This is a genomic window from Histidinibacterium lentulum, from assembly GCF_003789055.1.
In the GTDB taxonomy this organism is placed as follows: Bacteria; Pseudomonadota; Alphaproteobacteria; order Rhodobacterales; family Rhodobacteraceae; genus Oceanicola; species Oceanicola lentulus.
In genome coordinates, this window is record NZ_ML119089.1 from 109900 (window position 1) to 164900 (window position 55001).

The following is a 55001-nucleotide window of genomic DNA, read 5'->3' on the forward strand; positions in this document are numbered from 1 at the left end:
AGGTCCATGCCCGCGTCGTCGACACCCAGTTTCTCGCGGATCTCCTTGGGAAGGATCGTGCGGCCGGACTTGTCCACGTCGAGAGGTGTCGATTTCCCGAGGATCATGCGCTGCATCCGGTCGCGCATCGGGTTCGATTCCTTCAGCGAGAGGATGCGCTCCTCCAGCCGGGCGAACTGCGCGACGGTGTAACCCTGGACGTAGCCCTTCAGGTGACTGCCGAACACGAGATGGACGGTCCCGCCCTTCTCCGTGTCCCAGTCGGGATCACCGGCTTCGATCACGCGACGCATCTTCAGGGGGACCGAAACCCTCCCCTTGCCGTCCACCTTCTGGTGGTATGTCCCGGCAAATCCGACCGCCACGCTCGCGGACCCCGCTTCTTCTTCCCCAGGCGCTGTGGATAAGCTAAAACTGAAAACGGTGGATCGAGTGGCTGCCAACACTCGATCCACCGCCTTCGTCCCTCGCGGGATGTCCGACTGCGCGCGCCACCTGGGGGGATGTCTGCTCGCCCGCGCGCCGGATCTCTTCGTTCAGAAAGCGTGGCCTGTATGAAACCTGACTTCTTTTCGCCGGTGGGGTCTTGGTGCCCCGTTTCGTTGTCTGCTCGCTTCCTGAAACCCTTGTGCCAAACGGGGCCGGGCAGCTCAAGGAATTTGTGTGAACGGAACTGAACTGCTGTGAACCGTGATGAATCACATGCCTGAGTCCGAGTCGCGGAATCGGGTCTGACCCCCGGACCGATCCGCATATCTGCCGACCCTTTGAGTGCACGCCCCTACATCTTGTGGGTTCAGCGCGGTTCACAGGACCGCAGCCCGCTTGCGCGCTGTGGCGCTGCGATCACATCCAAGCGATTACTGCGTGAGGAACAGGGAGCTTTCGCGACGATTCACGCGGACGCGCGGCCGGGTTCACGAGGATTCACCGGATTACCGGTCCCCGGTCAGATCCTTGAACAGGACAAAGGTGTCGATCTTCCCGTGGTGCGGATGACGAAAGGCCCCGGGTACGGTCCCGACCCTTTCGAACCCGAGGTCTTCCCAGAGGTGGACCGCTGCAAGGTTGCTCGAGACGACCGCGTTGAACTGCATCGCGGAATATCCCAGCTCCCGCGCGCGCTCCTGGCTGTGCAGGCACATGGCCCGGGCGAAGCCCCGCCCCCGCGCCTCCGCGGCTGTGACGTAGCCGCAGTTGCAAACATGGTCGCCCGGTCCCGGCTGGTTCGTGCGCAGGTAGTAGGTGCCGAGCAGCTTCCCCTCATCCTCCGCCACCCAGCAGTCGCGCGGCGCCTCCGTCCAGTAGTGGCGCGCCTCGGCCTCGGATATGTCGGGCGACACCATATATGTGTCGCCCGCTCGAAAGACCGGACCGAGGATTTCCCACAGCCCGGGCCAGTCTCCCGGCCGGGCCGGCCGCAGTCTCATCCCAGCCCGCCCTCGATGAACCGCCGAGCCAGCCGCCGGTAGCCCTCCGCCATCGGACCCTCGCCCGATGCCACGGGCCGCCCCTCGTCCCCGCCGATCCTGGTCGCAAGGTCGATGGGCAGAGCGGCAAGGAAAGGCACATCGAGCCGCGTCGCCTCGGCGGACACCCCGCCATGGCCGAAGATATGTGCTTCGTGGCCGCAGTTCGGACAGATATAGGTGGACATGTTCTCCACCAGCCCGAGAACCGGTGTCTTCAGAGTGTCGAACATGCCCAATGCCTTCCTCGCGTCGAGCAGGGCTACATCCTGCGGTGTGCAGACGACAACAGCCCCGGTCAGGTGAAAGCGCTGGCAGAGCGTCAGCTGCACATCCCCCGTCCCCGGCGGCAGATCGACGATCAGAGCGTCGAGCCGGCCCCAATTCGTCTGGTTCAGCATCTGCTGCAGCGCGCCCATCAGCATCGGCCCGCGCCAGATCACCGGCTTGTCCTCTTCCAGCATGAGCCCGATGGACATGACCGTCACGCCATGGGCATGCAGCGGCTCGATCCGTTCGCCATCGGGGGATCTCGGTCGGTCCGTGAGACCCATCATCCGCGGCACTGACGGGCCGTAGATGTCGGCGTCGAGCAGCCCGACCCGCCTGCCCTCCCGCGACAGCGCCACGGCAAGATTGACCGCGACCGTCGATTTGCCCACGCCCCCCTTGCCGGAACCCACAGCGATGATCCGATCGACTCCGACGACATCCGCCGGTCCGGCCTGGGGCTTCGGATGCCCCCCGATCTTCAGCGAGGGCGCGGGCTTCGACGGGGCAGCGGGTCCATGGGCGGTCAGAACGACCGACACCGTGCCGACGCCCGGCAACGACGCGACGGCCGCCTCGGCAGCACGGCGAACCCGCTCAAGGTCCCGCGCCATTTCGGCGGTCGGCGCTTCGATCACGAATCGCACCTTGCCGTCCTCGACCGTCAGCGCCCGGATCATGTCCCGGCCAACGAGGTCCCCGCCGCCTGGCACCTCGATCCGGGAAAGTTCCAGAAGTATCTCTTTTTTCATCGAACCGTTTCCCGTTTCTTGGCGTGCTGCCGCCTTATGCGGCAGAAGTCATCCGGATCAGGCAGTCGAGCAAGCGGCTGCCCCTCGACCGGTGCATGGGCGCAACGTAAGGGTTTAATTTTTCGTGACAATTCATATGCGTTTTCTGCATGGCAGCATTGACGTGCTAGGCATTGTGCAGATGCAGCATGGAGTTATGTTCGGTCTCGACAGCGCTAACCGCGGGCACAAACCCGCGGCGCCACGGTTAGAGGATGATGAGCATGACGACGTTGACGACTTTCTCCGGGTTTCGCACGACGGCGCGCCCGGCCCGCCACACGGGGTTCTTCGGGGGTCTCCGGGCCCGCTACGCCCAGTACAAGACGTACCGGGAAACCTACGAGGAACTCAACCGGCTGAGCGACCGGGATCTTGCCGATCTCGACATCACTCGCCACCAGATCGCCGACGTGGCCAGCATGGCCGCCTACGGCAAGTAAAGAACAGCTTCGGGATCTCCTCCTCCTCCCTTGGGGATCCTGATCGCGGGGCGCTCTCTCCTCCTCCCTGAGCGCACCGCATCTCGAAGACGCGGCGGCACCCTCTCCTCCTCCCTGGGTGTCGCCGCTCTTCGAAAAGTCAGATTTCGCCGAGCGCTCCTCCTCCTCCCTGAGCGTTCGACGATCAAGCGGCGGCGCCCTCTCCTCCTCCCTGGGCGTCGCCGCACACCGACTTCGACGGGCGCTCCTCCTCCTCCCTGAGCGTCCGGCGACAAGGCGGCGGCGTCCTCTCCTCCTCCCTGGACGTCGCCGCATTTTTCTCAACAGACACAATGCCGCCTCAGGCACGCTCCCAAGGCAGGTCCATGCGCGCCGGTCTTCAGTGCTTCAGTCGGGAAAGCCAGCCAACCAGCGCCGAGAGCGTCTCGTCCGGACGCTCAAGCGTCGGAAATCGCCCAGCCTCCTCCAGAAGAACGAATTCCGCATCCCGGATCATCTCTGCAAGAAAGCTCTGCCGCTTGGGCGGAGAGATCGCGTCATGCCCGCCGCCCAGAACCAGGGCAGGACACTTGATCTGGCGCAGCGTCGCCTGCTGATCGGGCCTTCGCTGAAGCGCCCGGCTTTGCCGGCGATAGGCGTCGGGGCCGAGGCTCCTCGCCATGTCGATCAGCTCCGCCGTTACTCTGGTCCTGTCGGGTCCAGGGCCGAGGCCCGATTTCAGGACATGCGCCCGCATCGTCTCCTCGAACCGGCCGGTGGTCGCGGCCACGATGCCGGCTTCCCGCGCCGAGGCCTCCGCCGGGGCTTCCGACTGGAAAGTCGTGCCGATCAGAGCCAGCCCGCGGATCCGGTCCCCGGCCTTGCGCAACACTTCGAGCGCGACCGCACCGCCGAGGCCTTGCCCCGCCAGCACGAAGCGCGGCGGCGCATGATCGAGAAGGTCGGAGGCGAAGCTCTCGACCCTTTCGCATCGGCCCATCGGGACCGCAACGAGCGGCCTGTCCCGGCCCAGAACGGCGAGTTGCGGCCCGAAAAGCCGCAGATCGCACATGAAGTCGGGCAGCAGCAGAAGCGGATAAGTCATGGGGCGACTTAACGCACCTGCTCCCAGAAGAGGCCCGGGTGCCTGCACACGATTTCGTCGTGACGCGCCGATGCGCGTAATTCCGCCAGTCCCGCATTGAAGCGGTAGGGGGATGCCGAGCCGCGGTGGTGGCGCTTCGAGATGACCACATGAAGCCCCTCGATCGACAGTGGCATCCCCAGCTTTGTCTGGCGCTAGGGCAATAATCCCGGGATCTCCGCACAATCGCACCCGGATCCGTCTGGAAGCCGGCGAATCGGTCAGAGTCGGCGTGCGGCCCAGTCCAGCGCCGCGGCCACCGCCGCCTCCGTCCGGCCGGGGGACAGGATATCGCCCGCGAGGATATGACCCATCGGATCGTCGCCGGGACCGGGCCGCAGTTCGGTCCAGTCCACGTCCCCGCCCCAGCGCGCCATCTCGCTGCGTGCTGCACGCCCCGAAACCACCTTGTCCCTGGGATTCCAGAGCACCAGCGCCGGCGCGCCGACGGTGTCGAGAGGGGCGGCACGGACCGACCGGACCGCCTCGGCCATCGGCAAGACCGCCTGCATCGGATAGCGGCTCGTCCAGTATCTGGCGTGTCGGGCGTTGGCGGGCCGGAAACCCCGCTCGCCAGGCAGCAACCGCGGCAGCCAGGTTTCCGTTGCGGGCAGGTCGAGAAGCTGGTCCGCCAGCGGCGCCGCCAGCCCGAAATTGGGCGACATGAAGATTACGCCTGCTCCGGGCATCCCCTCCGCCATCGCCTGCGCAATCAGCGTGGCCCCGGTAGAACAGCCGATCCACAGCGTCCGCTCGCCCAGTTCCGCGGCGATGTCTGCCGCCTCCGCCATATCCGCGCGCCAGTCCGCCAGTGTCGCCTGGCCCAATGCGGCTCCGTCCTGCCCGTGACCCGCCAGGCGCGTGAAGAAGACCGGCGCCCCCAGCGCCGCGGCGATCCGGTCGGGCACCGGCCTTATCTCCTCTGCGCTCGCCGAAAAGCCGTGGACATAGACGACCGACAAGGCGGCGCGTCCCCCGTCCCTGCAGGGCAGGATGCGCTTCTCGCAGCCCGGACGCAGGTTGGGCACCCGTGCCTCCGCCGCCGCGATCCGCTCCGCGATCCCCAGCGTCACGCCACGCCGAGCCGCGCAGTCACCTCGTCCACCGCCGCCTCGATCGCGGCAAGACAGGAAGGTGTGGAGAAGCGGTGATCGGCGTCCTTCACAAGCGTCAACCTGATGTCGCCGCCTTCCGCATGGGCGAGCAGCCGGAGCGCCGTCTCCACGGACACGTCGGGATCGGCCGTGCCCTGCAGCATTCGCACCGGGATGTCGACCCGGAGCGGGCTGCGCAGCACGAGGTGCCGTCGCCCGTCCTCGATCAGCCGGCGCGTGATCGGCAGAGGGTCTCCATAGTCCGATGGCAGGCGCACGAGGCCCTCCCGCACCAGTTCGGAACGGCGTTCGTCATCCCAACTCCCCCAGAATCCGTCCTCCGTGAAATCGGGCGCCGCGGCGATGGTGACGAGCCCCGCCACCAGCTCGGGCCTCTCCCGGACAAGCAGGCAGGAGATCCAGCCCCCCATGGAGGAGCCGACGAGGATTGCAGGCCGCCCCAGCGTCTCCAGCACGGCGCGGGCGTCCTCCGTCCAGTCTCCGATCGCGCCTTCTTCGAAAGCCCCCTCGGACTGTCCGTGCCCCGAGTAATCGAACCGCACGAAGGCCCTGCCGGTGCGCTGCGCCCAGGCTTCAAGATGCAGCGCCTTGGTTCCTTCCATGTCCGACCGGAACCCCGACAGGAACAGGACGGGTGGCCCCAACCCTTCGGTCCGGACAAGGGCAAGCGTCCGGCCCGCCGCGGTCGTGATCGTCTCTACCATGGCGCCTTCCGCCTCGCGGGTCCCTCTGTCGCGGCAGACTCACCACGACTGCGGGGCCGCGTGCAAGGGGCTGGACGCTATCGCAGCGGAGCGGCGCAGGGCAGAGCGGGAAAGGCCCGGTCTTTCAGCGGCGCCTCGCCCAGAGGTACCGGCAGGCCGCGATGGCCCCGCGCTGCGAGCAGGTCGTCCATCACGCCCCAGCTGAGGATCTCGCGCGCCGCAAGGGCGGCCGCATCACCATGTGGCGCGGGACGGGCCCCGGCGAGGCTCCGCGGGACCTCGCAGGCGGGCTCCCCCTTCACCACGGGCGGCGCCACTGGCCGCTCGGGCTCCGCCTCTGCCACGACAGGCGGGGGGGCGGGCGCAGGTGCGGGCGTCACGGGCACCTTGTCGGCCTCCACCACCTCGGGCGCGGGCGGCGCATCTGCCTCCGCCGCAGGCCGCGCGACAATGGGGTCGTCGAACCGGGAAGGCGCATCGCTGACGATATAGGGCTGGGCCACGGCGAGCGACCCGATGAGGGCTCCGGCGAAGAGCAGCAGTTGGAGCGGAAGACGATGCATGGCGGACCTCCAGGGACAGGGGTTGCGGTTGAACTCCTCCGGACAGGACCGATTCGCCCGCCGCCGGGCAATGTCGCCCCGCTGCTATTCGATGACGAGCCCATCAAGCCCTTGAAATATCAGGACATCAGTCAGTTAAATGTTACCCTATTGTAACGTGATTATTTAGTCACCTATAACGCACCCATGGACGCTCTCTTCAAAGCCCTCAACGACCCTGCCCGCCGCGCCCTGCTCGACTCCTTGCGACAGAGCGACGGGCAGACCCTCACCGACCTCGAGGCCCAGTTCGACATGAGCCGCTTCGGTGTCATGAAGCACCTGAAGGTTCTGGAGGACGCCCAGCTCGTGACCCCGGTCAGACGGGGCCGCTTCAAGCACCACTACCTCAACCCCCTGCCCCTGCAGGAGGTGCTCGGCCGTTGGATCGATCCCTTCCTGAAGCCGCAGGCCCAAGCTCTCGCCCGCCTCAAGGCCGACCTCGAAAGGACCAGTTCCATGACCGAACGAAAACCCGACTACATGATGTCCACCTATATCAAGTGCAGCCAGGAGGCGCTCTGGAATGCCCTCCGCAGCGCCCCCGACGTGGCGAACTACGATTTTCTCGGGCAGTCCGCCGAACGGGAGGGCGACACCATCATCTACCGCGCGCCCGACGGCACGGTCACCTTGCATGCCCGGGAATTGGAGGCGGTGCCTATGACACGCCTCGTCACAACCTTCGAGCCCAAGTGGGAGCCCGATGCCAAGGTATCGCGGGTCGTCTACCTGATCGAGCCGCAAGGCGACTTCTGCCGTCTGACGGTCGAACACCACGGCCTGGCCCACGATCCGGCCGGCGGCACGGCCGATGGCTGGGAGCGCACGATCGCGGGACTCAAGACCTGGCTCGAGACCGGCGTGCCGACGACCTTCGGCGGAGACCATCTCTGGGAGGAGCACGAAGCCTGATCCACCCCCGGGTTGACAGAACTGGCCGTGGCGCCCATCAGGGCGCCGCGGCCTCAGTCTTGGCCGCAGCCATAACCCGCAACCGGGCGTTCCGTGGGCGCCGAACCGACGAGGAGTGCAGGCCGATGAGCCTCGACCAGTCCCAGATTTCGCTGACCTTTCCCGATGGCAACGCGCGCAGCTATGCCGCGGGCATCACCGCCGCAGAGGTCGCCGGCGACATCTCCACCAGCCTCGCCAAGAAGGCCATCAGCGCCACCGTGAACGGCGCGCATTATGATCTGCAGTGGCCCATCGAGCGGGACGCCGAGATCGCCATTCACACCATGGCCGACGACGTGCAGGCGCTGGAGCTGATCCGTCACGACCTCGCGCACATCATGGCCCGTGCGGTGCAGGAGCTCTGGCCCGAGGTGAAGGTCACCATCGGCCCGGTGATCCAGAACGGCTGGTACTACGACTTCGACCGCTCCGAGCCCTTCACGCCCGAGGACCTCGGCACCATCGAGGCGAAGATGAAGGAGATCATCAACGCCCGCGATCCCGTCCGCACCGAGGTGTGGGAGCGGACCCGCGCCATCGAGCACTATGCCTCGAACGGCGAGCCCTACAAGGTGGAGCTGATCGAGGCGATCCCCGGCGACGAGCCCCTGCGCATGTACTGGCACGGCCACTGGCAGGACCTCTGCCGCGGCCCGCATCTCCAGCATACCGGCCAGGTGCCCGCCGACGCGTTCAAGCTCATGTCCATCGCCGGGGCCTACTGGCGCGGCGACAGCTCCCGCCAGCAGCTTCAGCGCATCTACGGCGTGGCCTTCAAGAACCGCGAGGGGCTGAAGGCGCACCTGACCTTCCTCGAGGAGGCAGCGAAACGTGACCATCGCAAGCTCGGCCGGGAGATGGAGCTCTTCCACTTCCAGGAAGAGGCGCCGGGGATGGTGTTCTGGCATCCCGACGGCTGGACGATCTACCGCGTGCTCGAGGATTACATGCGCCGCAAGCTGACCGCCGCAGGATACCGCGAGATCAGGACGCCGCAGGTCGTGGACCGCAAGCTCTGGGAGGCTTCGGGCCACTGGGACAAGTACCGTGAGAACATGTACATCACGGAAATCGACGAGGAGCACGCCAACGAAAAGCGCGTGAACGCCCTCAAGCCGATGAACTGCCCCTGCCACGTCCAGATCTTCAACCAGGGCATCAAGTCCTACCGCGACCTGCCGCTCCGCCTCGCCGAATTCGGCTCCTGCCACAGGTATGAGGCCCACGGCGCGCTGCACGGGCTGATGCGCGTGCGCGGCTTCACCCAGGACGATGCCCATATCTTCTGCACCGAGGACCAGATCGAGCAGGAATGCGGGAAGTTCATCGGCCTTCTGTCCGACATCTACCGCGACACGGGCTTTGCCTCCTTCGACATCAAGCTATCGACCCGGCCCGAAGTGCGCGTGGGGAGCGACGAAGTCTGGGACAAGGCAGAGGCCGCGCTCGAACAGGCGATCCTGTCGGTGCGCAACGATTACGAGGTCGACCCCGGCGAAGGCGCCTTCTACGGACCCAAGCTCGATTTCAAGCTGACCGACGCCATCGGGCGGGAATGGCAGTGCGGCACCTTCCAGGCCGACTTCAACCTGCCCGAGCGGCTCGATGCCACCTACATCGGCGAGGACGGGGCAAAGCATCGACCGGTCATGCTGCACCGCGCCATCCTCGGCTCCTTCGAGCGCTTCATCGGCATCCTGATCGAGAACTACGCGGGCAAGCTGCCGCTCTGGCTCGCGCCCCGGCAGGTGGTCGTGGCCTCCATCGTCTCCGAGGCCGATCCCTACGTGCACGAGGTTGTGGCCCAACTGCGCGCGGCGGGCCTGCGCGCCGAGGCGGACGTGCGCAACGAGAAGATCAACTACAAGGTCCGCGAGCATTCCGTGGGCAAGGTTCCGGTGATCCTCGCCTGCGGCGCCCGCGAGGTGGCGGAACGCACCGTCTCGGTGCGCAGGCTCGGCGATAAGGAGACCGCTGTAACAAATCTCGCAGAGATCGTTCCGGCGCTCGCGCATGAGGCGCTGCCACCAGACCTAGCGTAACATCCACCCGCGCCAAGTTACAGAAGACCCGTCCCTGACGCAGGGGCGGGTCTCTTGTTTTCAGCCTCTTGCGGCGTCTCAACGCCCGTACGGGTGCGACAGCCCGTCACGCCCCCGAGAGCTACGTCCGCGTGATTGGCCGGAGAGCCCCGTGCCGGCCTAGCGTCGGAGCGTCCCCTCACGGGAGACGCCGCATCACCCAGACACCAAGGGAGCTCAACATGTCCAACGCCACCAAGACCCTCGCCCTCGCCGCCTCGGTCGCCACCGCGCTCGCGGGGCTCACCACCGCCGCCCATGCCCAGGCCCAGGAGAAGTGCTTCGGCGTGTCCCTCGCCGGCGAGAACGACTGCGCCGCCGGTCCTGGCACCACCTGCGCCGGCACCTCCACCGTCGATTACCAGGGCAACGCCTGGACGCTCGTGCCCGCCGGCACCTGCGCCGAGATCGAACTGCCCGACGGTCGTATGGGCATGACGCTCGAGGCCGTGGAGGCCGCAGGCTTCGAAGGCCTGAACCGCGATCTGCCCGAGGGCACCGATACCTCGGTCCTGATGCCCGTCGACGGCGCCTGATTCCCCGCCCGGGGGCGCGGTCCGCCGCGCCCCCGGCCCCAGCCCCGGAGCCTCCGATGTTCGACGCCACCCGCCCCGGCCTGCCCGCCCGCCCCGGCGTGGGCTACAAGTCCCGCCACTTCCAGGCCTTGATGACCGATCCCGGCCCCGTGGGCTGGATCGAGATCCATGCCGAGAACTGCATGGGAGACGGCGGACGGCCCCTTGCGCAGCTTCAGGCCCTGTCCGCCCGGTTCCCGGTCTCCGTCCATGGCGTCGGCCTCTCGATCGGCGGCGAGGCCCCGCTCGACCGCGACCACCTCGCCCGCCTGCGCCGCCTCTGCGACCGGATCACCCCCGCCTCCTTCTCCGAGCACCTGGCCTGGTCGACCCATGACTCCCGGTTCCTCAACGACCTCCTCCCGCTGCCCTATACCGTCGCCACGCTGGCCCGCGTCGCGGATCACATCGCCGAGGTGCAGGACGTGCTGGGCCGCCGGATGCTGCTGGAAAATCCCTCGAGCTACCTCGCCTTCCGCGAGAGCACCCTGACCGAAACCGATTTTCTTGCGGAGATCGTCGCCCGCACGGGCTGCGGGCTCCTGCTCGACGTCAACAACGTCTTCGTGTCGGCCACCAACCTCGCCACCTCGCCGCAGGACTACATCGCCGCCTTCCCGGTGGAGCATGTGGCCGAAATCCACCTCGGCGGTCATGACGAGGACCGGGACGACGACGGCGCGCCGCTCCTGATCGACAGCCATGGCCGCGAAGTGGCCGACCCGGTCTGGGCGCTTCTCGACATCACCCTCGCCCGCACCGGCCCGAAGCCGCTCCTGATCGAATGGGACACGGACGTCCCCGACTGGCCCGTCCTCCGCGCCGAGGCGGGCCGCGCGGCCCGGGCCCTCGACCGTCTCCACGCCGGAGGCTGAGATGCGGTCCCCATCCTCATCTGGCCAGAAATACTCCCTTTCGGCGCAACCGCAGCCAAGTCTCCGCCAGCCGGAGTTCGTGGCCGCCCTGCTCGCGCCCGAAACGGCGGTCCCCCCGGGGCTCACCGGCCCGGACGGATCGCCCGCGGGAAAGCGGTTCGACATCTACCGCAACAACGTCGCCGTCAGCCTGACCGAGGCGCTGGAGACCGGCTTTCCTGTCCTTCGAAAGCTTGTCGGAGAGGCGTTCTTCGCCGCCCTGGCGGGCGTCTTCCTGCGCCGCCACCTGCCCTCCTCGCCGATCCTTGCCCGTTACGGACAGGAGATGCCCGCCTTCCTCGCCGAATTCCCGCCCGTGGCGCATCTGCCCTACCTCCCCGATGTGGCCCGGCTGGAACTGGCCCTTCGCGCGGCCTACCACGCGGGGGATGCAAGCCCGCTCGACCCCGCCGCCCTCGGCGCCCTCGCCCCCGAGGCGCTGGACAGGGCCCTCCTGATCTTCTCTCCTGCGGTTCAGCTCGTCCGCTCCATCCATCCCGTCCACGCCATCTGGGCCGCGAACAGCGATCCCGCCGCACCGCGCCCGCGGCCCGGGGCGCAGGCCGCTCTCGTGACGCGGCCCGGCTTCGACCCCCTCGCCGATCCCCTCGGCCCGAATGACGGCGAGCTCGTCGCCGGTCTCATGGAGGGCAAGCCCCTCGGACTGGCGGCGGAAGCCGGTGGCGATCTCGCCCGGGTGCTGTCGCTGCTCCTGTCCCGCAATGCCATCACGGAGCTATGCACATGATCCCCGTCCCTGCCCCTCTCGACCGCGTCGGCGACCAGCTCGACCGCCTCTCCGGCCCGGTGCTCACCACCTCTGCGCGCTTGGTCTTCGCCGCGGTGCTCTTCATGTATTTCTGGCGCGCGGGTCTGACCAAGCTCGGCGACGGGATCTTCGGCCTCTTCCGGCCCGACCTCGGCGCCTATGCCCAGATCTGGCCGCGGCAGATGGAGGCCGTGGGCTACGACGTCTCGCAGCTGGGGCTCTGGCATACGCTGGTCGTTCTGGCGGGAACCTGGGCGGAGTTTCTCCTGCCGACGCTGATCGTGCTGGGACTCTTCACCCGGCTCGCAGCGCTCGGGATGATCGGCTTCGTCGTGATCCAGAGCCTGACCGACATCTATGGCCTCGGCGCCCGGCCCGAGGATATCGGCCGCTGGTTCGACGCGACGTCGGGCGCGCTGATCCTCGATCAGCGCGCTTTCTGGATCCTTTGCCTTGCGATCCTGGTGATGAAGGGCGGCGGACCGCTCGCTGTCGACAGGCTGGCGTTCAGAAATGAGCCTTCGGCTCGTCCGGTTTCCCGGCCGCTATAGCGAGAAGGCCACCCAGCGCCGCGAAGCCGATGGGGAACATCGTCGCCACGTTGAAGCCGAACCCGAAATAGAAAAGCGCCGCCGCGCCCAGCATCAGAACCCCGCCCCATAGCGCCCGCGTCTTCGCCATCGCGCCTCCCGCGATGGCCAGAAGCGGCGCGAAGAAGGAGGCGGCGCGCACGAAGGCCGGGTTCTCGAACACGCCGAACACCTCGCCGATGTCGGCATTGCGGGCCGTCAGCTCGGCGTAGCCATAGCCGAAAAGGCCGATGAGAATGCCGAAGAGCCCGGCGATGATCCCCAGCATGAGGGCGGCGTTTCGCATGTCCTGTCTCCTTTGGGGTGGCAGATAAGGGTCCCGGGGGGCTCAGCCAAGAAGCGTCGCGCGCACGTCCGCGTCCCATCCCGCATGCCAGCGGCCCTGGTGATGAATCACCGGTCGCTTCATCAGCGTGGGATGGTCCGCAAGCACCCGTGCCGCCGGTCCCTCCCGCTCGGCCTCCGGTAGCGCCCGCCAGGTTGTGGAGCGGCGGTTCACCAGCCGGTCCGGTCCCAGCGCCGCCAGCATCGCGGCCAGCGCCTTCTCCGGCACGCCGTCGCGGCGGATGTCCGTCACCTCGGGCTCGTGGCCGGCGGCGCGAAGGGCTGCGAGGGCCTTGCGGCAGGTGTCGCATGTGGTCAGGGCATAGACCTGCATGGGCGCTTCCTTTTTGGGCAAGCCGCCACCGCGGCTGCGGGGTCGCGGAGGCGTCACTTGCATTTCGTACGGGTGTGTTACCTCCTGTCCGGGTGGGTGACGTCAAGACCGCCTCTTTCCGCAGGAAGAGGGAAGATCGAAGGGAGGGCATCATGCCCAAGGGAACCGTGAAATGGTTCAACACCACCAAGGGCTACGGCTTCATCGCCCCCGAGGACGGCGGCAAGGACGTCTTCGTCCATGTCTCGGCGGTGGAGCGGGCCGGGATGACCGGGCTGGCCGACGACCAGGTGGTGGAATTCGAGCTGATCGAGGGGCGCGACGGCCGGCAGATGGCCGGAAACCTGCGCCCCGTCTGATCGGCCCGCCGGGGCGTCCACACGTGGACGCCCGGACAAGGCGCTGGCGAATAACGCAAATTCACGAAGCCGCGAATTTGCGTTAACCTCTTTCTGAGCCCTCTGCGCCGAGGGTCCCTCTGTCCTCCCAGGACTCTCCCATGGCCAGAAGACACGAGGTGCCGGTGGCATAGCGCGCCACCAGCGCCCAGTCGCCGCTCTCGGCGCGCCAGACTTCCATGGCTTCCTGGGGGCCGCGGAGGGCGACCGCATGGGGTTCCGTCCCGTAGCGTGGGCCGAGGCGGGAGGTCAGGACGGAGGTCTCCTCGCAGAGGATCTCCGCGATCGGGCTGGCCGGGGCCGCGCAGGGCAGCAGGAGGACAGCAAGGACCGGAAGCACGCGCATCATGGAGGAAATGTAACAGGGGAATGACGGCTTCCGTCAATACTTTGTATATACGTCTCTGGTGTCCCACCCGATTTCCCGGTGACAGCAGGACCGTGCACCGGACGTGCACCAGGCGTACACAGGTCGTGATAGACGAGGCGCAGGCACTCGATCTGTCGGGGCGGGACGAACCCGGCCGCAGCCGGATCGGGAGAACGCGATCGCGAGGGCGAGTGGCGGAGGGGGTGGGTCTGACATCCAACCCTCTCCACCCTAACGCTATGTTTTTGTTCACTTTCCGGCTACTTCCCCCTCCATCAATGATGTTCCGTTCTGCGCCGGGCCAGAGTCGTTTCGACAGGAGGGAACGACGATAGCGGATCTGTCGTCAGGGGCCGTCCCGATACCCGCCCGCCAGCAGGAAGCGCCGGATGCCGGGATCGCTGCTGAGTGCGGCCGCGCGGGACGCGGCCTCGCGGGCGGCGGCCTCCTGGCCGCATAACCAGAGGATGCGGGCGCGCGACGCCCACCACGGCTGATAGGTCTCCGCACCCGTGATTGCGTCGAGCTGTGACAGCGCGACGTTGGCTTCGCCATTTTCCGCGAGCGCGACAGCCCGCGCTACCAGCACGCCGGTGGTGGGCGCAAACCCGGCCAGCACATCGTAAAGCTGCGCCAGCGGGCCGTGCAGGCGTTCGCCGGTCGTGCGGCTCTGCGCGTGAAGCGACTGAATTGCTGCCTCGGTCTGGAACCTCCCCGGCTGGCTCACGCGTGCGGCAGCGCGCAGGGCGGCTTCTGCCTCGGCCATCATGTCGCGCGACCACAAGGAGACGTCCTGGTCGCGCAGAGGGATGAAGTTGCCATCAGGCCCTCGCCGCGCCGCCCGCCGCGCCTCGCAGTGGAGCATCATGGCAAGCAAGCCAAGCGCCTCGGGCTGCTCGGGGGCAAGCTGCACCGTCAGCCGTGCCAGCCAGATCGCCTCATAGGCGAGGCCGGCCAGCCGCGGGTCGGCGCCGGCCACGTCGTCCCAGGCGGTACCATAGGCCGCGTAGATCGCGGACAACACCGCCGACAGCCGCACAGGAATATCTTCTGCCTCGGGAATCGCAAACGCGATGCCAGCGTCGCGGATGCGGCGCTTGGCGCGCACCAGCCGTTGACCCATCGAGGCGGGCGCGACCAGAAAGCTTGCGGCGATCCGTGTGGCATCAAGGCCCAGGACCGTCTGAAGCATCAGCGGTGCCTGCGCGTCCGCCGCGATCGCCGGATGCGTGCAAGTGAACATCAGCTTCAGCCGGTCGTCGCCGAAGCCATCCGAAGCGGTGTCATTGCGTTCATCCTCAAGCATTTGCACCATCGCCAAGCTGCGTTCGGCGGTCTGGCGACGCGCCGCGGCATGGCCCGCGCTGCGCCGCGCAACTGTCAGAAGCCAGCCGACCGGGTTGGATGGCACGCCGTCCTCTGGCCATTGCGCCAGCGCCGCTGCAAAGGCATCGGCCAGCGCATCCTCGGCGGCGGCAACGTCGCGCGTGCGAGCGGCGAGGATGGCGAGCAGCTTGCCATAGGACTCGCGCGCCGCAAGCCTCGCTTGCGCGGTAGTATCGCGGCGCGCCTCGTCCATCAGGCGGCAAGCGGCGGCAGTACCGGGCGCACCTCAACCGACCCGCCCGATGCGCAGGGCGCCCGTGAGGCCCACTCGAGCGCGGCATCAAGATCGGGCACGTCGAGAATGACAAACCCCGCCAGTTGCTCCTTGGTGTCGGCGAACGGGCCATCGACGACATGCCGCGTGCCGTTCTCGACCCGCAGCGTCGTCGCGGTCTCGGGCGGGCGCAGCACGTTGCCGCCGACCATCGTCCCGGATTGTGCGAGCGCGCCGATATAGGCCTGCCAGCCAACCCAATAGGCCCCGGCCCGCGCAGGATCGGTGGGTTTGGCCCTCTCCTCGGGGGTTTCGCGGAACTGCAGCATGTATTGCATAAGCATTGCCTTTTCCTGGCGGATGGCCGTCCGAAGACGGCTGTTGATGGGTGAATGAGCGCGCGACGAGATCTCATCGCAACGTATCACAAGGCCCGCGCGCCGCGAGCGATAGCATCGCGGCGCGCGCCGTCACTTAGACGCCTGGCGGCGGCAGGACCGGGCGTATTTCGACCGACCCGGCCGTCACGCAGGGTGCCTTCGCGGCCCAGTCGAGGGCTGCGTCAAGATCGGCCACGTCAAGAATCACATAGCCGCCCAGCATTTCCGTGTTGTCAGCGAAAGGTCCATCCACGACCTGCGGCGTGCCGTTCGTGACGCGCAGTGTCGTCGCGGTGTTGGGCGGCAGCAGCCCGTTGCCACTGACCATGGCCCCGGATTGCGCGAGCGTACCGATGAAGGCGTTCCAGCTAGCGAAATAGGCCTCGACCTTCGCGGGATCCTTGTGTTTGCCCCGTTCCTCGGGGTTCTCGTAGAATTGCAGCATGTAGTGCATTGGTATCGCCCTTCTTATCACGATGACCGCCGCTCGGCGGCCTGTTGATGGGTGAGCGTGTTCGTACCCGCTCGTGATAGTGTGCGGCGGGACCGGCGCATTTCGACAGGCCTCGGATGGAAGTGTGAAAAAACTAGTGGCCGCGGCAGGTCGTTCGAATTCGGAACCGGCCTCGGGTTGCCGATCCGCATGAGGGGACGGTCTAGCCGGAACGCAGGTTGCCATTGGCGAACGGCAGCGCCGACCACGAGGTGCGACTGCCTCTCATAGCAAGCAGAGACGGTTGGATTTCAGAGGCGTTCGGGTGGCGGAGGAGGTGGGATTCGAACCCACGGGACGCTTTCACGACCAACGGTTTTCAAGACCGCCGCAATCGACCGCTCTGCCACTCCTCCGGTGGAATGGGCGTAGCCGCGGCGGAGTGATTCGGAAAGGACACGGCACGCGGCCTTTCGTGCAGGAGAGCCTTCCCACGCCGAACGCCAGGGGCTATCCTCGAACACAAGGCCGGCGCGACGATCAAGGGACCGGCCATCTCGAGCAGTCAGGCCGGGCGACCCGGCCGGGCGACGGACGCGTCGCTTACGATAGGGGCACGACATGACAGGCAAACCGACCGGCTTCCGGACCATCCGCAGCGCAGCCATCGCGCTTGCGGCCGCAACTGTGCTTTCGGGCTGTGCGGACGGACAGTTCCAGCTTCCCGAATTCGCGACCCGCGCGCTGGAACGACCCGCGGGCGACGCTCCCGCGACCAGCAGCGCCGCGGTCGAGCTGATCGAACGCGACGTCGAGGCGCCGGAGGTCTTCCAGGTCACCGAGGACGGTCTCTGGGACGGCCGGCCCTCGCTCGGCGGCGTCTGGGTGGCCCATCCCGATGTCACGGAGCCGGAGCGCGTGATCATCCGCAACCGCGACAACGGGCAGTTCGTCATCGGCGCCCTGTTCCGCCGCGAGCGCGAGAACCCCGGCCCCCGCCTGCAGATCTCCTCGGACGCGGCCGAAGCTCTGGGCGTGCTCGCCGGCGCGCCGACCAATCTCAACGTCACTGCGCTGCGCCGCGAGAGCACACCCGGCGGCGCGCCTGAGCTTGCCGGAAGCGAACCCGGGTTCTCGGCGGAAAGCGGGGGACTCGCGCAGCCGGCGTCGGTCGAGACCATGAGCCTCGAGCCCGCAGGCGCCGAACCTTCGGCAGAGTCCATTCAGCCCGACCCGATCGCCGCCGCCGCGGCCGCGATCGAAAGCGCCGCGGCACAGGCCTCGGCGCAGGTCGGCACTCGCCCACCGCCGGCGGCCGCACCCGTCTCGGCGCCCGCGGCCTCCAGTCTCGACAGGCCCTATGTGCAGATCGGCATCTTCTCCGTAGAGGAGAACGCCACGCGCACCGCGGACCGCATGCGCGAGACCGGCATCGTTCCCACCGTTCTTTCCGAGCAGAGCCAGGGCCGTGCCTTCTGGCGCGTGATCGTGGGTCCCGCGCGGGACGATGCGGAACGCGCGGAGCTCATCTCCCGGGTCCAGGGCCAGGGCTTTGCCGACGCCTACGCCGTCCGCAACTGAACCGGCAGAGCCCCGCCGCCCCGTGCGGCGGGCTCCCCTCCGCGATTGCGGCAGGGCTGCAGGCGGGGTAGGACGCGTGCTGTCCCCCAAGTCGGAGAGCAGCCCATGATCCGATCGCTTGTCGCAGCCATCTGTCTGATGTGCGGCGCGACCCTCGCCGCGGCGCAGAGCTACGAAACCCGCGCCGGCGCCGCCTACGTCCTCGATCAGAGCACCGGGACCGTGCTCCTCGAGAAGAACGGGAACGAGCCGCTTCCACCAGCGTCGATGTCGAAGATCATGACGCTCTACATGGCTTTCGAGGCGATCGCGGACGGGCGACTGCAACTCGACGAGCGGTTGCCGGTGTCCGAATACGCGCAGTCGCTCGGCGGCTCCACGATGTTCCTCGACACGACGGACCGGCCCACGGTGGAGGAACTGATCCGGGGCATCATCGTGCTGTCCGGCAACGACGCCTGTGTCGTCATCGCCGAAGCGCTCTCGCCCGACGGGACCGAGGCGGGCTTTGCCCGGATGATGACCGAACGCGGCCGCGAGATGGGGCTGACCCATTCCGTCTTCATCAATTCCACCGGTTGGCCCGCGCCGGGGCATGTCATGTCCATGCACGACCTCGCCGTGGTGGCAGACCGGCTGATCACCGACTTTCCCACCTTCTACCCGCTCTTCGCCGAGGAGGAATTCGCCTTCGATGGGCGGGCTCCGCAGAACACGCGCAACCGCAACCCGGTGCTCGGACTCGGGATCGGGGCGGACGGCCTCAAGACGGGGCATACCCAGGAGGCGGGCTACGGGCTTGTCGGGTCGGCCAAGCAGGGGGACCGCCGGATCATCTTCGTGATCACCGGACTCGAGACGCAGGCCGATCGGGCCGAAGAATCCGAGCGCATCATCAACTGGGCCTTCCGTCAGTTCGTCGAGCGCCGCATCGCGCCCGCAGGGTCCCGGATCGCGGAGGCCGACATCTGGATGGGCGCGGCGCCCCGCGTCGGGTTGACGGTCCCCGACGATCTGACATTGCTCGTCTCCGCGATCGGAACCGCCAGTCTGGACGCGGAGGTGATCTACACCGGGCCGGTCGAGGCTCCGATCGCGGCCGGGCAGGAAATCGCCGAGCTCGTCATCCGCCGCGAGGGCCTGCCCGAGGTCCGCAGGCCCCTCGTGGCCGAGGCGGAGGTGCCGCGCGGCGGCTTCTCCCAGAGGATGCGGACCGCGGCGGTCGTGCTGCTTGGCAAGATCGCGCCGCAGGCCGACCTTTCCGCCCTGCCCGGCCTCGACAGCTGAGCGGCGGGGCGCGCGACATGACGGGGCGCGGGCGCTTCATTACCTTCGAAGGGATCGACGGCTCGGGCAAATCGACCCAGGCCCGGCGCCTCGCCGCCGCCCTCCCCGGTGCGCTGCTGACCCGGGAACCCGGGGGCAGCCCGGGCGCCGAGGACATCCGTCACCTTGTCCTGACCGGCGATCCCGGCAGATGGTCGGCGGAGACGGAGATCCTCCTGTTCACCGCGGCGCGGCGGGATCATCTCGAAAAGACCATCGAACCCGCCTTGTCCGCCGGGCGGACGGTCGTCTGCGACCGCTTCGCTGACAGCACCCGCGTCTATCAGGGCGCGACGCGCGGCGACCTGCGGACCATGGTCGACGGGCTCCATGAACTGATGATCGGCCGCGAGCCGGACCTCACCTTCGTCATCGACATGGACCCCGAGATGGCGCTGGCCCGGGTCGCGGCGCAAGGCGGCGCGGAGCGTCGATTCGAGGAGTTCGGCCTGCCGCTCCAACAGAAGGTCCGCGCCGGCTTCCTCGCCCTCGTGCGGCAGTTCCCGGCGCGTTGCATCCTCATCGACGGTGATCGCGACGAGGACGCCGTCGCGGCCGATATCGCCGCCCGCCTCGACCTGGTCCCCGCGCCATGAGCAAGAGCCTGGCCCGGGTCGTTCGCACCCTCGAGCAGGCGGGGATCGATGCGCAGGTCCTCGCCATGGACATGGAGACCCGGACAGCGGAACAGGCGGCCGCGGCGGCGGGATGCGGACTCGACCAGATCGTCAAGTCCATCGTCTTCCGGTGCGAGACCTCGGGCGGCGTGACGCTCTTTCTGACGGCGGGCGGAAACCGGGTCGATGCGGACAAGGCCGCGGCCGTCGCGGGAGAGCCCCTGGGCCGGGCCGACGCCACCCTCGTCCGCGAGCGGACGGGCTTCGCCATCGGCGGCGTCTCTCCGGTCGGGCATCCCGCCCCGATCCCGACCTTTTGGGACAGGCGCCTGTCCGACTTTCCGGTAATCTATGCCGCAGCGGGAACGCCCCGACACATCTTCTCCGTGGCGCCGGACGCCCTGCTGCGCCTGACGGGCGCCACGGTGGCCGATTTCATCGCCTGACCGGCAAGTCGCGCGGATAAGTCTGTCGGTATCTCATAGGGTTACGCGAATTATGTGAAGGCTCTTCACATTTTCTCTTGAACCGCGCCGGCCTCCTACCGATATGGTGAAATGTGAAGGGCATTCACATACACCTCAGGAAGGAGACCCCAGATGACCGACACCACCACCTATCCGGCCCCCCGGCGGCTCGACCGAGAGGCCATGGGCTGGTTCTCCCGCGCCGAAGCCTGGCTCGACGATCGCGGCAAGGGCGCCTGGATCGCCGCCATGGTTCTCGGCTTCATCCTCTTCTGGCCCGTGGGCCTCGCCCTCCTTGCCTACATGATCTGGAGCAAGCGCATGTTTTCCGGCAATTGCGGCAAGCGCCGCCAGCACACGACATCCTCCTATCGCGCCGCGACCCGGTCCTCGGGCAACATGGCCTTCGATGCCTACAAGACCGAGACCCTGCGCCGCCTCGAGGAGGAGCAGGCCAGCTTCGAGGCCTTCCTCGAGCGCCTGCGGGAGGCCAAGGACAAGGCCGAGTTCGACCAGTTCATGGACGATCGTGCCCGGGCCGCCCGCGCCGACGACGAGGGGTCTTCCTCCCGGATGGACGACCGCGGCCAGGCCCCGGCCTGACACCCCCGGCGCGGCCCTTGCGAAGGGCCGCGCCCTTTCCCACATTCCGAGCAAGCACCGAGGACACATGACCGATCCGAGCTTCGCCTTTTCCGCCACGCGCCTGCCCGATCCCGCCCTGCGGCCAGATTTCTATCGTGCCGTCCCGGCGAAACGGCTCGGCGCCTGGATCGTCGATATCCTTGCGGTCGCCGTCGCCTGCATGGTCCTGCTCCCGTTCACCGCCTTCACCGGCATCTTCTTCTTTCCGCTGATGATGCTGGTCGTGGGCTTCCTCTACCGTTGGTCCACCATCGCCCAGGGCTCGGCGACGCCGGGCATGTGGCTCATGGGGATCGAGTTCCGTGACCGAGACGGCGAGAGGCTGTCGGGCGGGACGGCCTTCGCGCATACGCTGCTCTACAGCGTCAGCCTCGCCGTGGCGCCGCTTCAGCTGATCTCCGTCATCCTGATGCTGGTCACGCCGCGTCGGCAGGGACTGGGGGACCACCTTCTCGGAACAGCGGCGATCAACCGCCCGCTCTGACGCCGCTCGCCGATTTCGGGGGCTTGGCGGGCGGGAGGGGCATTGCTAACGTCGCCTGCAGGACAGCCCGCGAGCATCATGCGCCACACCCTTCCCCTTGCCCCGCAGTTCTATGTGACTGCGCCGCAGCCCTGCCCCTATCTCGAGGGGCGGATGGAGCGGAAGCTGTTCACGGCGCTGCAGGGCGACGGGGCGGAGCAGCTGAACGACGCGCTGTCGAAGCAGGGCTTCCGGCGCAGCCAGAACGTGCTTTACCGGCCCTCCTGCGCGGAATGCTCGGCCTGCCTGTCGGCGCGGATCGCGGTGGACCGGTTCCGCCCCTCGAAGAGCCAGCGCCGGGTCCGGCGGAGGAACGCCTACCTCGAGCGGCGGGCAAGCGCGCCCTGGGCGACGGAGGAGCAGTATGCGCTCTTCCGGGACTATCTCGACAGTCGGCATGCGACGGGCGGGATGGCGGACATGGATCTGTTCGAATTCGCCGCGATGATCGAGGAGACGCCGGTGCGCTCGCGGCTGATCGAATATACCGATCTGTCAGCCTCCCGGGACGATCCGCATGGCGGGCTGGAGGCGGTCTGCCTGACGGACGTGCTCGATGACGGGTTGAGCATGGTCTATTCGTTCTTCGATCCCGACCTCGCGGCGCAGTCCCTGGGGACCTACGTGATCCTCGATCATGTCGATCTCGCCCGGTCCATGGGGCTTCCTTACGTCTATCTCGGCTACTGGGTCCCGGGCAGCCCGAAGATGGGCTACAAGGCGCGCTTTTCCGGGCTCGAGATCTATCACAAGGGGCGCTGGCAGCGGCTGGAGGAGCCAGAGAGATTCGAGGCCGATACGCACCCCCTTTCGGTGCCGCCCATTGCCGAGCAGGTCGCCCGGATCAGCCTCCCCGACACGCGCCCGACCCGGCGGGAGGAGTAGGCGGACCCCGGCGTCCACATGTGGACGCTCGCGTAACCCGTTGCAGTCAAATGAAAACATGCGTGGACGCCCGGCGGCGTTAACCTTTGCCCCGGGTTGACAACCGGCCCGCGCCGGAAGAACGACGGCGGACTTGCGCCCGAGGGACCCCCGACCATGACACATGACGATCTTGCCCGGGGCCTCGAAGCCCGGGTGCCGCCGCAGGACGGGACACGCCCCGGCGAGGACCTTCGGCCGGCGCGGCTCGCCACGCGGCTGAGCTTCGTCGCGGCAGGGTTCGGCATCGCCTGCTGGGCGCCGCTCATCCCCTTCGTCAAGGATCGGCTCGGCGTTGCGGAAGGAGCCTTCGGCCTGCTTCTGCTGTGCCTCGGCATCGGATCGGTGATCGCGATGCCGGTCACCGGGATCGTCGCCGCCCGCCGGGGGGCGCGGCCCATGGTCCTTCTGGGCGGTTTCGGGATGGTTCTGATGTTGCCGCTGCTGGCGCTGGTCCCCGAGCCCTGGATGCTCGGCGTGGTGCTGGCGCTCTTCGGCGCCTCTCTCGGCACCATCGACGTGGCGATGAACGTCCATGCCGTCGAGGTCGAGGGCCGGGGCGACCGGCCGATGATGTCGGGCTTTCACGCCATGTTCAGCCTCGGCGGCTTCGCCGGGGCCGGGCTGATGACCGCGCTGCTGTGGCTGGGCCTGTCGCCACTCCAGGCCTCGCTCATCGGCGCGGCGCTGATGGCGGCCGCAATGGCGCCCACAGGGTCGCGCATGCTGCGGGCCCGGGCGGAGGCGCCGCCCCCCTTCAGCCTGCCCCGGGGCGTCGTGATCCTCCTGGCCGTGCTCGCCGGGATCACCTTTCTGATCGAGGGCGCGGTGCTCGACTGGGGTGCGCTCCTGCTGATCACGCGAGACCTCGCCGCAGCGGAAACCGCGGGTGCCGGTTTCATGATCTTCTCCGCCGCGATGGTGGCGGGCCGGCTGGCGGGAGACCGCATCGTGTCCGCGCTCGGTCCCTTCCGCGTGCTGGTGGCAGGCGGCGTCATGACGATCATCGGGCTCGCGCTGACCCTGATCGCGCCGGGGGCGGGGCTGGCGCTCATGGGCTTCCTGCTGATCGGTCTCGGCGCCTCGAACCTCGTGCCGGTCCTCTTCAGCGCCGCGGGCCGGCAGAGGATCATGCCGGCCGGGATGGCGATCGCGGCCGTCACCACGACCGGCTACGCCGGGGTGCTGCTCGGTCCGGCCGCCATCGGCGGGGTCGCGGAGGCGACCAGCCTGCCCTTCGCATTCTGGGGCCTCGCGCTGCTCGTGCTGGCCGTGCCCGCAACGGCGCACCGCGTGGCGCGCATCTGACGGGGCGCTACCGGCCCAGAAGATCGGGCACGATGGTCACCACGCTCGGGAAGAACCAGAGCAGCGCGATGCCCAGCACCTGGATCAGGACGAAGGGAAGCACGCCGCGGTAGATATGCGCTGTGGTGATCGACGGCGGGGCCACGCCGCGCAGGTAGAACAGCGCGAATCCGAAGGGCGGCGTCAGGAACGAGGTCTGCAGGTTCACCGCGATCATGATGGTGACCCATTTCGGGTCGAACGTCCCGCCGTAGATCACCGGCCCCACGATGGGGATCACGATGTAGATGATCTCGAGGAAGTCGAGCACGAAGCCGAGGATGAACAGCACCAGCATGACGATGAGGAACACCGTCATCTCGTTGTCAAAGCTGCGCAGGAACTGCTGGATGTAATGCTCTCCGCCGAAGGAGATCACCACGAGGTTCAGAAGCTGCGAGCCGATCAGGATGGCGAAGACCATCGCCGTGACCTTGGCGGTCTCGCGCACGACCGGGGTCAGCACGCGGCCCGCCCAGAGCACCCAGCAGGCGTAGAGGATCGAGAACATCGAGAAGAGGAAGGCGGCGAAGGCGGCGAAATAGGCCAGCACATCCTCGAAGGCGGCATCGGACTGGCCGATACGCATGTCGAAGTTCACTCCGAGGAGCAGCATGATGACGATGGCGAAGGCGCCGTAGAGGATGATCCACGGGCTGCGGCCCTCCTCGGCGAGCTTGCGGTAGGCCGCGAGCATGATCGCCCCGCCCGCGCCCAGCGCCGCGGCGGGCGTGGGGTTGGTGATGCCGCCGAGGATCGAGCCGAGCACCGCCACGATCAGCACGAGCGGCGGGAAGATCACGCGGATGAGGTCGTTCTGGCCGAGGCGGGCGGCGGCCGTCCGGCTGGCCCGGAGGGCGATGCCGAAGGGGATGGCGAGAAGCAGCAGTGCCGTGCCCGGAGAGGTGACGGGCGAGATGAAGACGAGGTCGACGAGCAGTGCCAGGACGAGACCGCCCGCCCCGATCAGCAGCGGGGTCGGATCGGCACCGGGGCGGACGCCGCGGGCGAAGGCGAACATGATCGCGAGCAGCAGCACGGCGAGGGTCACGCCGGTGCCGAAGGGCGGCGCGTTCGCGATGCGCTCCGCCCGGATCTCAGCGCGTTCCTCCTCAGAGAGCTGCACGGATTCCGCCACGCCCCCTGCGGCGTCGATCTCTGCCTGCTGGGCCACGGCGCGGTCCCAGGCGGCCTGGCCGTGGAGGTCGATCATCGCCTCCTGGCAGGCGGGCGAGACATTGGTGCGCAGGGACGCACCCTGTCCCACGTCGCTGCGGCTGCCGACGGTAACGTCCTGGCTGCCGACGACATTCAGGTTCGACATGGCGACCACAAGCGCGATCAGCGCGGCGGGCACCAGCAGGAACCAGGTCAGGCCCTCGTTGCGGGTGATCGGCTCCGCATTGGCGCTGCCCATCTGGACCGCCGGAGCCTTGGCCGGATTGAGGAGCGCGAAACCGAAGGCGTAGAGCCCGTAGAGCACCGCAAGCAGGATGCCCGGCAGGAGCGCCGCCTGAAAGAGCGTGCCGACGGAGACGACGGCGGGTTCCCCGAGATAGGTGAGCGCGTCGGTGCAGCCGACGGACGTGGCGCGGGCCTCCTGCGCGGTCGAATAGAGGTCGCCCGCGAGGGTCCCGAGCAGGACGATGACGATGGAGGGCGGGATGATCTGGCCCAGCGTGCCCGAGGCGGCGATCACGCCGGTGGCCAGTTCCCTGGAATAGCCTGCGCGCAGCATCGTGGGCAGCGCGAGCAGGCCCATGGTCACCACGGTCGCGCCGACGATGCCGGTGGAGGCGGCGAGAAACGCGCCCACGACGACGATGGAGACGGCGAGACCGCCCGGCAGCGGGCCGAAGAGGCGCGACATGGTGGTCAGAAGGTCATCGGCGATCTTCGAGCGTTCGAGGGTGATGCCCATGAGCACGAACATCGCCACGGCGAGCAGGGTCTCGATGGACTGGCCTGCGAGCACGCGCTCGTTCATGCGGTTGACGATGAAGGAGATGTTGCGGTCGAGCGCGACTTCCCAGCCGAGGGGGAAGACGGGTTCCTCCATCCGCGGCAGGTCGGGATATCGGAAGATCGAGATCGCATCCGGCCTGACGCCTTCGGCGATCAGCCCGGCATAGGCCTGGGACGAGGTGTCGATGGCCTGGTGGATCAGGAGCCCGCCCGAGTCGAGCAGCGCGATGACCGCGAAGGAGATGACCGCCGCGCCGGCAATGGCGAAGGCCACCGGAAAACCCGACAGGATCCCGGCGAAGAGCGTGAGGAAGACGATGATGAGGCCGATCTCGACGCCATCGAGTCCGAAGAGCATGGGGGCCGTCCTTCTTAATGGGCGCCGTCGAAGGCTTCTTCACCCGCGCCGAGCGTGTCGCGGTCGAGGTATCTGCCGTAGCTGTCCGGCCCTTCCTTCCACTCGAGCCAGGAGCGGTAGAAGAAGGCGATGGACTGCAGGATGATCATGAGCGCGAAGGCGCAGAGCAGCACCTTGAAGAGGAAATAGGCGTTGAACCCGTTGGGGCTGAAGCCGATCGTCTCCACGTTCCAGGAGGCCGCGCGGAAGCGCTGTTCGACGAGCTGCTCGTAGGTGTTGGAGGCGGAGACCGGCGGGTTGATGAGGTGCCGCCAGAGGAAATACCAGCCGTACATCCAGGTGATGATCGCGGCGGGCAGCATCAGCACGACGCAGCCGACCATGTCGATCACCCGCTTCGTGCGTTCGGACACGGCGGAGTAGATCAGGTCCACCCGCACATGGCCGCCCTGGACGAAGGTGTAGGCGGCGCAGAGGCAGACGATCATGGCGTTGTAGAGCTTGAGTTCCTCGGACCACCACGAGACGTCCTTGGCGAAGGTCGTCCCGAAGCCGAGACCGATCTCGGAGGCCGCGAAGACGCGCTGCATGAAGACGATCAGGATCTGCTGCAGGACCATGATCAGCGCGGCCCAGGCGAAGAACCTGCCGACACCGTTGGCGAAGCCCTCGAGGACGCGCACGCAGCCCCACATGAAGGGACGGTACACGAGCCCCGCCGCCGTGACCCCGAGGAGCACGACGAGAAAGGCGAAGAAGAATTCGACGGAGCCGCCGTAATAGACGACGCGCATGAGCGCCTGGGCGGCTTCGGGATCCTCGATGCGGCCCGACAGCTGCGCCTCGGGCAGCCACGAGAGCCACATGCCCGGATGGGTGAGAGCGAAGAGGATGTTGTAGACCGCCTCGAGCAGGTTGCCGATGACCCAGAGAAATCCGTCCCAGACGGCGCCCAGCGTCGTCTCCGCGGGCGCGCGCGGCTCCGCGCCCTCGGGGACATTGCCCTGAAGCCGCTCCACGAAGCGCGTGAACCCATTCTCGTAGGAGGCCCAGAGACCCCCGCCGGTGTCCTCGTCTTCCATCGTCCCCCCTCGCCTCCCGATGCGGGAGCCGGAGCCTGTCCCCAGGCCGATGTCACATGATCAGCAGGCAACGGCCCCGGCAAGCCCGCAAGCCTGCCGGGGCCGGGGCGCGGGAGAGGCGGGGGGCGCCGCGCGCCCCCGCCCGCCCCGCGCCGGGATCAGATCCCCAGAACGCGGTTGCGCTGCATGGTGGTCTCGCCCTCGGAGCGGCTGCTCCAGTTGGCCGATGCCTGCAGCGAGGTCATGTAGCTGTCGTAGCAGCGGGCATAGAGCTCGTCGCCCATGTTCTCGGCCACGACTTCCTGAGCGGCGGCACCGAAGGCGTCCCAGATCTCGTCGTTGAACTCGAGGACCTGCACGCCGCCGGACTGCAGGCGCTGCAGCGCGGCCGAGTTGTTGGCCATGAACTGCGACATCGACCAGATGTTCGTCGCGGTGCAGGCCTGCTCGAAGATCGCCTGCTGCGCGGGCGTCAGGCTGTCCCAGACATCGAGGCTGACCACGGTGTTCAGGTTCGGACCCGGCTCGTGGAAGCCCGAGGTGTAGTAGAACTTGGTGATCTCCTGGAAGCCGGCCTTCTCGTCCGCCCAGGGGCCGATCCATTCGGTGCCGTCGATGGCGCCGGAGGCCAGCGCCTGATACACCTCCGCGCCGGGCAGGTTCTGGACCGATGCGCCCAGCTTGCCGAGCGCCTGGCCACCCTGGCCGGGCATGCGGAACCGGAGGCCCTGGAAGTCCTCGACCGAGGTCATCTCCTTGGCGAACCAGCCGCCCGACTGCGGGCCGGTGTTGCCCGAGGGGAAGGCCTTCAGGCCGAAGATGGAATAGAGCTCGTCGCCCAGCTCCTTGCCGCCGTCATGGTACCACCAGTTGGAATATTCCTGGAAGTTCATGCCGAAGGGGATCTGGCTGAAGAAGGACAGCGCCGGGTGCTGGCCGAGGAAATAGTAGTCGACCCCGTGGTACATGTCGGCCTGGCCGGCGGCCACGGCGTCGAACACCTCGAAGGCGCCCACGAGCTCGCCCGCGGCCTTCAGATCGACGGTCAGCTGGCCGTCGGTCATGGCGGTGATGACATCGGCGCAATGCTGTGCCGCGTCATGCACGCCGGCGAGGCCGCGGCCCCAGGTGGTCACGAAGGTGAGCGTGCGGTTGCCCTGGGCATAGGCCGGGGCGGCAAGGGCCGAAGCCGTGGCGGCAGCGGCGCCGCCGACGGCGCCCTTGGTCAGAAAGGAACGACGATCCATGGATACCTCCCGTTTGGTGCCCGGCCCCTCCCACGGGCCGGACGGATCTCGAAGTGTCGAAAGTGGTAGCGACAGATTCTTTCGCGCGCCATACCCATCACTGCGTAGACGCAGCGTCCCGCCCCGCGCGAGCGGGCCGGATCGGCCCCGAAGCGGCGGCGCGCCGCTTTTCCGCGCCGCGGTTTCGGCCTAACGGTGGGCGATGCTTCACCGTCTGCGCCTGCCCTATGCGGCCAAGCTCTACCTGATCGCGGCGATTCCCCTGGTCTTCGCCGTGGCCGCGATCACGGTGCTGGTGGATCGCAGCACGCGGCAGCTTGCCGAGCGCGAGATCGCGGCGCTGGAGCGGCAGCTTATGGAGGCGAAGCGCGAGGAGCTGCGCAATTACCTGTCCATCGCTCGGACCTCGTTTCTGAACATCTACGGCCGCGCCGCCCCCGACGACGAGGCGGCCAAGCTGGAATCGACCCGCATCCTCGCGGCGACGCTCTACGGTCAGGACGGGTATTTCTTCGTCTTCGACTATGACGGCGTGAACCTCGTGGCGCCGCGCCAGACCCAGCTCATCGGGCGCGACTGGTCCGGGCTCAGGGATGCGGGCGGCACGGAGATCACCGACGAGCTGATCCGGCTCGCACGGGCAGGTGGCGGCTATCACAGCTTCGCCTGGCCCAAGCCGTCGACCGGCGAGACGGCGACGATGCTGGCCTATGTCAACGGTCTCCAGGACTGGCGCTGGGCCATCGGAACCGGCATCTTCATCGACGACGTGACCGAGATCGTCGCCGCCGCGCGGGCGGAGGTGGATGCGCGGATCGGGCGCACGACGCTCTATATCCTCGCGATCACCATTGCGGCCCTGCTCACCGTCTTCCTGACCGGCCTCGCCCTCAACATACGGGAGCGGATGCTGGCGGACACCAAGCTGAAGGCCCTGACCCAGCGGATCATCGACGCGCAGGAGGAAGAGCGCGGGCGCGTCGCCCGGGAGCTGCACGATTCGATCAGCCAGATCCTCGTCTCGGTCCGCTATGCGCTCGAACTCGCGCGGCGGCGGCTGGGCCCCGGCGACGCGCGGGCGTCGGAATCGCTCGACAAGGGGCTGGGCGCGCTCGGCCAGGCGATCCAGGAGGTGCGGCGGATCAGCCGGGACCTCCGGCCCGGGGTGCTCGACGATCTGGGGCTGGGTCCCGCGCTGCAGTCGCTGACGGACGATTTCAGCGCCCGGACCGGCATCGCGGTCGCCTTCCAGACCGTCGTCTTCCGCAACCGGCTGGACCAGGATGCGCGGATCGCGCTCTACCGCATCGCGCAGGAGGCGCTGACGAACATCGAGCGGCATTCCGGCGCGGACCGCGTCGAGATGTGCCTGCGCGGCCATCGGGCCGGGGCCGTGCTCCGGATCGCGGACAACGGCTCGGGCATGGCGGCGCAGGGCCGGCAAAGCGGGCTCGGGCTGCGCAACATGGCCGAGCGGATGGAGCAGCTGGGCGGGACGCTGAAGGTCACCTCGGGCGCGGACGGCACGGCGATCGAGGCGCAGGTGCCGCTGACCCATCTCCTCACGGCCGATACGGCCCGCGCCGCCACCGGGTGATCCGTCCGGCTTCTCTTGCCCGGAAACCGCTGCTAGGGTCGCCGACCAAGTCCACAGACGGAGCCCCGCCGCCGATGCCCCCCACCCGCGTGATGATCGTCGACGACCACCCGATGGTGATCGAGGGCATCCAGTCGATCCTCGAGACCTACGACGACATCGAGATCGCCGCCGCGCTCTCCGGCGGGCAGGAGGCGGTGGACCGGATCGAGGAGATCGCCCCCGACGTGGTGCTGCTCGACCTCAACATGCCGGGCCTCGGCGGGCTCTCGGCCACGGAGCTGATCCTCGAGCGCCGGCCCGAGACGCGGGTGCTGGTGCTGTCGATGCATGACAGTCCGGAATACATCTCCACCGCCCTGCGCCACGGCGCGCGGGGCTACGTCCTGAAGGACGTGCCGGTGGACGAGATCAAGACCGCGATCGACGTGGTGATGTCGGACGAGCGCTATCTCTGCACCGGCGCGCGCACCTCGCTCAGCCCCGGCACCGCGGACGGGCGGGAGCCGCTTACCGGGCGGGAACAGACGATCCTGCTCCAGCTCGCCCAGGGCCGTTCGAACAAGGAGGTGGCACTGGCGCTCGATATCTCCGTCCGCACGGTGGAGACGCACCGCAAGAACATCCGCCGCAAGCTGGGGATCTCCTCGACCGCCGGGCTCACGCGTTATGCGCTGGAGCACGGGGTCCTGCAGGGCACCGGGCACTGAGACAGGGGCCGGCCCGCTTCCGATCCGGCCGGAAGCGCGCGCGGCCCGCCGCCCGGTCGCGAGCGCAGGGACAGCGGGCCGTGCGCGGCCCCCGCGCCTGGACCGCCCCCGCCGGTCCTAGGGGAAGCTGAACAGCGACTCGTCGAGATCGGCGGCGTCGACGTTCTCGAGCCGGATCGTGACCTCCCCGGCCTCGATCACGGCGGTCGAGTCCTCCTGGCTCAGGAACAGGTCGGCGAAGCTCTCGATCCCGGTGATCTGCAGATGGATGCTGTCGGCCCCGTTGCCGAAATCGGTCACCGTGTCGGTGCCGCCCTTGTCTCCGAAGAAGAAGATGTCGTCGCCCTCGCCGCCGGTCAGGGTGTCGTCGTCGATCCCGCCGTCGAGGAAGTCGTTGCCCGACCCGCCGTAGATCTCGTCGCTGTCGTCCATGCCGTAGATCGTGTCGTCGCCCTCGCCGCCGAAGAGCGTGTCGATGCCGTTGAACGGGTTCAGATCGCCCTCGTCGTCGGGGACGTTCAGGCTGTCCGGCAGGCCTGGCGCGAGTCCGCCGTAGAGGATGTCGTTGCCCGCACCGCCCCGGATCACGTCCGCGCCCTCGCCGCCGATGATCGTGTCGTCGCCGTCGTCGCCGAAGAGCGTGTCGTCGTCGAAGCCGCCGTCGATGAAGTCGTTCCCGGCGCCGCCGTAGACGACGTCGTTGTCGTCGCCGGTGCGGATCGTGTCGTTGCCGTCGCCGCCGTAGACGAGGTCCTCGTCATCGGTGGGGTCCGGGTCATCCTCGAACAGGCCCGGATAGCCGGAGTTGGGTGTGCCAGAGACGTCGGGCACGATGCCGAAGCCGGGCTGGATGTTGCCCGAGGTGTCGATCACGTCGTCGCCCGCGCCGCCGCGGACCACATCCCGGCCGTCGCCGCCAAAGATCACGTCGTCGCCGTCGTTGCCCGCGAGGAAATCGTCACCCTCGTCGCCGTAGAGCGTGTCGTTGCCGCTGCCGCCCCGGAGAATGTCGTCGCCGAGCCCGCCGAAGAGTTCGTCGTCGCCGGCATTGCCGGTCATGCTGTCGTCGCCCTCGCCGCCGAGGAGGATGTCGTCGCCGGCACCGCCGCGCAACTCGTCGTCGCCATCATTGCCCTGGAGCAGATCGTTGCCGTCCTGCCCGCGAAGGAGGTCGTTGCCGGCGCCACCGAGGAGAGTGTCCTCCCCTGCCCTGCCGAGCAGCGTGTCGTCCCCGTCCTCCCCGTCGAGAAGGTCGTCGCCGATCCCGCCGTCCATGAAGTCGTCGCCTTCGCTGCCGAACAGAAGGTCGTCACCCTCGTGGCCGAAGATCGTGTCGTTCCCGGCGCCGCCGAACGCGACATCGTTCCCGCCACGGCCGAGCATCAGGTCGTCACCCGCCCCGCCGTCCAGTTCGTCGGCCGCCGCGCCGCCGTCGAGCAGGTCGTTGCCGTCCCCGCCGAACAGCAGGTCGGTGCCGGCGCCTCCGAAGAGCGTATCGTCGCCCTCATCGCCCACGAGCACGTCATCGCCAGCCTCGCCTTCGAGCGTGTCGTCGCCTGCGCCGCCCTCCAGCACGTCGTCGCCCTCGCCGCCGAAGAGCGTGTCGATATTGCTGCCGCCGAGGAGCAGGTCGTTCCCCTCTCCGCCGTAGATCTCGTCGCGGTTGGCACCGCCGTCGATCGTGTCGTCGCCCTCGTCGCCGTAGAGCGTATCGGACCCGATCCCCCCGAGGATGCTGTCGTTTCCGGCGCCGCCGAAGACCACGTCATCGCCGCGTCCGGCATCGATGACATCGTCCCCCTCACCGCCATAGAGCGTGTCGCCGCCGCCGCCGCCGAAGATCTCGTCGTCGCCGTCACCGCCGACGACCACGTCGGGCCCGCCTCCGGCGAGGATGCGGTCGGCCTCGTCGCCGCCCTCGATCGCGTCCCGGGATCGGTTGCCGACGATGGCGGCGAGCTCTTCGCCCTCCTTGGTGTAGAGCACCGTGCCCACCGTGCCCTCCGGTCCGCCGAAGGCGCTGACGCCGAGCGGCGCGTCGATGTCGACGCCGGTGTCGGCCACCGTGATCCCCCCCTCGCGCAGCGTGCCGTCCTCGAAGTAGTAGCCGACGTTGACGTCGGCCTTGCCGTCGGTCGGCAGGCCGAAGAAGGCGACGAACCAGATCCCGTTGAAGAGCTGGATCGCGGTCGGGTTGGCAAGCGGGTTGGCCGCCAGAAGGGCGTCGACGTTGTTCTGGATACCGATTGGCAGCATGATGGGTTCCCCAAGGACAAGAGGGCGGCCTCCCCCCGGGGACCGCGTGGCGTTTACTTGGCGGAAATATGTCCGTCTGATGGCGGGCGCCAAAGGATTCTCTGCCGTTGTCCCGGAACTGGAAACGATCTGGTTGTCCTTGGGGCAACTGTCCGGACAGAGCTGCAGAATGCTTCCGGATCGCGAGGCCCCGGTCCGGCGGGCCGCGGCCGGCGACTCGCGCCGTGGCGGGAACCGGGCCGAGACTCGTTGCGCAACTATCTTTCGTTTTGGAGGCGCCCGAAGAAATCACGCACTTGCGCTGTTGACCCTCCGGTCCGGCGGGGGCATAAGCGCGGACGCAAGTTGGAGCGGCGCATGACCGACCTCGTACTCATCGTAGGACCAAGGCGCATGGGCCGGTAACGGCAAGACCAGACCAGTCCCCATGCGCCCTCGATGACCTCGGGGGCTTTTTTTGTGCGTGAATGCCAGACGTGAGACGGAGAGAACCATGACACGTCAGATGACCGGAGCGAAAATGGTGGTGCAGGCCCTGAAGGATCAGGGCGTCGAGGTGGTCTTCGGCTATCCCGGCGGTGCGGTGCTGCCGATCTATGACGAGCTGTTCCTCCAGAACGACATCCGTCACATCCTCGTGCGGCACGAACAGGGCGCGGTTCACGCGGCGGAGGGCTATGCCCGCTCCACCGGCAAGCCGGGCGTGGCGCTGGTGACTTCGGGCCCGGGGGCCACGAATGCCGTCACGGGCCTGACGGACGCGCTGATGGATTCGATCCCGATCGTCGTGCTGACGGGCCAGGTCCCGACCTTCATGATCGGCTCGGACGCCTTCCAGGAAGCCGACACCGTCGGCATCACCCGCCCCTGCACCAAGCACAACTGGCTCGTCAAGGACACCGACCGGCTGTCGGGGGTCATCCACGAGGCGTTCCATGTGGCCACCGCGGGCCGGCCGGGCCCGGTCCTGATCGACATTCCGAAGGACGTGCAGTTCGCCACCGGCGAGTATACCGAGGCGCGGCGCGTCACCACGCATTACAACCCGCCGGTGAAGGGCGATATCGGCACCATCACCGAGCTGGTGGCGGCGATGGAGACCGCGCGGAAGCCGATCTTCTACACCGGCGGCGGCGTCATCAACTCGGGTCCCGCGGCGAGCCAGCTCCTGCGCGAGCTGGTGGAGGCGACGGGCTTTCCGATCACCTCCACGCTGATGGGCCTCGGCGCCTATCCGGCCTCGGGCGAGAAATGGCTCGGCATGCTGGGGATGCACGGGCTCTACGAGTCGAACATGGCGATGCATGACTGCGACCTGATGATCTGCATCGGCGCACGGTTCGACGACCGGATCACGGGGCGGATCGACGCCTTCTCTCCGGGCTCGAGGAAGGCCCACATCGACATCGACCCCTCGTCGATCAACAAGGTGGTCCATGCCGATTTCCCCATCGTCGGCGACGTGGGCCATGTGCTCGAGGACCTGCTGAAGGTCTGGAAGAGCCGCGGCCGCAAGACCGACCGCGAGGGGCTGACCGCCTGGTGGGACCAGATCCGCACCTGGCGGAAGGTGAACTGTCTCGCCTTCGAGCAGAAGGGCCGCACCATCAAGCCGCAGCACGCGATGGTGCGGCTGGAGGCGCTGACCAAGGGGATGGATCGCTACATCTGCACCGAGGTGGGCCAGCACCAGATGTGGGCCGCCCAGTACCTTGGCTTCGAGGATCCGAACCGCTGGATGACCTCGGGCGGTCTCGGGACCATGGGCTACGGCCATCCGGCGTCGATCGGCGTGCAGCTGGGCCATCCCGACAGCCTTGTCATCAACGTGGCCGGGGAGGCGTCCTGGCTGATGAACATGCAGGAGCTGGGCACCGCCGTGCAGTACCGCCTGCCGGTCAAGCAGTTCATCCTCAACAACGAGCGGCTGGGCATGGTGCGCCAGTGGCAGGAGCTCCTGCACGGCGAGCGCTATTCCCAGAGCTGGTCCGAGGCGCTGCCCGATTTCGTGAAGCTGGCCGAGGCCTTCGGTGCCAAGGGGATCCTCTGCGACGATCCCGATTGCCTCGACGATGCGATCCTCGAGATGATCCACCATCCGGGGCCGGTGCTCTTCGACTGCGTGGTAGAGAAGCACGAGAACTGTTTCCCCATGATCCCGAGCGGAAAGGCGCATAACGAGATGCTGCTGGGCGAGGCCGAGACCCAGGGCGTGATCGACGCGAAGGGCTCGGTGCTGGTGTGATGCGGGCGGTCCCGGCCCGGCCGGGACCCCTGCCCGCCCGCGAGGCGCAGCCCGCCGCCGGTTCCGTCCGGCACATCGTTCCGACCGAAAGACAGAGGATGAGACCCAAGTGTCCCCGTTGAACATCAAGAAGGGCTCCACGAGCCATTCCGCCTACAATCTGCGTCCCACCTTCTCGGATGTGGAGGAGCGCCACACGCTCGCGGTGCTGGTGGAGAACGAGCCCGGCGTTCTGGCGCGGGTGATCGGGCTCTTTTCGGGCCGGGGCTACAATATCGAGAGCCTGACGGTAGCCGAGGTGGACCATACCGGACACCGCAGCCGGATCACCCTGGTCACCTCGGGCACGCCGCAGGTGATCGAGCAGATCAAGGCGCAGCTCGGCCGGATCGTGCCGGTGCACGAGGTCCACGACCTGACCGTCGAGGGCCGGGCAGTGGAGCGGGAGCTGGCACTGTTCAAGGTGGCGGGAAAGGGAGAGGCGCGGATCGAGGCGCTCAGGCTTGCGGAGATCTTCCGCGCCAATGTCGTCGATTCCACGCTGGAGAGCTTCGTCTTCGAGATCACGGGGACCCCTGAGAAGATCGACGCCTTCGCCGATCTCATGACTCCGCTGGGTCTTGTCGAGCTTGCGCGCACCGGTGTGGCGGCGCTGGCCAGAGGGGCGGGCAAGTAACGCCCGCCCCCGGCACTCACCAGAGCGATCAGGTGTCGTCGTCGTCGACCTCGATGTCGCTGATGCCGTCACCGCCGGGCGCGTTCGCGTCCTCGATGCTGCGCTGTTCCGCGACGCTCAGGATGCCGTCGTTGTCGGTGTCGAGGATCGAGAACAGGATGCGGTCGTTGTTCGTCGGGTCGATCCGACCTTCGCCATAGACCTCCTGGAAGCGGTCGAAGGTCATCGGCTCGCCCTCCTGCGCCATGGCGGCACCGGGCAGAACGAAGGCGAGGGCGGCGATGATCTTGGTCATGGAGTTCATGATGATCTCCTTTCCTTGGTTGCAATTGCATCCTCAATGATCCCCCTGCGGATCGGTTCCGAACTTTCTCGTCCCCGACGATGACGGCCGGCAGGTCGGGTTTCTGCGGCGCGGCGGACGGAGTCGGGCTGGACGGCGCCCCTGCGGCCTGAAATGGTCGCGGCGCTTCAGGGAGGACGGGATGCCGCGCAAGATCATCATCGATACGGATCCGGGGCAGGACGACGCGGTGGCGATCCTGCTCGCGCTGGCCTCCCCCGAGGACCTCGAGGTTCTGGGGATCACGGCCGTTGCGGGCAACATCCCTCTCGCGCTGACTTCGCTCAACGCGCGCAAGATCTGCGAACTGGCGGGACGGCCCGACATCCGGGTCTTCGCGGGCTGCGACAGGCCGCTGAAGGGCGAGCTGAAGACGGCCGAGGCGGTGCACGGCCAGTCGGGCCTCGACGGCGCGGAGCTGCCCGAGCCCGCGATGCCGCTTCAGGAGATGCACGGCGTCGATTTCCTGATCGAGACGCTGCGGGCAGAGCCTGAGGACACGGTCACGCTCTGCACGCTGGGGCCGCTCACCAATGTCGCCACGGCCTTTACCCGCGCGCCCGACATCGTGGGCCGGGTGCGCGAGATCGTGATCATGGGCGGGGCCTATTTCGAGGTGGGCAACTGGTCGCCTGCGGCCGAGTTCAACATTCTTGTCGACCCGCAAGCCGCTGATATCGTGTTCAGATGCGGCAGGCCCCTGACGATCCTGCCGCTCGATGTGACGCATAAGGTGCTGATCACGCCGCCGCGGCTGGGGGCGATCCGCGCGCTGGGCACCGTGGGCGAGGTGGTGCACGGCTGGCTCGATTTCTACGAGCGGTTCGACCTCGGAAAGTACGGTTGGGAGGGCGGGCCGCTGCATGATCCCTGCGTCATCGCGTACCTGCTGAAGCCCGAGCTATTCACCGGCCGGCATGTGAACGTCGAAGTGGAGACCGGCTCGCCGCTGACCATGGGCATGACCGTGGCGGACTGGTGGGGCGTCACCGACCGGGAGAAGAACGCGCAGTTCATGGGGGGCGTCGATGCGGACGGCTTCTTCGCGCTGCTGACAGAAAGGCTGGGCCGGCTGTGACGCAAATCACGCTTTGCACGACCGAGGACGCGCCCCGCCTGCTGCCGCTGGTGCGGCGGATGCACGAGGAACGCGGCCTGACGACGACGGACGAGAGCCGGGCCGCCGCGCTGTCTCCGCTGCTCGAGGGCTCGCCGCTGGGGGCGGTCTGGATCTTCGGGCCGGCACGGGCGCCCGTGGGCTATGTCATCGTGACCTTCGGCTGGTCTCTGGAATCGGGCGGCATGGACGCGACGGTGGACGAGATCTGGGTGCGGCCCTCGGTGAGGCGGAGGGGCATCGCAAGCGAGGCGCTCTACGAGATCGGGCGGGCGCTCAAGTCGGCCGACGTGACCATGTTGCGGCTGGTGATCGACAGCGAGGATGCCGCCTCGGCGGCGCTTTGCCGCACGGCCGGGCTGACGCCGCGCGCAGGCGCGACGATCCTGTCCCGCCCGCTCTAGCGGGAGGGCGCCGGGACGCCTACCTTTGGTCCATGACCGCCAGAATCCCCTTCGACAATTCCTATGCCCGCCTGCCGGAACGGTTCTACACCGCCCTGGACCCCACGCCGGTGACCACGCCGGAGCTGATCGCCTTCAACGAGTCGCTGGCAGCGGAACTGGGGATCGACGTCGCAGGTCTGTCGCGCGCGGAGCTGGCGCGGCTCTTTTCCGGCAACGAGCTGCCCGAGGGCGCCCAGCCCCTGGCGCAGGTCTATGCCGGGCACCAGTTCGGCCACTGGAATCCGCAGCTTGGCGACGGGCGCGCGATCCTTCTGGGCGAGGCGGTGGGGCCTGCGGGGCGGCGCGATATCCAGCTCAAGGGCTCGGGGCGCACGCCCTATTCCCGGATGGGCGACGGGCGCGCCTGGCTCGGCCCGGTGCTGCGCGAATACGTGATGTCGGAGGCCATGGCGGCGATGGGCGTGCCCACGACCCGCGCGTTGGCGGCGGTCAGCACGGGAGAGACGGTGCTGCGCGAGATGGCCTTTCCGGGCGCGATCCTGACGCGGGTGGCGCAGAGCCATATCCGCGTCGGCACCTTCCAGTTCTTCGCCGCGCGCGGGGATGTCGAGGCGCTGGCGAGGCTGGCGGACCATGTGCGCGAAAGGCACTACCCGGACGCGAAGGATGTCCCGCAACTGATTGACGCCGTGATGAAAGCGCAAGGCGAGCTTGTGGCGCACTGGATGTCGCTGGGGTTCATCCACGGGGTGATGAACACCGACAACATGGCCGTGTCCGGCGAGACGATCGACTATGGCCCCTGCGCCTTCATGGACGCCTATCATCCCGACACCGTGTTTTCCTCCATCGACCAGTTCGGCCGCTATGCCTATGCCAACCAGCCGCAGATCGCGGTCTGGAACATCGCGCAGCTGGCCTCGGCGCTGCTCCCGCTGATGCCGGATGAGGAGGCCGCGGTGGAGGAGTTCACCGGGATCGTGAACCGCTTCGGCGAGGTCTACCAGGCGGCGTGGCGGCGGCGGTTCGGCGCGAAGCTGGGTCTCGCACTGGAGACGCCCGATCTTGCCGAGGCGCTGCTGACGCTGATGGCGAAGGACGGGGCCGATTTCACCAATGTCTTCCGCCGCCTGCCCGATGCGCGGGACGAGTTCATGGACCGAGAGGCCTTCGACGCATGGCGCGCGACCTGGGAGTCGGAGGGGCCTGACGCGGACCTCATGGCGCGCAGCAATCCGCAGGTGATCCCGCGGCTGCACCGGATCGAACAGGCGATCCAGGCGGGCCTGGGCGGGGACCTGAGAGTCTTCGAGCGACTTCTGAGCGCCGTGACGCAGCCTTTTAAAAAACCTGAAGATTACTACACCCGACCGCCCGCGACCGAAGAGCGGGTGGCGCGCACCTTCTGCGGGACCTGAAGCACGCCGGGGGTTTATCCGCGGCCTGTCAGGACGTATCCGGGACACAAGGAGACAGCCATGACCCTCGACGATCCCAACCGCACCCACGACGCCGCCGCCCTTGCCGCCTTCGACTGGACCGATCCGCTGGGCCTCGAGGCGCAGCTGACCGAGGACGAGCGGATGCTGCGGGACGCCGCCCGCGCCTTCGCGCAGGACCGGCTCGCGCCGCGGGTGATCGCGGCCTATCGCGACGAGACGGCGGACCCCGAGATCTTTGCCGAGATGGGGGCCGCGGGGCTGCTCGGCGTGACGGTGCCGGACCGGTTCGGCGGGCTGGGCGGGGGATACGTGACCTACGGCCTCGTGGCGCGGGAAATCGAACGGGTGGACTCGGGCTACCGCTCGATGATGTCGGTGCAGTCGAGCCTCGTCATGTATCCGATCCTCGCCTATGGCTCCGACGCCCAGCGCGAGCGATATCTGCCGAAGCTGGCGACAGGGGAGTTCATCGGCTGTTTCGGCCTGACGGAACCCGACGCCGGATCGGACCCCGGCGGCATGAAGACGCGGGCGATCAGGACCGCGGACGGCTACCGGCTGACCGGCTCGAAGATGTGGATCTCGAACGCGCCCATCGCGGATGTCTTCGTGGTCTGGGCGAAATCGGACGCCCATGACGGCAAGATCCGGGGCTTCGTGCTGGAAAAGGGGATGAAAGGGCTTTCGGCGCCCAAGGTGGGCGGCAAGCTGAGCCTGCGCGCCTCGGTCACGGGCGAGATCGTGATGGATGGCGTCGAGGTGGGCGAGGACGCGCTCTTGCCGGGGGTCGAAGGGCTGAAGGGGCCGTTCGGCTGCCTCAACCGCGCGCGCTATGGCATCGCCTGGGGCGTGATGGGGGCGGCCGAGGCGTGCTGGCACGCGGCGCGCCAGTATGGCCTCGACCGCAAGCAGTTCGGCAAGCCAATCGCGGGCACCCAGCTTTACCAGAAGAAGCTCGCCGACATGCAGACGGAGATCGCGCTGGGCCTTCAGGGGGCGCTGGCGCTGGGGCGGATGATGGAGGCGGGAACCGCGAGTCCGGAAACGATCAGTCTCATGAAGCGAAACAATTGCGGCAAGGCGCTCGACGTGGCGCGGGCCGCACGGGACATGCATGGCGGAAATGGCATACAGGAAGAGTACGCCGTGATGCGCCACATGGTGAACCTCGAGACGGTCAACACCTACGAGGGCACCCATGACATCCACGCGCTCATTCTCGGGCGGGCGCAGACGGGCTTGCAAGCGTTCTTCTGACAGGTCACGGTTCCGCCACCGGCGCTGAACAAAGAGGCTCAAGCCGCATGAGCGACGACACCGGGGCCCCGAGGCGGCCCGCATCCCAAGAGGACGAACTGCGCGAGGCGCTGAGGGCCGAAGCGCGGGCCGTCGCGGGGGGATCGGTGCGTCGTCTGGGTCGGTCCCATGAGGCGATCTTCCGCCCCGGGATCGGGCGGGACCTGATCGTCACCTTCGAGACCGAGGCGCGGCTGGAGGAGGCCGACGCGGGTGTCGTGCCCACGGCACGGCATCTGGCGGAGGTGACCGATGCAAGCTGGCTCTGCATGGTCTCGGAGGGAGCGACCTGGTTCAGGGACGCGGCAGTCTTCGATTTCTTCGACGGGCTGACAGACGAGGGACTCTTCGACGAGGCGGACGCCGTCCTGTTCATGGGTGCAGGCGCCGGCGGCTATGCGGCGGCGGCCTATTCGGTGGCGGCCCCCGGCGCGGCTGTGATCGCGCTGCGGCCGCAGGCCACGCTCTCGGCCGAGACGGCAGGCTGGGACGCGCGGTTCTTCGGCGCGCGGAGGCGGGATTTCGAGGGACGCTACGGCTATGCGCCCGACATGCTGGAGGCGGCGGGACAGGCGATGGTGCTCCACGACCCGGAGGTCGAGGAGGATGCGATGCATGCCGCCCTCTTCCGCCGCGAGGGCGTGATGCGCCTGCGGTGTCGCGGTCTCGGCTACGAGATCGACGAGCACCTGGGCAGCATGGGCGTGCTCGAGCCCCTGGCCGGTTCCGCGCTGGAGGGGAGTCTGGCCGAGCCCCTGTTCTGGCGGCTTTACCGCGCGCGGCGAAAGCATTTCGGCTATCTTCACGCGCTGATGCGGCGCACCCGGGACGACGGGCGGCTGGAGTTTGCGCGGCGAGTCTGCCGTCACGGGCTCGAGGCCACCGGCAGGCCGTTCTTCCGCAAGCGGCTGGAGTCGATGGAGGAACGCCTGGGCCGCATCACCGCGGCCCAGTAGCCCTCATTTCTTCGGCGGGTCCATCGCGCGGCGCAGGGCCGCCACGATCCGCGTGCCGAAATACCCGAGCACCCCGCCGAGGACGACGGCGAAGGCATTGTCGCTGTCCAGCGCCGTGGACAGCAGGGCCGCCCCCAGCAGCGCCAGCATGAAGGCCAGCGTGCGGATTTCGCCCGGCTCCACCTTCACCGAGGAGGACAGCGATTTCGCCAGCGGCCGGGCCGCGGGCTCCTCGAGTTTCGGGGTCAGGAACCCCGCCAGGGCGGCGATCAGAAATCCAAGCATGGGGCGGCCTTTCCTGAGTGATCGGGCATGCGTCTTTCTTCGCGCCCCCGGCCGGTTCACGCAAGGGGCTGGGAAAGGCGGCGCGGTGCGTGTAATCGGGCGCCCATGACCGACCGCCTGACGCTGAGACGCCCCGACGACTGGCACCTCCACCTGCGGGACGGCGCCATGCTGAAGGCCGTGCTGCCCGCGACGGCCGCGCATTTCGCCCGCGCCATCGTCATGCCGAACCTCGTGCCCCCGGTCGTGACCGCCGCCGACGCCATGGCCTATCGCGAGCGCATCCTCACGGTCCTGCCGGAGGGCATGACCTTCACGCCGCTGATGACGCTCTACCTGACCGAGGGCACCGATCCCGACGACGTGGCCCGCGCCCATGCCGAGGGCATCGCCACGGCGGTGAAGCTCTACCCTGCCGGGGCCACCACGAACTCGGCGTCGGGTGTGCGGGACATCGACAAGGTGCGCCCGGTGCTGGAGCGGATGGCCGAGATCGGGATGCCGCTCTGCGTCCATGGCGAGGTGACCCATTCCGAGGTGGACATCTTCGACCGCGAGCGGGTGTTCATCGACAAGGTGCTGAAGCCCCTGCGCCGCCATGTGCCCGAGCTGAAGATCGTGATGGAGCACATCACGACCCAGGAGGCGGTGGATTACGTCCGCGATGCGAGGAAGCGTCTGGCCGCGACGATCACCACCCATCACCTCATCATCAACCGCAACGCGATCCTCGCGGGCGCCATCCGGCCGCATTTCTACTGCCTGCCCGTGGCCAAGCGCGAGAAGCACCGGGTGGCACTGGCCGAGGCTGCCGTGTCGGGCGACCGGCGGTTCTTTCTCGGCACCGACAGCGCGCCCCACACGGACGGCGCGAAGCTGCAGGCCTGCGGCTGCGCAGGCATCTTCACGGCCCCGGTCACGATGTCCTGCCTCGCGGAGGTCTTCGAGGTCGCGGGCAAGCTGAAGCAGCTCGAGGCCTTCGTGGCGGTGAACGGGCCCAGGTTCTACGGGCTGCCGCCCAATGAGGAGCGGATCACGCTGGTGAAAGGCGCGCCGTGGCAGCCCCCCGGCCAGGTGGAGACGCCGGACGGCCCGGTCACGGTGTTCGACCCGGGCTTTCCGCTGCACTGGCGGGTCGCAGACTGAAGCAAGGGGGACGAGGATGATCGGGGCAGGGTTTCCGGACAAGGACGAGATCGCGCGGCTGACGGCGGGGATGCTGCTCGAGATCGGCGCGGTGCATTTCAACGCGCGTGAGCCCTATACCCATGCCTCGGGCAACGTGGCGCCCACCTATATCGACTGCCGCAGGCTGATCTCCTATCCGCGCATCCGCTCGACGCTGATGGATTTCCTGACCGCCACCGTGCTGCGCGAGGCGGGGTTCGAGGCCTTCGACAACGTGGCGGGCGGAGAGACGGCGGGCATCCCCTTCGCCGCGTTGGTGGCCGAACGGATGGCCCTGCCGATGACCTATGTGCGCAAGAAGCCCAAGGGCTACGGCCGCAATGCCCGCATCGAGGGGGCGATGTCCGAGGGCCAGCGGGTGCTGCTGGTGGAGGACCTGACGACGGATGGCGGCTCGAAGCTGTCCTTCGTCGACGCGATCCGCGAGACGGGTGCCGTCTGCGACGCGACGGCGGTGATCTTCTACTATGACATCTTCCCCGAGACGCCCGCGCGCCTCGCGGACCACGGCGTGCGGCTCTTTCACCTCTGCACCTGGTGGGATGTGCTGGCCGAGGCACGGCGGCGCGGAAGTTTCGACTCGGAGACGCTGGACGGCGTGGAGGTCTTCCTTCGGGCCCCCCGGGACTGGCGGGCTCCCGCCTGACGTCGGGGCCGCGGAATTCCAGATGTTGACGCGAACGGTCCCGCCGCCGCAGGATATGGACAAGAGCACGGCGGCGGGAGCTTTCCACAGGTTTATACAATTTGCCTCCGCCCCGGCAGAGTGACTAAGACCCCAGTCCAGCGGGACGGAAATAATCGAGCAGGGGGGCCGGGATGAACGAGATCGCGGCGTTCCGTGGCAGGACCACGGACGCGGAGTCAGTGGACGGGGGCAGCCTGCCCCATTCGATCGAGGCCGAGCAGCAGCTTCTGGGCGCGATCCTGACGAACAACGACGTCTACGACCGCGTCGCCCAGATCATCCAGCCGCATCACTTCTACGATCCGGTGCACGAAGCGATCTACACGACCGCCGCCGCGCGCATCCAGAAGAACGCGCTCGCCTCGCCGGTGACGCTCAAGACCTTCCTCGAGGATCACGAGGGGCTGAAGGAGCTGGGCGGGCCGGCCTATCTGGCGCGGCTCGCGGGCCATGCGATCGGCTCCTACGCGGTGCGCGACTATGCGCAGATGATCTACGACCTCGCGATCCGCCGCGATCTCATCGCCATCGGCCACGACATCGCCGACCGCGCGACGCGGGTGGAGGTGGACGACGGCCCGCGGGAGCAGATCGTCGAGGCCGAACAGAAGCTCTATGCGCTGGCCGAGCAGGGCCAGGCGGAAAGCGGGTTCCAGTCCTTCCTGAAGGCCGTCACCGACGCGGTGAACGTGGCGCATGCCGCCTACCAGCGGGACGGGGGCCTCGCGGGCCTCTCCACCGGGCTCGTCGATCTCGACCGCAAGCTCGGGGGCCTGCACCGGTCGGACCTCCTGATTCTCGCCGGGCGGCCGTCGATGGGCAAGACCTCGCTGGCCACCAACATTGCCTTCAACATCGCCAAGGCCTACCGCAAGGGCCTGAAACCCGACGGGACCGAGGGGACGATCGACGGCGGCGTCGTGGGCTTCTTCAGCCTCGAGATGTCGGCCGAGCAGCTCGCCGCGCGGGTGCTGTCGGAGGCCTCCGAGGTGCCCTCCGAGCAGATCCGCCGGGGCGACATGACCGAGGCGGAATTCCGGCGCTTCGTGGACGCGGCCAAGACCCTGGAGAGCTGCCCGCTCTATATCGACGACACGCCCGCCCTGCCGATCTCGCAGCTCGCCGCCCGGGCGCGGCGGCTGAAGCGGACCTACGGGCTCGACGCGCTCTTCGTGGACTATCTGCAGCTGGTGCGCCCCGCGAGCGCCAAGGACAGCCGGGTGAACGAGGTGTCGGAGATCACGCAAGGCCTGAAGGCCATCGCCAAGGAGCTCGACATCCCCGTGGTGGCCCTGTCGCAGCTCAGCCGCCAGGTGGAGAGCCGCGAGGACAAGCGGCCGCAGCTGTCGGACCTGAGGGAATCGGGCTCGATCGAGCAGGACGCGGACGTGGTGATGTTCGTGTTCCGCGAGGAATACTACAAGGAACGCGAGAAGCCGGGCGACCACGAGATGGAGAAGATGGCCCAGTGGCAGGACGAGATGGAAAAGCTCCACGGCAAGGCCGAGGTGATCATCGGCAAGCAGCGGCACGGGCCCATCGGGTCGGTCGACCTGAGCTTCGAGGGCCGCTTCACCCGGTTCGGCAACCTCGTGAAGCCCTGGCAGCAGCAGGGCGACGGCGGGTTCTGATCCGCAGGGCCGGGGGCGTACATTTTGAACACCCCGGCAACTCCTTGATCCTGAAATGAAATCCTGAGCCTCCCCGCACCGGGGCCACGCGACGCGCCCTGCCCGTCCGCCGGGCGGGTGCCCACGGATTGCCCGCTCGCGCGATGGTGAGCGGCCCCGGACGCCCTGCGGACTGGACAGGGGGCGGGCCGGGCGGCGACGCTTGGGCATGACGCGGGCGATCCTCTTTCTCTGCCTCTGGCTTGCGGGTTCCGCCGGGCCCGCCTTCGCGCAGGCGCTGGACCTGCCCGGCCTCGGTGCGCCGGACCCCGGCGCGCCGGAGCCCGCGCCGACCGGCCCCGTCGAGGTCGACCTGGAGCTTCTGCTCCTGGTGGATGTCTCCCGCTCGATGACCGCCCAGGAGCTGCAGATCCAGCGGCAGGGCTATGCCGCCGTCCTGCAGTCCGAGGCGGTTCAGGGCGCCATCGGGCGCGGCTTCATCGGGCAGGTCGCCATGTCCTATGTGGAATGGGCGGGCGCGGGTCTGGAGCGGGTGGCAGTGGACTGGACGCTGATCTCCTCGCGCGAGGAAGCGGGGCGCTTCGCCGAGGCGCTGCTGCTGTCGGCGCCCTACACGGTGAGCCGGACCTCGATCTCCTCGGCGCTGACGTTCGGCGCCGAGCATTTCGAGGGCAACGGCTACCGGGGCCTGCGCCGGGTCATCGACATCTCGGGCGACGGGCCGAACAACCAGGGGGGCCCCGTCACCGCCGCGCGCGACGCGGTCCTGGCGCGGGGCATCACGATCAACGGCCTGCCGCTGATGGCGGTCTCGGACCCCTACGACCGCTGGTCGGTCCCCGATCTCGACCGCAATTACGAGGCCTGCGTCATCGGCGGCCCCGGCGCCTTCGTGGTTCCCGTGACCGACTGGCGCGACTTCGCCGCGGCGGTGGAGCGCAAGCTGGTGCAGGAGATCGCGGGGCTGACGCCGCCGCCGGGCCCCCGGGTCTGGCCGGTCCAGGCCTATGACTGCCGCATCGGAGAGAAGATCTGGGAACGCAACCGCGGCAGCTGGGGCGGCGTGCCCTGAGCCGCTCTCCCCCTTGCTGACCAGCGCGCGCCCGTCCCCTTTCGCGCCGCGCCCCCCGTTTCTCTGGCCGGAAATATCCCGGGGGTCATGCTGGAGGCATGCCTCCGGCATGACGGGGCGGAGCCCCCGGCGGGTCGCCCCGGCGCAGCCGGGGCGAAACCCGTCCCGACGGGTCACGCAGGCGGGACTCGCCATTCCCGCCCCGGTCCCTATCCTGAAGGCGACCGCACCCGGGAGGCACGACATGGACGAAGAGACCGGCCGGCTGAGCCGCAGCGAGGCGCGCGGGGTGCGCTACGCGCGCGAACTCGAGGGGCATCTGGGCTGGCTCGACAGTTTCACCGGGGCGGCCCTTGGCGTGCTCGCGGTGGCGAGCGGCATCTACACCTATCTCGGCGTCTCCTCGCTCCTCGACGACACGGGAGCGATGTCGTTCTTCGCGGCCATCGCCTATTCGGTGGCGGTCTCGGTCGGCATCTTCGTCTTCTGGTCCTACATGATGCGGCTTTTGCCGGCGGTGCGCTCGGCGGCGGCGCGGATGGGGCTCTTCCTGTCAATGATCGCGGGCAGCCTCGCCATCGTCGCCATGTCCTCCTGGCTCAACGCCGCGGCCCTGGCGGGCGCGGCGGCGGTGGAGCAGCACATGGCGACGACCGTGCAGACTTACCAGTCCGCGCTGGAGACGGCCCATGCCACGGCGGTGGCGAGCCAGTCCCTGGAGCTCGACGTGGCCCGCGTGCGGCAGAGCTTCGAGGACCTGTCGGAGCAGGAGGCGACGGGGCAGCTCTCGGGTTTCGCCGGCGAAGGGGCGGTGTTCCGGCTCCTGCGGCAGAAATCCGACGAGCTCGCGGCGCTTCAGATCCAGATCGCCGAGCAGGAGCCGCTGGTGGACCGTGCCTTCAGCGAGGGCAACGCGATCCTGAGCCGGATGCGCGCGCTGACGGTGGAGCCCGGCGCGGTCGAGCCGCGCTCGGTGCTGTTTTCCGAGGAGGCGGTGCGGCTCGCGGGCGTGATCACCCAGCTGAGGCAGCTGTCGGTGGCGCCGCTGGTGGTGCGGGCGGCCAACGATCTCTCGCGCTCGGTGGTGCTGCCGGAGCTCGACGGCTCCACGATCACCATCCAGGAGGGACAATCGGCCACGATGAACTCGGTCCTGACGGTGCTGGGCCAGCGCGCGGAGACGCTGCGGCAGGCCGCCGAGCAGGTCATCGCCCTGCCCCCGCCGCCCGACACGACCTATACGCCGATCTCCACCGCCGACGCGGTCATCCTCTATGCCGCCAATTTCGTCCCCTCCTGGGCCGGGGCCATCGCCATCGACCTGCTACCGGCGGTGCTCGTCTTCATCGTGGCGATCACGCAGGCCGCAATCCGCTCGGCGCGCGAGCGGGCCGCGACGGAGGATCTTCTGACGCTGGCGGAGCTGCGCGCGGCGGTGCGCGCGCTCCGGGAGGTGGAGGACAGTCTCGACCGCGACGGCCCCGCGCCGAAGGCCGAGACCGAGGGCCGTCGGCTCGCGCCCGTGGAAGGCGGGCGGCAGTCCGCGCCGTGAGCGGACGGGTCCGCGACACCCGGTGGATGATCCGGGCGATCCTGTGGCTGCAGGTGGGGCTGGCGGTGGTCCTCTTCGGCTCCGATCTGCTGCGGGTCCTGCCGCGGCTGGCGATGCCCTCGCAGGCCCCGGAGCTCGACACGCCCCTGCGCCCCGGCGACCAGACCCGCCGCTATCGCCCCGCGGAGATCGCGCCCCGGACCGCCCCGCCCGGCACCACCCGGCCGGTGCCCGCGCCGCAGGACATGCCGTCGCGCCTGCTGTTCGAGGCCGCGCTCTGGGAGGAGCGGGAGACGCTTACCCTCACCGGGACCATCGCGCCCGGCGATGCGGAGCGGCTGGAGGAATTCCTCTTGGCTCGCCCCGCCCCGCCGGAGCTGGTCTATCTCAACTCGCCGGGCGGATCGGTGGGCGATGCGCTGGCCATCGGGCGGCGGCTGCGCGGGCTCGAGGTCGAGACGCGGATGTTCGGCACGGACATCTGCCTGTCGGCCTGTCCCTATCTGCTGGCCGCAGGCGTGGCGCGGTCCGTCGAGGAAGGCGCCATGGTGGGCGTGCACCAGCATTTCTTCGGCGAGAACCGCGCCCTTCCGGCGTTTCTGGCGGTGGAGGACATCCAGCGCGGACAGGGCGAGGTGATGGGCTATCTCGACGAGATGGACGTGGACACGCGGATCATGCGCCCGGCCCTGCTGACGCCGCCGGACGAGATCTACCTCCTGACCGAGGCGGAGATGGCCGCGTTCCGGCTGGCGCCCTACCCAGTGCCCGAGGCGGAGTGATCAGAGACGGGCGAAGCCGGCGCGGCGCGGCGGGGCGATCGCGGTGAGGTCCCGCAGCGCCCGGGCCACCGCCGCGGGCGGCGCGTGCTGGGCCAGCCGCGGCGCGCGGAAGCCCATCCGCCGCAGCGCCATGTGGGGCGAGTCGGTCAGGACCACATAGGGAATGCCGAGCCGCGAGAGGCGCAGCACGAGGGGCCGCGCGCTCCGCCCGACGAGGCGGGGTGTCAGCAGCACGCCGTCGATCTCGTCGGCGGACTCCTCGAGCCGGTCGAGGGCCTGACCGAGGCTCGCCGCCACTTCGACGACGCGGTGCCCGAGGTCTTCGAGGATGGTTTCGAGCTCGATGGCGTCCACGGTGTTCTCCTCGACCAGGAACAGGTCGAGACCACGGGTCAGGGCAGCATCCGTCACGTTCTCTCCTCCCAGAGGCCGTTTCGGGGGCGGGACGACCGCAGCGAGTCGGCCCGTGCAGGACCATAGCACGGCTTGCCGCCGACCGGCCCGGAAAGTTGCGCGATAAGCGACGACCGGCCGCGGTCGGGGGCCGGCACAGGCGGGATGTCGCGGGCGCTTGACCTGCGCGCGCACCCTGTCAAAAGGCGCTGCATGGGGACCGGACACCTGACCATCGACCTCGACGCGCTGGCGGACAACTGGCGCGCGCTCGACCGCAAGTCGGGATGCGCGACCGCCGCGGTGGTCAAGGCCGACGGCTATGGCTGCGGCGTGGGCGCCGTGGCGCGGAAGCTGGCGGCGGCGGGGGCGCGGCAGTTCTTCGTCGCGGTCGCCGAGGAGGGCGTGCGGCTGCGCGAGGCGCTGGGAGAAGGCCCCGAGATCCTCGTCTTCGGAGGGCACATGTCGGGCGATGCGGAGATGATCCGCGGCGCCGGGCTGGTGCCGATGCTGAACTCGCTCGACCAGATCCTGCGGCAGTTCGAGGCGCTGCCCGGCCATCCGTTCGGCATCCAGCTCGACAGCGGCATGAACCGGCTGGGGATGGAGGCGGCGGACTGGGGCGCGGTGGCGGAGGTGGCGCTGGCGCAGAAGCCGCGGCTGGTGATGTCCCATCTGGCCTGCGCCGATGCGCCGGATCATCCGATGAACGCCGCGCAGTTGAAGGAATTCCGGCGGATCACGGACGGAATCTCCGTGCCGAGGAGCCTCGCCGCGACGGGCGGCATCCTCCTCGGTCCCGAGTATCACTTCGACCTGACGCGCCCCGGCATCGGCCTTTACGGGGGCATGCCCTTCGAGGAGGCGCGCCCCGTGGTGCATCTCGACCTGCCGGTGATCCAGATCCGCGACGTGGCGAAGGGCGAGACGGTGGGCTACGGCAACAGCTGGACCGCCGAGCGGCCGGTCCGGATCGCCACGCTCGCGGCCGGCTATGCCGACGGCATAACGCGGCACCTGTCGAACCGGGTGACGCTCTGGCACGGCGACACGCCCTGCCCGCTGAGGGGGCGCGTCTCGATGGACCTGCTTACCGTCGACGTGACCGATTGCGAGGGCGAGCCCGAGTCGCTGACCCTGCTGGGCGAGCGGCAGGGCGTCGACGTGCTGGCCGATCTCGCCGGGACCATCGGCTACGAGATCCTGACCCAGCTCGGGCACCGCTACAGCCGCCGTCTGGCGGGCGCATGATCGCAGCTCTTGCCCGCATCGGGCGCTTGGCGCTCGCGGCGCTGGCGGCGCTGGGGCGGATCGCGCTCTTCACGGTCCAGACCTTCAGCCATCTCGTGCGGCCGCCCTTCTATCCGAGGGAGTTCGGGCAGGCGGTGATGTCCGTCGGGTGGCAGTCGCTGCCCGTGGTGGCGCTGACGGCGGTCTTCACCGGTGGCGCGCTGGCGCTGCAGATCTATTCGGGCGGCGCACGCTTCTCGGCGGAGGCGGTGGTGCCGCAGATCGTGGCCATCGGCATGGTGCGCGAGCTCGGGCCGGTGCTGGTGGGGCTGATGGTGGCAGCGCGCGTCACCTCCTCCATCGCCGCCGAGATCGCCACGATGAAGGTCACCGAGCAGATCGACGCGCTGGTGACGCTGTCCACCGATCCGATGAAATACCTGACCCTGCCCCGCGTTCTGGCCGCCGGGCTGACGGTGCCGGTGCTGGTGGCGGTGGGGGACATCATCGGCATCTTCGGCGGCTACATGGTCGGGGTCTACCGGCTGGGGTTCACGCCGGTGACCTACCTGCAGAACACCGTCGATTTCCTCGAGCCGCTCGACATCATCTCGTCGCTCGTCAAGGGCGGTGCCTTCGGCCTTCTGGCGGCGCTCGCGGGCTGCTATTTCGGAATGCGCTCCAGCCGCGGCGCGCAGGGCGTGGGCCGGGCAACCAAGGGGGCGGTGGTGGCGGCGAGCGTGCTCATTCTCGCCGCGAACTTCGTCCTGACGGAGGTGTTCTTCTCGGCATGATCCGTCTGTGCGATGTCCATAAATCCTTCGGCGGCAACCATGTGCTGCGCGGCGTCGACCTCGGGGTCGAGCGCGGCCAGAGCATGGTGATCATCGGCGGGTCGGGGACCGGCAAGTCGGTGGTGCTGAAATGCATCCTCGGCCTGATCCGGCCCGATGCGGGGCGGATCGAGGTCGACGGGCGGGACGTGACCCAGGGCGACCGGGACGACTTTCTGGCGAAGTTCGGGATGCTGTTCCAGGGTGCTGCGCTCTTCGACAGTCTGCCGGTCTGGCAGAACGTCGCGTTCCGGCTGCTGCGCGGGAGGGGCAAGCGCCCCAGGGCCGAGGCGCGGGAGATCGCGGTCGAGAAGCTGCGTCGGGTGGGCCTCGGCCCCGAGGTGGCAGACCTTCTGCCCGCCGAGCTGTCGGGGGGGATGCAGAAGCGCGTGGGGCTGGCGCGGGCCATCGCGGCCGATCCCGCGATCATCTTCTTCGACGAACCGACGACGGGCCTCGATCCGATCATGGCGGGCGTCATCAACGAGCTCATCCGCGAGATCGTGGCCGAGATGGGCGCCACCACGGTGACCATCACCCATGACATGACGAGCGTGCGCGCCATCGCGGACCGGGTGGCGATGCTGCACCGGGGGAAGATCCGCTGGACCGGCCCCGTGGAGGAAATGGACGCGGCGCGGGACCCTTACGTGGACCAGTTCATCTCGGGGCGCGCCGAGGGACCCATCGAGACCCTGCGCTAGCCCCTCGCGCCCCCGCGGGGTATGGAGGCGCTGAATGCTCCAAATCCGTCAGGCCCGATGTCATCCTTCCTGCAGCCCGATCCGATCATCCTCGTCTTCATCGCAGCCAAGCAGGGGGTCTATCTGCTGCTGCTCCTGCCGCTCACTCTGGTGCGCAGCGTCGTCGCGTCGCGGGCCGCAAGGGCGGCCGGGCTGGTGGCGCTGACGCTCTGCGTTCTGGGCCTTGCGGCGCGCTATCTGCCGGAAGTGCTGGGCGTCTACCAGGGTCCGGCGTTCCGGGCCGCGGGGGCCTGGCGAAACTTCGGCGGCGGGCTCGGGATGAACCTCGCGGCTTCGGCGGCGCTCATCGCCTCCGCCGTGCTGCCGGGGCGGCGCTGGTGGGGGATCGACGTCCTGCACGGGCTGCTGCTGGCCGGGCTCCTCGGCCTCTGGGTCTATTCGCTTGTCTGACGCGCCCGGGTCGCGGGGTCCGCTCGACGGCGCGCTCGTCGTGGCGAACCTCGCGCTTCTGATACTGTTTCCGCTGGCGTGGTTCGCGCCGCTGATGCGGGCGGGGCTCCTGCCGCTCTTCGGGATGGACGAGATCAGCGTGATCTCGGGCTTGCAGAGGCTGTGGGGGACGGACGTGTTCCTTGCCCTCGCGGTGACCTTCTTCGCGCTCTTCGCGCCCTACCTCAAGACGCTGGGGATCGCGCTGCTGCAGTTCCGGCTCCTTGACCGGCGGGCGCTGCCCTGGGTGACCTTCCTCGGAAAGCTCGCCATGGCCGACATCTTCCTGATCGCGCTCTACATCGTGGTCGCCAAGGGTGTGGGCGTGGGCAGGGTGGAAACGGCCTGGGGGCTATACCTCTTCACCGGCTGCATCATCGCCTCGCTGGGGATTTCGCTGGCCTGGACGCTGCGCGGCTGAGGTCAGAGGAGCTTCAGCGCGCCGTCGAGCCAGGGCGCGCGGGCGGTGACGGGACCGATCACCAGTTCGGTGATGAGAGGGCGGAGGCGGGCGGCCACGTCGCCGGGCAGATCGCCGAGGATGCCGCGCCGGGCGGTGAGAGAGATCGTCCGGGTCAGGGCCCGGCCCGGCAGGGGCACCATCTCCACCGCCTCCTGGAACCGCGGCGCGTGGTTCCAGCCCAGCGGCGTCAGGATCGTCCAGCCGGCGCCCGCCGCCACCATGGCGAGAAGCGCGTGGTAGCTGTCGAGCTCGAACCTCTGAGGGAAGTGCAGGTTCTGCCGCGCGAGATGGGCGGCGATGGCGCGGCCCATGTGGTGCCGCGTCGTGTACTGGATATGGGGCAGCGCGATGAGGTCGCGCAAAGATGGCTTGCCGCCGAAGGCGCCGCGAGGGGCGGCGATGACGAAGGGCTCCTCGAGGAGGGGATGGACCTCGTGGCCCTCGGCGCCGAGGCCCATGTCGGCGGCGACGATCGTGTCGAGGGCGCGGGCCTCGAGCTGGTCGAAGAGGCGGTGGGACGCGCCGGTCTCCAGAAGGAAGGAGGAGGAGCCGAGGGCCTCGGCCATGCTCTGCAGCAGGCGGGGGGTCACGCCCGCGTCGAAATCCTCGATCATGCCGAGACGCACGCGGGTCAGCGCCCCCTGCCCCGCCATGGTCAGTTCCGCCCGCGCCTGGTCGGCCTCGTTGAGGATGGCATTGGCCCGGCGCAGGAAGATCTCGCCCGCCGGGGTCAGGGTCAGGGGGCGTTCCGAGCGGTTCAGGAGGGCTGCGCCCACGTCGCGCTCGAGATTGGTGAGCTGCTGGCTGACGGTGGCGGCGGAGGTGTCGAGGCGGCGCGCGGCGGCGGAGACCGACGCCTCCTCGGCGGTCGCCACGAAGACCTCGATTTCCCAGAGCGTGATCTTGCCTTGCCGCTGCGCCATCTTTGCCCCGCGAGGTCCCGCGGGAAGGCTAGGCGGATCGGCGGGCGGGGGCAACGCGCGGTCTCGATTGCGGGCGCCGGGGTGCGGGCCTAATGTCGGCGCGTAACGGAGCGAGCGAGGCCCCATGCCCGACGACAAGAGCAATTCCTGGGAGGCCCGCGCCGCCGCCCATACCCTCTACGGCTTCACCGACCTGCCCACGGTGGCGGCGCGCGGCACGGTGGTGCTGACCGGCGGCCACGGACCCTATGTGACGGATGTCCACGGGCGCGATTACCTCGACGCCAATTCCGGGCTCTGGAACATGGTCGCGGGGTTCGATCCGCCGGGGCTGATCGCGGCGGCGCAGGAGGCCTACGGGCGGTTTCCGGGGTACCACGCCTTTTTCGGGCGGATGTCGGACCGGACGGTGGAACTCAGCGAGAAGCTGATCGCGGTCTCGCCCTTCGCGGACGGGCGCGTCTTCTACACCAACTCGGGGTCCGAGGCGAACGACACGCTGGTCAAGATGCTGTGGTTCCTGAACGCCCAGGAAGGCCGACCCGAGCGGCGCAAGATCCTGACACGGGTGAACGGCTATCACGGGGTCACGGTGGTCTCTGCCTCGATGACGGGCAAGCCCTACAATTCGGTCTTCGGCCTGCCCCTGCCCGGCTTCGTCCACCTGACCTGCCCCCATTACTGGCGCGAGGGGAAGGAGGGCGAGAGCGAGGCCGCGTTCACCGCGCGCATGGCCGCCGAACTCGAGGAGGTGATCGCGCGGGAGGGAGCGGAGACGATCGCTGCCTTCGTGGCCGAGCCCGTGATGGGCGCAGGCGGGGTCATCCCGCCGTCGGAGGGCTATTTCGAGGCGGTGCTGCCGATCCTGCGCAAGCACGGCATCGCGGTGATCTCGGACGAGGTGATCTGCGGCCTCGGGCGCACAGGCCGCGCCTGGGGCTGCGAGACCTACGGCTTCGTGCCCGACGCGATCATCTCGTCGAAGGCGCTGACGGCGGGGCTCTTCCCCATGGGCGCGGTGATCCTCGGGCCGGAGCTGGCGGACCGGCTGCACCGGGCGTCGGAGGCGGTGGAGGAGTTTCCCCATGGGTTCACCGCCTCGGGCCACCCGGTGGGCTGCGCCATCGCGCTGAAGGCCATCGAGACGATCCTCGAGGGTGCGGACGGCGCGCCGCCTCTCATCGACGGGGTACACCGGCTGACGCCGGGCTTCGAGGCCGGTCTCGCGCGGCTGGCGGAGCATCCCCATATCGGCGAGTGGCGCGGCAAGGGGCTGATGGGCGCGCTCGAGGCGGTGCAGGACAAGGCGACGAAGACCCCCTTCCCCGGCCACCTGTCGGTGAGCGAGCGGATCGCCAACGCCTGCACCGATGCCGGGCTGATCTGCCGGCCGCTGGGT

At 68.6% G+C, this 55001-nt stretch carries 58 protein-coding genes and 1 tRNA gene (2 of these 59 only partly in view); 37 read left to right on the forward strand and 22 right to left on the reverse strand.

Features of this window, described 5'->3' with window-relative positions; translation table 11 throughout:
- The 3 genes from EAT49_RS16550 to EAT49_RS16560 form a co-directional block, all read right to left on the reverse strand.
- Positions 1-284, reverse strand: the 5' portion of a protein-coding gene (locus EAT49_RS16550; protein WP_185020799.1) for a division/cell wall cluster transcriptional repressor MraZ. Its footprint begins 139 nt before the window's first position; the window shows 284 of its 423 coding nt (coding positions 1-284); its start codon is at positions 282-284; the stop codon falls past the left edge of the window.
- A 651-nt stretch (positions 285-935) separates the two neighbouring features.
- Positions 936-1430, reverse strand: a complete 495-nt coding sequence (locus EAT49_RS16555; RefSeq protein ID WP_123643412.1) for a GNAT family N-acetyltransferase — start codon at positions 1428-1430, stop codon at positions 936-938.
- Positions 1427-2491: an Mrp/NBP35 family ATP-binding protein gene (locus tag EAT49_RS16560; protein WP_123643413.1), complete on the reverse strand. Its 1065-nt coding sequence runs from the start codon at positions 2489-2491 to the stop codon at positions 1427-1429. Before EAT49_RS16560 ends, EAT49_RS16555 begins: the two co-directional genes overlap by 4 nt.
- 263 nt (positions 2492-2754) lie before the next feature.
- Here EAT49_RS16560 and EAT49_RS16565 point away from each other — a divergent pair, with 263 nt between their 5' ends.
- Entirely contained in the window at positions 2755-2973 is a 219-nt protein-coding gene (locus tag EAT49_RS16565) for a DUF1127 domain-containing protein (RefSeq protein WP_123643414.1), read from the forward strand.
- A gap of 379 nt (positions 2974-3352) precedes the next feature.
- Here the strand turns inward: EAT49_RS16565 and EAT49_RS16570 are convergent, their stop codons facing one another.
- The 4 genes from EAT49_RS16570 to EAT49_RS16585 form a co-directional block, all read right to left on the reverse strand.
- Complete coding sequence (locus EAT49_RS16570) at positions 3353-4057, reverse strand: alpha/beta fold hydrolase (protein ID WP_123643415.1); 705 nt, start codon at positions 4055-4057, stop codon at positions 3353-3355.
- A gap of 260 nt (positions 4058-4317) precedes the next feature.
- On the reverse strand, positions 4318-5169 hold the full coding sequence (locus tag EAT49_RS16575) for an alpha/beta hydrolase (RefSeq protein WP_123643416.1): 852 nt from the start codon (positions 5167-5169) through the stop codon (positions 4318-4320).
- Complete coding sequence (locus tag EAT49_RS16580; RefSeq protein ID WP_123643417.1) at positions 5166-5915, reverse strand: alpha/beta hydrolase; 750 nt, start codon at positions 5913-5915, stop codon at positions 5166-5168. The genes EAT49_RS16575 and EAT49_RS16580 overlap by 4 nt, the downstream gene beginning before the upstream one ends.
- Positions 5916-5992: 77 nt before the next feature.
- Positions 5993-6478, reverse strand: a complete 486-nt coding sequence (locus tag EAT49_RS16585; RefSeq protein ID WP_123643418.1) for a hypothetical protein — start codon at positions 6476-6478, stop codon at positions 5993-5995.
- Between the two features lie 186 nt (positions 6479-6664).
- Between EAT49_RS16585 and EAT49_RS16590 the strand changes: the two genes are divergently transcribed.
- From EAT49_RS16590 to EAT49_RS16615, 6 genes are all read left to right on the forward strand, one after another.
- On the forward strand, positions 6665-7432 hold the full coding sequence (locus tag EAT49_RS16590; RefSeq protein ID WP_123643419.1) for an ArsR/SmtB family transcription factor: 768 nt from the start codon (positions 6665-6667) through the stop codon (positions 7430-7432).
- Between the two features lie 125 nt (positions 7433-7557).
- The gene (thrS, locus tag EAT49_RS16595; protein ID WP_123643420.1) at positions 7558-9516 is read left to right on the forward strand and encodes a threonine--tRNA ligase; all 1959 of its coding nucleotides are present in this window, start codon (positions 7558-7560) and stop codon (positions 9514-9516) included.
- A 221-nt stretch (positions 9517-9737) separates the two neighbouring features.
- Positions 9738-10091, forward strand: a complete 354-nt coding sequence (locus EAT49_RS16600; RefSeq protein WP_123643421.1) for a BufA1 family periplasmic bufferin-type metallophore — start codon at positions 9738-9740, stop codon at positions 10089-10091.
- 56 nt (positions 10092-10147) lie between these two features.
- The gene (bufB, locus tag EAT49_RS16605) at positions 10148-11005 is read left to right on the forward strand and encodes an MNIO family bufferin maturase (protein ID WP_123643422.1); all 858 of its coding nucleotides are present in this window, start codon (positions 10148-10150) and stop codon (positions 11003-11005) included.
- A 1-nt stretch (position 11006) separates the two neighbouring features.
- Positions 11007-11792, forward strand: coding sequence for an HvfC/BufC N-terminal domain-containing protein (locus EAT49_RS16610; protein ID WP_123643423.1), 786 nt, complete (start codon positions 11007-11009; stop codon positions 11790-11792).
- Positions 11789-12364 (forward strand): DoxX family protein, encoded by a 576-nt coding sequence (locus tag EAT49_RS16615; protein WP_123643424.1) that lies wholly within the window; start codon positions 11789-11791, stop codon positions 12362-12364. The genes EAT49_RS16610 and EAT49_RS16615 overlap by 4 nt, the downstream gene beginning before the upstream one ends.
- Here EAT49_RS16615 and EAT49_RS16620 read toward each other — a convergent pair.
- A complete protein-coding gene (locus EAT49_RS16620) occupies positions 12321-12689 on the reverse strand; it encodes a hypothetical protein (protein WP_123643425.1) in 369 nt (122 codons plus the stop codon). The two genes, EAT49_RS16615 and EAT49_RS16620, sit on opposite strands and share 44 nt — an antisense overlap.
- Positions 12690-12731: 42 nt before the next feature.
- The gene (locus EAT49_RS16625) at positions 12732-13061 is read right to left on the reverse strand and encodes an ArsC/Spx/MgsR family protein (protein WP_123643426.1); all 330 of its coding nucleotides are present in this window, start codon (positions 13059-13061) and stop codon (positions 12732-12734) included.
- Positions 13062-13213: 152 nt separating this feature from the next.
- Between EAT49_RS16625 and EAT49_RS16630 the strand changes: the two genes are divergently transcribed.
- Positions 13214-13420: a cold-shock protein gene (locus EAT49_RS16630; RefSeq protein ID WP_123643427.1), complete on the forward strand. Its 207-nt coding sequence runs from the start codon at positions 13214-13216 to the stop codon at positions 13418-13420.
- A gap of 82 nt (positions 13421-13502) precedes the next feature.
- On the opposite strand, the gene EAT49_RS16635 is transcribed toward EAT49_RS16630, so the two are convergent.
- From EAT49_RS16635 to EAT49_RS16655, 5 genes are all read right to left on the reverse strand, one after another.
- The gene (locus EAT49_RS16635; protein ID WP_123643428.1) at positions 13503-13808 is read right to left on the reverse strand and encodes a hypothetical protein; all 306 of its coding nucleotides are present in this window, start codon (positions 13806-13808) and stop codon (positions 13503-13505) included.
- Positions 13809-14175: 367 nt separating this feature from the next.
- On the reverse strand, positions 14176-15408 hold the full coding sequence (locus tag EAT49_RS16640; protein WP_123643429.1) for an RNA polymerase sigma factor: 1233 nt from the start codon (positions 15406-15408) through the stop codon (positions 14176-14178).
- A complete protein-coding gene (locus tag EAT49_RS16645; RefSeq protein ID WP_123643430.1) occupies positions 15408-15767 on the reverse strand; it encodes a YciI family protein in 360 nt (119 codons plus the stop codon). Before EAT49_RS16645 ends, EAT49_RS16640 begins: the two co-directional genes overlap by 1 nt.
- 136 nt (positions 15768-15903) lie before the next feature.
- Positions 15904-16263: a YciI family protein gene (locus tag EAT49_RS16650; protein ID WP_123643431.1), complete on the reverse strand. Its 360-nt coding sequence runs from the start codon at positions 16261-16263 to the stop codon at positions 15904-15906.
- 305 nt (positions 16264-16568) lie between these two features.
- A tRNA-Ser gene (locus EAT49_RS16655) sits at positions 16569-16658 on the reverse strand.
- Positions 16659-16863: 205 nt separating this feature from the next.
- On the opposite strand from EAT49_RS16655, the gene EAT49_RS16660 reads away from it, so the two are divergent.
- The 8 genes from EAT49_RS16660 (at position 16864) to EAT49_RS16695 (ending at position 23633) form a co-directional block, all read left to right on the forward strand.
- Positions 16864-17823 carry an SPOR domain-containing protein gene (locus EAT49_RS16660; protein ID WP_123643432.1) on the forward strand — a complete coding sequence of 320 codons (960 nt, stop codon included), beginning with the start codon at positions 16864-16866 and terminating at the stop codon, positions 17821-17823.
- Positions 17824-17928: 105 nt separating this feature from the next.
- On the forward strand, positions 17929-19110 hold the full coding sequence (locus tag EAT49_RS16665; RefSeq protein WP_123643433.1) for a D-alanyl-D-alanine carboxypeptidase family protein: 1182 nt from the start codon (positions 17929-17931) through the stop codon (positions 19108-19110).
- Between the two features lie 17 nt (positions 19111-19127).
- On the forward strand, positions 19128-19745 hold the full coding sequence (gene tmk / locus EAT49_RS16670) for a dTMP kinase (RefSeq protein ID WP_123643434.1): 618 nt from the start codon (positions 19128-19130) through the stop codon (positions 19743-19745).
- Entirely contained in the window at positions 19742-20212 is a 471-nt protein-coding gene (locus EAT49_RS16675) for a YbaK/EbsC family protein (protein WP_123643435.1), read from the forward strand. The genes tmk and EAT49_RS16675 overlap by 4 nt, the downstream gene beginning before the upstream one ends.
- A gap of 153 nt (positions 20213-20365) precedes the next feature.
- Positions 20366-20836: a DUF2852 domain-containing protein gene (locus tag EAT49_RS16680; protein WP_123643436.1), complete on the forward strand. Its 471-nt coding sequence runs from the start codon at positions 20366-20368 to the stop codon at positions 20834-20836.
- Between the two features lie 67 nt (positions 20837-20903).
- The gene (locus EAT49_RS16685) at positions 20904-21362 is read left to right on the forward strand and encodes an RDD family protein (RefSeq protein WP_123643437.1); all 459 of its coding nucleotides are present in this window, start codon (positions 20904-20906) and stop codon (positions 21360-21362) included.
- A gap of 78 nt (positions 21363-21440) precedes the next feature.
- Positions 21441-22286, forward strand: a complete 846-nt coding sequence (locus EAT49_RS16690; protein WP_123643438.1) for an arginyltransferase — start codon at positions 21441-21443, stop codon at positions 22284-22286.
- Positions 22287-22442: 156 nt separating this feature from the next.
- Positions 22443-23633, forward strand: a complete 1191-nt coding sequence (locus tag EAT49_RS16695) for an MFS transporter (RefSeq protein ID WP_123643439.1) — start codon at positions 22443-22445, stop codon at positions 23631-23633.
- 7 nt (positions 23634-23640) lie between these two features.
- On the opposite strand, the gene EAT49_RS16700 is transcribed toward EAT49_RS16695, so the two are convergent.
- The 3 genes from EAT49_RS16700 to EAT49_RS16710 form a co-directional block, all read right to left on the reverse strand.
- Positions 23641-25995: a TRAP transporter large permease gene (locus EAT49_RS16700; RefSeq protein WP_123643440.1), complete on the reverse strand. Its 2355-nt coding sequence runs from the start codon at positions 25993-25995 to the stop codon at positions 23641-23643.
- Between the two features lie 14 nt (positions 25996-26009).
- Positions 26010-27077 (reverse strand): TRAP transporter small permease subunit, encoded by a 1068-nt coding sequence (locus EAT49_RS16705; RefSeq protein WP_123643441.1) that lies wholly within the window; start codon positions 27075-27077, stop codon positions 26010-26012.
- A 158-nt stretch (positions 27078-27235) separates the two neighbouring features.
- The gene (locus tag EAT49_RS16710) at positions 27236-28324 is read right to left on the reverse strand and encodes a TRAP transporter substrate-binding protein (protein WP_123643442.1); all 1089 of its coding nucleotides are present in this window, start codon (positions 28322-28324) and stop codon (positions 27236-27238) included.
- 202 nt (positions 28325-28526) lie between these two features.
- Between EAT49_RS16710 and EAT49_RS16715 the strand changes: the two genes are divergently transcribed.
- Together EAT49_RS16715 and EAT49_RS16720 are read left to right on the forward strand one after the other, a co-directional pair.
- Complete coding sequence (locus EAT49_RS16715; RefSeq protein ID WP_123643443.1) at positions 28527-29921, forward strand: cache domain-containing protein; 1395 nt, start codon at positions 28527-28529, stop codon at positions 29919-29921.
- 74 nt (positions 29922-29995) lie between these two features.
- The gene (locus tag EAT49_RS16720; RefSeq protein WP_123643444.1) at positions 29996-30631 is read left to right on the forward strand and encodes a response regulator transcription factor; all 636 of its coding nucleotides are present in this window, start codon (positions 29996-29998) and stop codon (positions 30629-30631) included.
- 117 nt (positions 30632-30748) lie between these two features.
- Here EAT49_RS16720 and EAT49_RS16725 read toward each other — a convergent pair whose 3' ends face one another.
- Complete coding sequence (locus tag EAT49_RS16725) at positions 30749-32887, reverse strand: calcium-binding protein (protein ID WP_123643445.1); 2139 nt, start codon at positions 32885-32887, stop codon at positions 30749-30751.
- A gap of 493 nt (positions 32888-33380) precedes the next feature.
- On the opposite strand from EAT49_RS16725, the gene EAT49_RS16730 reads away from it, so the two are divergent.
- Positions 33381-35132, forward strand: coding sequence for an acetolactate synthase 3 large subunit (locus tag EAT49_RS16730; RefSeq protein WP_123643446.1), 1752 nt, complete (start codon positions 33381-33383; stop codon positions 35130-35132).
- A 109-nt stretch (positions 35133-35241) separates the two neighbouring features.
- Complete coding sequence (gene ilvN / locus EAT49_RS16735) at positions 35242-35808, forward strand: acetolactate synthase small subunit (protein ID WP_123643447.1); 567 nt, start codon at positions 35242-35244, stop codon at positions 35806-35808.
- Between the two features lie 28 nt (positions 35809-35836).
- On the opposite strand, the gene EAT49_RS16740 is transcribed toward ilvN, so the two are convergent.
- Positions 35837-36112, reverse strand: a complete 276-nt coding sequence (locus EAT49_RS16740) for a hypothetical protein (RefSeq protein ID WP_123643448.1) — start codon at positions 36110-36112, stop codon at positions 35837-35839.
- Between the two features lie 181 nt (positions 36113-36293).
- Between EAT49_RS16740 and EAT49_RS16745 the strand changes: the two genes are divergently transcribed.
- From EAT49_RS16745 to EAT49_RS16765, 5 genes are read left to right on the forward strand one after another with little or no spacing between them, the layout of a single operon-like run.
- Positions 36294-37229 (forward strand): nucleoside hydrolase, encoded by a 936-nt coding sequence (locus EAT49_RS16745; RefSeq protein ID WP_123643449.1) that lies wholly within the window; start codon positions 36294-36296, stop codon positions 37227-37229.
- Positions 37226-37672 carry a GNAT family N-acetyltransferase gene (locus EAT49_RS16750; protein ID WP_246003889.1) on the forward strand — a complete coding sequence of 149 codons (447 nt, stop codon included), beginning with the start codon at positions 37226-37228 and terminating at the stop codon, positions 37670-37672. Before EAT49_RS16745 ends, EAT49_RS16750 begins: the two co-directional genes overlap by 4 nt.
- A gap of 32 nt (positions 37673-37704) precedes the next feature.
- Positions 37705-39093 (forward strand): protein adenylyltransferase SelO, encoded by a 1389-nt coding sequence (locus EAT49_RS16755; RefSeq protein WP_123643450.1) that lies wholly within the window; start codon positions 37705-37707, stop codon positions 39091-39093.
- A 60-nt stretch (positions 39094-39153) separates the two neighbouring features.
- Entirely contained in the window at positions 39154-40374 is a 1221-nt protein-coding gene (locus tag EAT49_RS16760; protein WP_123643451.1) for an acyl-CoA dehydrogenase, read from the forward strand.
- Positions 40375-40421: 47 nt separating this feature from the next.
- Entirely contained in the window at positions 40422-41369 is a 948-nt protein-coding gene (locus EAT49_RS16765; RefSeq protein ID WP_123643452.1) for a phosphoadenosine phosphosulfate reductase, read from the forward strand.
- A gap of 3 nt (positions 41370-41372) precedes the next feature.
- Here the strand turns inward: EAT49_RS16765 and EAT49_RS16770 are convergent, their stop codons facing one another.
- A complete protein-coding gene (locus EAT49_RS16770) occupies positions 41373-41654 on the reverse strand; it encodes a hypothetical protein (RefSeq protein WP_123643453.1) in 282 nt (93 codons plus the stop codon).
- Positions 41655-41759: 105 nt separating this feature from the next.
- Between EAT49_RS16770 and pyrC the strand changes: the two genes are divergently transcribed.
- The 6 genes from pyrC to EAT49_RS16800 all read left to right on the forward strand — a co-directional run bounded on the left by pyrC (position 41760) and on the right by EAT49_RS16800 (position 48567).
- Positions 41760-42800 carry a dihydroorotase gene (gene pyrC / locus EAT49_RS16775; RefSeq protein ID WP_123643454.1) on the forward strand — a complete coding sequence of 347 codons (1041 nt, stop codon included), beginning with the start codon at positions 41760-41762 and terminating at the stop codon, positions 42798-42800.
- 16 nt (positions 42801-42816) lie between these two features.
- Positions 42817-43488 (forward strand): orotate phosphoribosyltransferase, encoded by a 672-nt coding sequence (locus EAT49_RS16780; protein ID WP_123643455.1) that lies wholly within the window; start codon positions 42817-42819, stop codon positions 43486-43488.
- Positions 43489-43661: 173 nt separating this feature from the next.
- Positions 43662-45161, forward strand: coding sequence for a replicative DNA helicase (locus EAT49_RS16785; RefSeq protein WP_123643456.1), 1500 nt, complete (start codon positions 43662-43664; stop codon positions 45159-45161).
- A gap of 208 nt (positions 45162-45369) precedes the next feature.
- Complete coding sequence (locus EAT49_RS16790; protein WP_123643457.1) at positions 45370-46233, forward strand: DUF1194 domain-containing protein; 864 nt, start codon at positions 45370-45372, stop codon at positions 46231-46233.
- Between the two features lie 244 nt (positions 46234-46477).
- Positions 46478-47785 (forward strand): hypothetical protein, encoded by a 1308-nt coding sequence (locus tag EAT49_RS16795; protein WP_123643458.1) that lies wholly within the window; start codon positions 46478-46480, stop codon positions 47783-47785.
- Positions 47782-48567 (forward strand): COG3904 family protein, encoded by a 786-nt coding sequence (locus EAT49_RS16800; protein ID WP_342773828.1) that lies wholly within the window; start codon positions 47782-47784, stop codon positions 48565-48567. The genes EAT49_RS16795 and EAT49_RS16800 overlap by 4 nt, the downstream gene beginning before the upstream one ends.
- On the opposite strand, the gene EAT49_RS16805 is transcribed toward EAT49_RS16800, so the two are convergent.
- Positions 48568-48978 carry a response regulator gene (locus EAT49_RS16805; RefSeq protein WP_123643459.1) on the reverse strand — a complete coding sequence of 137 codons (411 nt, stop codon included), beginning with the start codon at positions 48976-48978 and terminating at the stop codon, positions 48568-48570. It lies immediately after the preceding gene.
- Positions 48979-49173: 195 nt separating this feature from the next.
- On the opposite strand from EAT49_RS16805, the gene alr reads away from it, so the two are divergent.
- The 5 genes from alr to EAT49_RS16830 are packed head-to-tail and all read left to right on the forward strand — an operon-like array spanning position 49174 to position 52637.
- Positions 49174-50211, forward strand: coding sequence for an alanine racemase (gene alr / locus EAT49_RS16810; protein ID WP_123643460.1), 1038 nt, complete (start codon positions 49174-49176; stop codon positions 50209-50211).
- Positions 50208-50984: an MlaE family ABC transporter permease gene (locus EAT49_RS16815; protein ID WP_123643461.1), complete on the forward strand. Its 777-nt coding sequence runs from the start codon at positions 50208-50210 to the stop codon at positions 50982-50984. The genes alr and EAT49_RS16815 overlap by 4 nt, the downstream gene beginning before the upstream one ends.
- Positions 50981-51727, forward strand: a complete 747-nt coding sequence (locus EAT49_RS16820) for an ABC transporter ATP-binding protein (protein ID WP_123643462.1) — start codon at positions 50981-50983, stop codon at positions 51725-51727. Before EAT49_RS16815 ends, EAT49_RS16820 begins: the two co-directional genes overlap by 4 nt.
- Before the next feature lie 57 nt (positions 51728-51784).
- On the forward strand, positions 51785-52177 hold the full coding sequence (locus EAT49_RS16825; protein WP_123643463.1) for a hypothetical protein: 393 nt from the start codon (positions 51785-51787) through the stop codon (positions 52175-52177).
- Positions 52170-52637, forward strand: a complete 468-nt coding sequence (locus EAT49_RS16830; RefSeq protein ID WP_246003890.1) for a paraquat-inducible protein A — start codon at positions 52170-52172, stop codon at positions 52635-52637. Before EAT49_RS16825 ends, EAT49_RS16830 begins: the two co-directional genes overlap by 8 nt.
- Before the next feature lie 2 nt (positions 52638-52639).
- On the opposite strand, the gene EAT49_RS16835 is transcribed toward EAT49_RS16830, so the two are convergent.
- Positions 52640-53602 (reverse strand): LysR family transcriptional regulator, encoded by a 963-nt coding sequence (locus EAT49_RS16835; RefSeq protein ID WP_123643464.1) that lies wholly within the window; start codon positions 53600-53602, stop codon positions 52640-52642.
- Between the two features lie 124 nt (positions 53603-53726).
- Here EAT49_RS16835 and EAT49_RS16840 point away from each other — a divergent pair, with 124 nt between their 5' ends.
- Positions 53727-55001 carry the 5' portion of an aminotransferase gene (locus EAT49_RS16840; RefSeq protein WP_123643465.1) on the forward strand. The gene runs 108 nt beyond the window's last position, so only the first 1275 of its 1383 coding nucleotides appear in the window; the start codon lies at positions 53727-53729; the stop codon falls past the right edge of the window.

Bases quoted from the DNA above. Each gene is read 5' to 3' on its own strand.
- EAT49_RS16555 (WP_123643412.1), bottom strand. From the start codon at position 1,430: ATGAGACTGCGGCCGGCCCGGCCGGGAGACTGGCCCGGGCTGTGGGAA.
- EAT49_RS16560 (WP_123643413.1), bottom strand. From the start codon at position 2,491: ATGAAAAAAGAGATACTTCTGGAACTTTCCCGGATCGAGGTGCCAGGC.
- EAT49_RS16565 (WP_123643414.1), top strand. From the start codon at position 2,755: ATGACGACGTTGACGACTTTCTCCGGGTTTCGCACGACGGCGCGCCCG.
- EAT49_RS16570 (WP_123643415.1), bottom strand. From the start codon at position 4,057: ATGACTTATCCGCTTCTGCTGCTGCCCGACTTCATGTGCGATCTGCGG.
- EAT49_RS16580 (WP_123643417.1), bottom strand. From the start codon at position 5,915: ATGGTAGAGACGATCACGACCGCGGCGGGCCGGACGCTTGCCCTTGTC.
- EAT49_RS16585 (WP_123643418.1), bottom strand. From the start codon at position 6,478: ATGCATCGTCTTCCGCTCCAACTGCTGCTCTTCGCCGGAGCCCTCATC.
- EAT49_RS16590 (WP_123643419.1), top strand. From the start codon at position 6,665: ATGGACGCTCTCTTCAAAGCCCTCAACGACCCTGCCCGCCGCGCCCTG.
- thrS (WP_123643420.1), top strand. From the start codon at position 7,558: ATGAGCCTCGACCAGTCCCAGATTTCGCTGACCTTTCCCGATGGCAAC.
- EAT49_RS16600 (WP_123643421.1), top strand. From the start codon at position 9,738: ATGTCCAACGCCACCAAGACCCTCGCCCTCGCCGCCTCGGTCGCCACC.
- bufB (WP_123643422.1), top strand. From the start codon at position 10,148: ATGTTCGACGCCACCCGCCCCGGCCTGCCCGCCCGCCCCGGCGTGGGC.
- EAT49_RS16610 (WP_123643423.1), top strand. From the start codon at position 11,007: ATGCGGTCCCCATCCTCATCTGGCCAGAAATACTCCCTTTCGGCGCAA.
- EAT49_RS16615 (WP_123643424.1), top strand. From the start codon at position 11,789: ATGATCCCCGTCCCTGCCCCTCTCGACCGCGTCGGCGACCAGCTCGAC.
- EAT49_RS16620 (WP_123643425.1), bottom strand. From the start codon at position 12,689: ATGCGAAACGCCGCCCTCATGCTGGGGATCATCGCCGGGCTCTTCGGC.
- EAT49_RS16625 (WP_123643426.1), bottom strand. From the start codon at position 13,061: ATGCAGGTCTATGCCCTGACCACATGCGACACCTGCCGCAAGGCCCTC.
- EAT49_RS16630 (WP_123643427.1), top strand. From the start codon at position 13,214: ATGCCCAAGGGAACCGTGAAATGGTTCAACACCACCAAGGGCTACGGC.
- EAT49_RS16635 (WP_123643428.1), bottom strand. From the start codon at position 13,808: ATGATGCGCGTGCTTCCGGTCCTTGCTGTCCTCCTGCTGCCCTGCGCG.
- EAT49_RS16640 (WP_123643429.1), bottom strand. From the start codon at position 15,408: ATGGACGAGGCGCGCCGCGATACTACCGCGCAAGCGAGGCTTGCGGCG.
- EAT49_RS16645 (WP_123643430.1), bottom strand. From the start codon at position 15,767: ATGCAATACATGCTGCAGTTCCGCGAAACCCCCGAGGAGAGGGCCAAA.
- EAT49_RS16650 (WP_123643431.1), bottom strand. From the start codon at position 16,263: ATGCACTACATGCTGCAATTCTACGAGAACCCCGAGGAACGGGGCAAA.
- EAT49_RS16660 (WP_123643432.1), top strand. From the start codon at position 16,864: ATGACAGGCAAACCGACCGGCTTCCGGACCATCCGCAGCGCAGCCATC.
- EAT49_RS16665 (WP_123643433.1), top strand. From the start codon at position 17,929: ATGATCCGATCGCTTGTCGCAGCCATCTGTCTGATGTGCGGCGCGACC.
- tmk (WP_123643434.1), top strand. From the start codon at position 19,128: ATGACGGGGCGCGGGCGCTTCATTACCTTCGAAGGGATCGACGGCTCG.
- EAT49_RS16675 (WP_123643435.1), top strand. From the start codon at position 19,742: ATGAGCAAGAGCCTGGCCCGGGTCGTTCGCACCCTCGAGCAGGCGGGG.
- EAT49_RS16680 (WP_123643436.1), top strand. From the start codon at position 20,366: ATGACCGACACCACCACCTATCCGGCCCCCCGGCGGCTCGACCGAGAG.
- EAT49_RS16685 (WP_123643437.1), top strand. From the start codon at position 20,904: ATGACCGATCCGAGCTTCGCCTTTTCCGCCACGCGCCTGCCCGATCCC.
- EAT49_RS16690 (WP_123643438.1), top strand. From the start codon at position 21,441: ATGCGCCACACCCTTCCCCTTGCCCCGCAGTTCTATGTGACTGCGCCG.
- EAT49_RS16695 (WP_123643439.1), top strand. From the start codon at position 22,443: ATGACACATGACGATCTTGCCCGGGGCCTCGAAGCCCGGGTGCCGCCG.
- EAT49_RS16700 (WP_123643440.1), bottom strand. From the start codon at position 25,995: ATGCTCTTCGGACTCGATGGCGTCGAGATCGGCCTCATCATCGTCTTC.
- EAT49_RS16705 (WP_123643441.1), bottom strand. From the start codon at position 27,077: ATGGAAGACGAGGACACCGGCGGGGGTCTCTGGGCCTCCTACGAGAAT.
- EAT49_RS16710 (WP_123643442.1), bottom strand. From the start codon at position 28,324: ATGGATCGTCGTTCCTTTCTGACCAAGGGCGCCGTCGGCGGCGCCGCT.
- EAT49_RS16715 (WP_123643443.1), top strand. From the start codon at position 28,527: ATGCTTCACCGTCTGCGCCTGCCCTATGCGGCCAAGCTCTACCTGATC.
- EAT49_RS16720 (WP_123643444.1), top strand. From the start codon at position 29,996: ATGCCCCCCACCCGCGTGATGATCGTCGACGACCACCCGATGGTGATC.
- EAT49_RS16725 (WP_123643445.1), bottom strand. From the start codon at position 32,887: ATGCTGCCAATCGGTATCCAGAACAACGTCGACGCCCTTCTGGCGGCC.
- EAT49_RS16730 (WP_123643446.1), top strand. From the start codon at position 33,381: ATGACACGTCAGATGACCGGAGCGAAAATGGTGGTGCAGGCCCTGAAG.
- EAT49_RS16740 (WP_123643448.1), bottom strand. From the start codon at position 36,112: ATGAACTCCATGACCAAGATCATCGCCGCCCTCGCCTTCGTTCTGCCC.
- EAT49_RS16745 (WP_123643449.1), top strand. From the start codon at position 36,294: ATGCCGCGCAAGATCATCATCGATACGGATCCGGGGCAGGACGACGCG.
- EAT49_RS16755 (WP_123643450.1), top strand. From the start codon at position 37,705: ATGACCGCCAGAATCCCCTTCGACAATTCCTATGCCCGCCTGCCGGAA.
- EAT49_RS16760 (WP_123643451.1), top strand. From the start codon at position 39,154: ATGACCCTCGACGATCCCAACCGCACCCACGACGCCGCCGCCCTTGCC.
- EAT49_RS16765 (WP_123643452.1), top strand. From the start codon at position 40,422: ATGAGCGACGACACCGGGGCCCCGAGGCGGCCCGCATCCCAAGAGGAC.
- EAT49_RS16770 (WP_123643453.1), bottom strand. From the start codon at position 41,654: ATGCTTGGATTTCTGATCGCCGCCCTGGCGGGGTTCCTGACCCCGAAA.
- pyrC (WP_123643454.1), top strand. From the start codon at position 41,760: ATGACCGACCGCCTGACGCTGAGACGCCCCGACGACTGGCACCTCCAC.
- EAT49_RS16780 (WP_123643455.1), top strand. From the start codon at position 42,817: ATGATCGGGGCAGGGTTTCCGGACAAGGACGAGATCGCGCGGCTGACG.
- EAT49_RS16785 (WP_123643456.1), top strand. From the start codon at position 43,662: ATGAACGAGATCGCGGCGTTCCGTGGCAGGACCACGGACGCGGAGTCA.
- EAT49_RS16790 (WP_123643457.1), top strand. From the start codon at position 45,370: ATGACGCGGGCGATCCTCTTTCTCTGCCTCTGGCTTGCGGGTTCCGCC.
- EAT49_RS16795 (WP_123643458.1), top strand. From the start codon at position 46,478: ATGGACGAAGAGACCGGCCGGCTGAGCCGCAGCGAGGCGCGCGGGGTG.
- alr (WP_123643460.1), top strand. From the start codon at position 49,174: ATGGGGACCGGACACCTGACCATCGACCTCGACGCGCTGGCGGACAAC.
- EAT49_RS16815 (WP_123643461.1), top strand. From the start codon at position 50,208: ATGATCGCAGCTCTTGCCCGCATCGGGCGCTTGGCGCTCGCGGCGCTG.
- EAT49_RS16820 (WP_123643462.1), top strand. From the start codon at position 50,981: ATGATCCGTCTGTGCGATGTCCATAAATCCTTCGGCGGCAACCATGTG.
- EAT49_RS16825 (WP_123643463.1), top strand. From the start codon at position 51,785: ATGTCATCCTTCCTGCAGCCCGATCCGATCATCCTCGTCTTCATCGCA.
- EAT49_RS16835 (WP_123643464.1), bottom strand. From the start codon at position 53,602: ATGGCGCAGCGGCAAGGCAAGATCACGCTCTGGGAAATCGAGGTCTTC.